Source organism: Pseudomonas iranensis (assembly GCF_014268585.2).
Classification (GTDB): domain Bacteria; phylum Pseudomonadota; class Gammaproteobacteria; order Pseudomonadales; family Pseudomonadaceae; genus Aquipseudomonas; species Aquipseudomonas iranensis.
In genome coordinates, this window is record NZ_CP077092.1 from 5,991,207 (window position 1) to 6,047,300 (window position 56,094).

General features: G+C 60.6%; 54 protein-coding genes, 1 other RNA gene and 2 pseudogenes (2 of these 57 running past the window's edge). 24 read left to right on the plus strand and 33 right to left on the minus strand.

All coding sequences use genetic code 11. The features are described from left to right. The 7 genes from gcvT to HU724_RS27090 all read right to left on the minus strand — a co-directional run. Nucleotides 1–330, minus strand: the 5' portion of a protein-coding gene (gene gcvT / locus HU724_RS27060; RefSeq protein WP_186569747.1) for a glycine cleavage system aminomethyltransferase GcvT. 753 nt of this gene lie to the left of the window's left edge; only the first 330 of its 1,083 coding nucleotides appear in the window; its start codon is at nt 328–330; its stop codon lies off the left edge, out of view. A 155-nt stretch (nt 331–485) separates the two neighbouring features. After that, the gene (locus tag HU724_RS27065; RefSeq protein WP_186569748.1) at nt 486–2,102 is read right to left on the minus strand and encodes an ABC transporter permease; all 1,617 of its coding nucleotides are present in this window, start codon (nt 2,100–2,102) and stop codon (nt 486–488) included. 245 nt (nt 2,103–2,347) lie between these two features. Then, the gene (locus HU724_RS27070) at nt 2,348–3,352 is read right to left on the minus strand and encodes an extracellular solute-binding protein (RefSeq protein ID WP_122612316.1); all 1,005 of its coding nucleotides are present in this window, start codon (nt 3,350–3,352) and stop codon (nt 2,348–2,350) included. A 220-nt stretch (nt 3,353–3,572) separates the two neighbouring features. Continuing rightward, nucleotides 3,573–4,790 (minus strand): 2-octaprenyl-3-methyl-6-methoxy-1,4-benzoquinol hydroxylase, encoded by a 1,218-nt coding sequence (locus HU724_RS27075; protein ID WP_186569762.1) that lies wholly within the window; start codon nt 4,788–4,790, stop codon nt 3,573–3,575. 108 nt (nt 4,791–4,898) lie between these two features. Next, complete coding sequence (gene ubiH, locus HU724_RS27080; RefSeq protein WP_186569749.1) at nt 4,899–6,086, minus strand: 2-octaprenyl-6-methoxyphenyl hydroxylase; 1,188 nt, start codon at nt 6,084–6,086, stop codon at nt 4,899–4,901. Next, a complete protein-coding gene (gene pepP / locus HU724_RS27085; RefSeq protein ID WP_186569750.1) occupies nt 6,083–7,417 on the minus strand; it encodes a Xaa-Pro aminopeptidase in 1,335 nt (444 codons plus the stop codon). The genes ubiH and pepP overlap by 4 nt, the downstream gene beginning before the upstream one ends. A 27-nt stretch (nt 7,418–7,444) precedes the next feature. Continuing rightward, a complete protein-coding gene (locus HU724_RS27090) occupies nt 7,445–8,005 on the minus strand; it encodes a YecA/YgfB family protein (protein WP_123441789.1) in 561 nt (186 codons plus the stop codon). Nucleotides 8,006–8,130: 125 nt separating this feature from the next. Here HU724_RS27090 and HU724_RS27095 point away from each other — a divergent pair, with 125 nt between their 5' ends. From HU724_RS27095 to HU724_RS27110, 4 genes are all read left to right on the plus strand, one after another. Continuing rightward, nucleotides 8,131–8,340, plus strand: coding sequence for a TIGR02449 family protein (locus HU724_RS27095; RefSeq protein ID WP_186569751.1), 210 nt, complete (start codon nt 8,131–8,133; stop codon nt 8,338–8,340). Then, nucleotides 8,337–8,654 carry a cell division protein ZapA gene (locus HU724_RS27100; RefSeq protein WP_016772632.1) on the plus strand — a complete coding sequence of 106 codons (318 nt, stop codon included), beginning with the start codon at nt 8,337–8,339 and terminating at the stop codon, nt 8,652–8,654. Before HU724_RS27095 ends, HU724_RS27100 begins: the two co-directional genes overlap by 4 nt. A 30-nt stretch (nt 8,655–8,684) precedes the next feature. Further along, a non-coding RNA gene (gene ssrS, locus HU724_RS27105) (6S RNA) lies at nt 8,685–8,863 on the plus strand. Nucleotides 8,864–8,943: 80 nt separating this feature from the next. After that, entirely contained in the window at nt 8,944–9,549 is a 606-nt protein-coding gene (locus HU724_RS27110; protein ID WP_186569752.1) for a 5-formyltetrahydrofolate cyclo-ligase, read from the plus strand. A gap of 34 nt (nt 9,550–9,583) precedes the next feature. Here the strand turns inward: HU724_RS27110 and HU724_RS27115 are convergent, their stop codons facing one another. Beyond that, the gene (locus tag HU724_RS27115; RefSeq protein ID WP_024014743.1) at nt 9,584–9,739 is read right to left on the minus strand and encodes a hypothetical protein; all 156 of its coding nucleotides are present in this window, start codon (nt 9,737–9,739) and stop codon (nt 9,584–9,586) included. A 197-nt stretch (nt 9,740–9,936) separates the two neighbouring features. Here HU724_RS27115 and HU724_RS27120 point away from each other — a divergent pair, with 197 nt between their 5' ends. Then, a complete protein-coding gene (locus tag HU724_RS27120; RefSeq protein ID WP_186569753.1) occupies nt 9,937–10,389 on the plus strand; it encodes an EVE domain-containing protein in 453 nt (150 codons plus the stop codon). Between the two features lie 141 nt (nt 10,390–10,530). Here HU724_RS27120 and HU724_RS27125 read toward each other — a convergent pair whose 3' ends face one another. Continuing rightward, nucleotides 10,531–10,938, minus strand: coding sequence for a flagellar basal body-associated protein FliL (locus HU724_RS27125; RefSeq protein ID WP_056791694.1), 408 nt, complete (start codon nt 10,936–10,938; stop codon nt 10,531–10,533). Between the two features lie 150 nt (nt 10,939–11,088). On the opposite strand from HU724_RS27125, the gene HU724_RS27130 reads away from it, so the two are divergent. The 3 genes from HU724_RS27130 to HU724_RS27140 all read left to right on the plus strand — a co-directional run bounded on the left by HU724_RS27130 (nt 11,089) and on the right by HU724_RS27140 (nt 14,759). After that, nucleotides 11,089–12,066, plus strand: coding sequence for an NADPH:quinone oxidoreductase family protein (locus tag HU724_RS27130; RefSeq protein ID WP_186569754.1), 978 nt, complete (start codon nt 11,089–11,091; stop codon nt 12,064–12,066). 160 nt (nt 12,067–12,226) lie between these two features. After that, on the plus strand, nt 12,227–14,497 hold the full coding sequence (locus tag HU724_RS27135; RefSeq protein WP_186569755.1) for a pyocin-S2/colicin E7-DNase domain-containing protein: 2,271 nt from the start codon (nt 12,227–12,229) through the stop codon (nt 14,495–14,497). Further along, the gene (locus HU724_RS27140) at nt 14,487–14,759 is read left to right on the plus strand and encodes a bacteriocin immunity protein (protein ID WP_186569756.1); all 273 of its coding nucleotides are present in this window, start codon (nt 14,487–14,489) and stop codon (nt 14,757–14,759) included. Before HU724_RS27135 ends, HU724_RS27140 begins: the two co-directional genes overlap by 11 nt. Before the next feature lie 39 nt (nt 14,760–14,798). Here the strand turns inward: HU724_RS27140 and HU724_RS27145 are convergent, their stop codons facing one another. Continuing rightward, nucleotides 14,799–15,392 (minus strand): energy transducer TonB, encoded by a 594-nt coding sequence (locus HU724_RS27145; RefSeq protein ID WP_225927648.1) that lies wholly within the window; start codon nt 15,390–15,392, stop codon nt 14,799–14,801. 334 nt (nt 15,393–15,726) lie between these two features. Here HU724_RS27145 and glpT point away from each other — a divergent pair, with 334 nt between their 5' ends. After that, nucleotides 15,727–17,076: a glycerol-3-phosphate transporter gene (gene glpT, locus HU724_RS27150; RefSeq protein WP_024014747.1), complete on the plus strand. Its 1,350-nt coding sequence runs from the start codon at nt 15,727–15,729 to the stop codon at nt 17,074–17,076. On the opposite strand, the gene HU724_RS27155 is transcribed toward glpT, so the two are convergent. From HU724_RS27155 to HU724_RS27180, 6 genes are all read right to left on the minus strand, one after another. Continuing rightward, nucleotides 17,052–17,720: a gamma-glutamylcyclotransferase gene (locus tag HU724_RS27155; RefSeq protein ID WP_186569758.1), complete on the minus strand. Its 669-nt coding sequence runs from the start codon at nt 17,718–17,720 to the stop codon at nt 17,052–17,054. The two genes, glpT and HU724_RS27155, sit on opposite strands and share 25 nt — an antisense overlap. A 184-nt stretch (nt 17,721–17,904) precedes the next feature. Continuing rightward, nucleotides 17,905–18,873, minus strand: a complete 969-nt coding sequence (locus HU724_RS27160; protein WP_186569759.1) for a CDP-6-deoxy-delta-3,4-glucoseen reductase — start codon at nt 18,871–18,873, stop codon at nt 17,905–17,907. Further along, on the minus strand, nt 18,873–20,339 hold the full coding sequence (ubiD, locus tag HU724_RS27165; RefSeq protein WP_039757427.1) for a 4-hydroxy-3-polyprenylbenzoate decarboxylase: 1,467 nt from the start codon (nt 20,337–20,339) through the stop codon (nt 18,873–18,875). The genes HU724_RS27160 and ubiD overlap by 1 nt, the downstream gene beginning before the upstream one ends. Before the next feature lie 236 nt (nt 20,340–20,575). Next, nucleotides 20,576–21,835, minus strand: a complete 1,260-nt coding sequence (gene rho, locus HU724_RS27170; RefSeq protein ID WP_057712815.1) for a transcription termination factor Rho — start codon at nt 21,833–21,835, stop codon at nt 20,576–20,578. Nucleotides 21,836–22,082: 247 nt separating this feature from the next. Further along, nucleotides 22,083–22,412, minus strand: coding sequence for a thioredoxin TrxA (gene trxA / locus HU724_RS27175; protein ID WP_003206727.1), 330 nt, complete (start codon nt 22,410–22,412; stop codon nt 22,083–22,085). Between the two features lie 120 nt (nt 22,413–22,532). Further along, the gene (locus tag HU724_RS27180; RefSeq protein ID WP_186569760.1) at nt 22,533–23,240 is read right to left on the minus strand and encodes a FadR/GntR family transcriptional regulator; all 708 of its coding nucleotides are present in this window, start codon (nt 23,238–23,240) and stop codon (nt 22,533–22,535) included. 256 nt (nt 23,241–23,496) lie between these two features. On the opposite strand from HU724_RS27180, the gene HU724_RS27185 reads away from it, so the two are divergent. The 5 genes from HU724_RS27185 to ppx all read left to right on the plus strand — a co-directional run bounded on the left by HU724_RS27185 (nt 23,497) and on the right by ppx (nt 28,053). After that, a complete protein-coding gene (locus HU724_RS27185) occupies nt 23,497–24,282 on the plus strand; it encodes a transporter substrate-binding domain-containing protein (protein ID WP_016772623.1) in 786 nt (261 codons plus the stop codon). A 21-nt stretch (nt 24,283–24,303) separates the two neighbouring features. Then, nucleotides 24,304–24,972, plus strand: a complete 669-nt coding sequence (locus HU724_RS27190) for an amino acid ABC transporter permease (RefSeq protein WP_122612308.1) — start codon at nt 24,304–24,306, stop codon at nt 24,970–24,972. After that, a complete protein-coding gene (locus HU724_RS27195; RefSeq protein WP_016772621.1) occupies nt 24,969–25,619 on the plus strand; it encodes an amino acid ABC transporter permease in 651 nt (216 codons plus the stop codon). Before HU724_RS27190 ends, HU724_RS27195 begins: the two co-directional genes overlap by 4 nt. After that, nucleotides 25,606–26,343, plus strand: a complete 738-nt coding sequence (locus tag HU724_RS27200) for an amino acid ABC transporter ATP-binding protein (protein ID WP_007911148.1) — start codon at nt 25,606–25,608, stop codon at nt 26,341–26,343. Before HU724_RS27195 ends, HU724_RS27200 begins: the two co-directional genes overlap by 14 nt. Nucleotides 26,344–26,550: 207 nt before the next feature. Continuing rightward, on the plus strand, nt 26,551–28,053 hold the full coding sequence (gene ppx / locus HU724_RS27205; RefSeq protein WP_101161519.1) for an exopolyphosphatase: 1,503 nt from the start codon (nt 26,551–26,553) through the stop codon (nt 28,051–28,053). Nucleotides 28,054–28,298: 245 nt separating this feature from the next. On the opposite strand, the gene ppk1 is transcribed toward ppx, so the two are convergent. Together ppk1 and hemB are read right to left on the minus strand one after the other, a co-directional pair. Beyond that, nucleotides 28,299–30,524 carry a polyphosphate kinase 1 gene (gene ppk1, locus HU724_RS27210; RefSeq protein ID WP_016772619.1) on the minus strand — a complete coding sequence of 742 codons (2,226 nt, stop codon included), beginning with the start codon at nt 30,522–30,524 and terminating at the stop codon, nt 28,299–28,301. 18 nt (nt 30,525–30,542) lie between these two features. Continuing rightward, the gene (gene hemB, locus HU724_RS27215) at nt 30,543–31,556 is read right to left on the minus strand and encodes a porphobilinogen synthase (protein WP_041476908.1); all 1,014 of its coding nucleotides are present in this window, start codon (nt 31,554–31,556) and stop codon (nt 30,543–30,545) included. 207 nt (nt 31,557–31,763) lie between these two features. On the opposite strand from hemB, the gene HU724_RS27220 reads away from it, so the two are divergent. Both HU724_RS27220 and elbB read left to right on the plus strand, forming a co-directional pair. Further along, nucleotides 31,764–32,423 (plus strand): DedA family protein, encoded by a 660-nt coding sequence (locus tag HU724_RS27220; RefSeq protein WP_133335756.1) that lies wholly within the window; start codon nt 31,764–31,766, stop codon nt 32,421–32,423. A 167-nt stretch (nt 32,424–32,590) separates the two neighbouring features. Continuing rightward, a complete protein-coding gene (gene elbB / locus HU724_RS27225; protein WP_016772616.1) occupies nt 32,591–33,259 on the plus strand; it encodes an isoprenoid biosynthesis glyoxalase ElbB in 669 nt (222 codons plus the stop codon). 282 nt (nt 33,260–33,541) lie between these two features. Here elbB and HU724_RS27230 read toward each other — a convergent pair whose 3' ends face one another. The 3 genes from HU724_RS27230 to HU724_RS27240 all read right to left on the minus strand — a co-directional run bounded on the left by HU724_RS27230 (nt 33,542) and on the right by HU724_RS27240 (nt 37,255). Beyond that, nucleotides 33,542–34,642 (minus strand): IS110 family RNA-guided transposase, encoded by a 1,101-nt coding sequence (locus HU724_RS27230; protein WP_189691555.1) that lies wholly within the window; start codon nt 34,640–34,642, stop codon nt 33,542–33,544. A 156-nt stretch (nt 34,643–34,798) separates the two neighbouring features. Next, nucleotides 34,799–35,254 (minus strand): YaiI/YqxD family protein, encoded by a 456-nt coding sequence (locus HU724_RS27235; protein ID WP_186569443.1) that lies wholly within the window; start codon nt 35,252–35,254, stop codon nt 34,799–34,801. 102 nt (nt 35,255–35,356) lie between these two features. After that, nucleotides 35,357–37,255, minus strand: a complete 1,899-nt coding sequence (locus HU724_RS27240) for an FTR1 family protein (RefSeq protein ID WP_186569444.1) — start codon at nt 37,253–37,255, stop codon at nt 35,357–35,359. A 251-nt stretch (nt 37,256–37,506) separates the two neighbouring features. Here HU724_RS27240 and HU724_RS27245 point away from each other — a divergent pair, with 251 nt between their 5' ends. From HU724_RS27245 to HU724_RS27265, 5 genes are all read left to right on the plus strand, one after another. Then, nucleotides 37,507–38,913, plus strand: a complete 1,407-nt coding sequence (locus HU724_RS27245; RefSeq protein WP_186569445.1) for a COG3014 family protein — start codon at nt 37,507–37,509, stop codon at nt 38,911–38,913. A 206-nt stretch (nt 38,914–39,119) separates the two neighbouring features. Further along, a complete protein-coding gene (locus HU724_RS27250; protein WP_186569446.1) occupies nt 39,120–40,514 on the plus strand; it encodes a COG3014 family protein in 1,395 nt (464 codons plus the stop codon). A 16-nt stretch (nt 40,515–40,530) separates the two neighbouring features. After that, nucleotides 40,531–40,902, plus strand: coding sequence for a YcfL family putative periplasmic lipoprotein (locus HU724_RS27255; protein WP_186569447.1), 372 nt, complete (start codon nt 40,531–40,533; stop codon nt 40,900–40,902). A gap of 36 nt (nt 40,903–40,938) precedes the next feature. Further along, nucleotides 40,939–41,526, plus strand: coding sequence for a penicillin-binding protein activator LpoB (gene lpoB / locus HU724_RS27260; RefSeq protein WP_016772610.1), 588 nt, complete (start codon nt 40,939–40,941; stop codon nt 41,524–41,526). 3 nt (nt 41,527–41,529) lie between these two features. Beyond that, a complete protein-coding gene (locus tag HU724_RS27265) occupies nt 41,530–42,276 on the plus strand; it encodes a hypothetical protein (protein ID WP_016772609.1) in 747 nt (248 codons plus the stop codon). Nucleotides 42,277–42,446: 170 nt separating this feature from the next. On the opposite strand, the gene rhtB is transcribed toward HU724_RS27265, so the two are convergent. From rhtB to abc-f, 3 genes are all read right to left on the minus strand, one after another. Then, nucleotides 42,447–43,079 carry a homoserine/homoserine lactone efflux protein gene (gene rhtB / locus HU724_RS27270; protein WP_016772608.1) on the minus strand — a complete coding sequence of 211 codons (633 nt, stop codon included), beginning with the start codon at nt 43,077–43,079 and terminating at the stop codon, nt 42,447–42,449. Between the two features lie 192 nt (nt 43,080–43,271). Then, entirely contained in the window at nt 43,272–43,853 is a 582-nt protein-coding gene (locus tag HU724_RS27275) for a mechanosensitive ion channel family protein (protein ID WP_133335746.1), read from the minus strand. Then, nucleotides 43,853–45,763: a ribosomal protection-like ABC-F family protein gene (abc-f, locus tag HU724_RS27280; protein ID WP_186569448.1), complete on the minus strand. Its 1,911-nt coding sequence runs from the start codon at nt 45,761–45,763 to the stop codon at nt 43,853–43,855. Before abc-f ends, HU724_RS27275 begins: the two co-directional genes overlap by 1 nt. 50 nt (nt 45,764–45,813) lie before the next feature. Here abc-f and HU724_RS27285 point away from each other — a divergent pair, with 50 nt between their 5' ends. Further along, a complete protein-coding gene (locus tag HU724_RS27285; RefSeq protein ID WP_186569449.1) occupies nt 45,814–46,275 on the plus strand; it encodes a TIGR02444 family protein in 462 nt (153 codons plus the stop codon). On the opposite strand, the gene HU724_RS27290 is transcribed toward HU724_RS27285, so the two are convergent. After that, complete coding sequence (locus tag HU724_RS27290) at nt 46,272–47,492, minus strand: AlgP family protein (protein WP_186569450.1); 1,221 nt, start codon at nt 47,490–47,492, stop codon at nt 46,272–46,274. The genes HU724_RS27285 and HU724_RS27290 overlap by 4 nt on opposite strands. A gap of 192 nt (nt 47,493–47,684) precedes the next feature. Here HU724_RS27290 and HU724_RS27295 point away from each other — a divergent pair, with 192 nt between their 5' ends. Continuing rightward, entirely contained in the window at nt 47,685–48,350 is a 666-nt protein-coding gene (locus tag HU724_RS27295; protein WP_186569451.1) for an FKBP-type peptidyl-prolyl cis-trans isomerase, read from the plus strand. Between the two features lie 58 nt (nt 48,351–48,408). On the opposite strand, the gene HU724_RS27300 is transcribed toward HU724_RS27295, so the two are convergent. The 8 genes and pseudogenes from HU724_RS27300 to HU724_RS27705 all read right to left on the minus strand — a co-directional run. Continuing rightward, nucleotides 48,409–48,867: an Rsd/AlgQ family anti-sigma factor gene (locus HU724_RS27300; RefSeq protein WP_016985889.1), complete on the minus strand. Its 459-nt coding sequence runs from the start codon at nt 48,865–48,867 to the stop codon at nt 48,409–48,411. Nucleotides 48,868–49,048: 181 nt separating this feature from the next. Further along, on the minus strand, nt 49,049–49,600 hold the full coding sequence (locus HU724_RS27305) for a disulfide bond formation protein B (protein WP_186569452.1): 552 nt from the start codon (nt 49,598–49,600) through the stop codon (nt 49,049–49,051). 216 nt (nt 49,601–49,816) lie between these two features. Next, nucleotides 49,817–51,055 (minus strand): heme biosynthesis protein HemY, encoded by a 1,239-nt coding sequence (locus HU724_RS27310; protein WP_136493167.1) that lies wholly within the window; start codon nt 51,053–51,055, stop codon nt 49,817–49,819. After that, nucleotides 51,052–52,194 carry a uroporphyrinogen-III C-methyltransferase gene (locus tag HU724_RS27695; RefSeq protein ID WP_225927707.1) on the minus strand — a complete coding sequence of 381 codons (1,143 nt, stop codon included), beginning with the start codon at nt 52,192–52,194 and terminating at the stop codon, nt 51,052–51,054. Before HU724_RS27695 ends, HU724_RS27310 begins: the two co-directional genes overlap by 4 nt. Nucleotides 52,195–52,230: 36 nt before the next feature. Next, nucleotides 52,231–52,977: pseudogene (locus tag HU724_RS27700) on the minus strand (uroporphyrinogen-III synthase); the annotation flags it as partial. Beyond that, nucleotides 52,974–53,915 (minus strand): hydroxymethylbilane synthase, encoded by a 942-nt coding sequence (hemC, locus tag HU724_RS27320; RefSeq protein WP_110599874.1) that lies wholly within the window; start codon nt 53,913–53,915, stop codon nt 52,974–52,976. The pseudogene HU724_RS27700 and the gene hemC, both read right to left, overlap by 4 nt. 137 nt (nt 53,916–54,052) lie before the next feature. Further along, a complete protein-coding gene (locus HU724_RS27325) occupies nt 54,053–54,799 on the minus strand; it encodes a LytR/AlgR family response regulator transcription factor (protein WP_016772598.1) in 747 nt (248 codons plus the stop codon). Further along, nucleotides 54,796–54,954 (minus strand): annotated as a pseudogene (locus HU724_RS27705) (sensor histidine kinase); the annotation flags it as partial. The gene HU724_RS27325 and the pseudogene HU724_RS27705, both read right to left, overlap by 4 nt. Before the next feature lie 314 nt (nt 54,955–55,268). Here HU724_RS27705 and argH point away from each other — a divergent pair. Beyond that, on the plus strand, nt 55,269–56,094 hold the 5' portion of the coding sequence (gene argH, locus HU724_RS27330) for an argininosuccinate lyase (protein WP_186569454.1). 569 nt of this gene lie beyond the right edge of the window; the window shows 826 of its 1,395 coding nt (coding positions 1–826); it begins with the start codon at nt 55,269–55,271; its stop codon lies beyond the right edge, outside the window.

Consider the following 56,094-nt stretch of genomic DNA (forward strand, 5'->3'; position numbering starts at 1 on the left):
CAGCCGGTACGCGTCGTCGAGGCGATAGACGATCATGTCGTCGACGATGCCGCCGCGCTCATTGAGCATGGTGCTGTACAACGCCCGGCCGGGGCGGTGCAGACGTTCGACGTCGTTGGCCAGCAAATGCTGGAGCCAGGCCTTGGCCTGGGCGCCGGTGACATCGATCACGGTCATATGGGAAACATCGAACACCCCGCAATCGCGGCGCACTTCGTGGTGCTCCTCGACCTGCGAGCCGTAATGCAGTGGCATGTCCCAACCGCCAAAATCGACCATCTTCGCGCCGAGCGCGAGGTGCAGGTCATACAGAGGCGTACGCTGTCCCATGGGTTTCTCCTTCCGGGCGTGGCGAGGGTGCGGACCGCCGCTATACGGCGGAAAGCCTTGATGAATAAGGCTTGCAGCCGATTCCAGCGCACGGGTCTGTCAGACGAACCGCACCGAATGCCGCGCATTGTAGCCGCATGGTGTAGGACTGACGACTAAGTGTTTCGGTGCGCCGAACGTCGAATCAATCCGATCACTGGCAATAGACCAACCAGCACCAGGGTCAATGCCGGCAATGAGGCCCTCGCCCATTCACCTTCACTGGTCATTTCAAAGATGCGCACCGCCAGCGTGTCCCAGCCAAACGGGCGCATCAGCAGGGTCGCGGGCATTTCCTTGAGCACATCGACGAACACCAGCAACGCCGCGCTCAAGGTGCCGGGCAGCAAGAGCGGCAGATACACTTTGAAAAACAGTCGCGGCCCACTGACACCCAGGCTACGTGCCGCTTCAGGCAAAGATGGCCGTATACGCGCCAGACTGCTTTCCAGCGGCCCATACGCCACGGCAATGAAGCGCACCAGATACGCCATCAGCAACGCCGCAAGGCTGCCGAGCAGCAATGGTTTGCCGGCACCACCGAGCCAGGCGGAGAGCGGAATCACCAGTTCACGATCCAGATAACTGAAGGCGAGCATGATCGACACCGCCAGCACCGAACCGGGCAAGGCGTAGCCGAGATTGGCCAGACCGACGCCGGAGTTGATGGCTTGGGTCGGCGCCAGACGCCGGGCAAACGCCAGCAACAGCGCAACGCTGACGGTGATCAGCGCGGCCATCGCGCCCAGATACAGCGTGTGCAGAATCAGTCCGGCGTAGCGCTCATCCAAATCGAAGCGTCCACGCTGCCAGAACCACACGATCAGTTGCAGCACCGGGATAACGAAGGCGCAGGCGAATACCAATGCACACCAGCCCGTCGCCGCGAAGGCCTTGATTCCCCGCAGGTGATACAGCGCTTTCACCCGTGGCCGCTCGTTGCTGGCCCGATTCGCCCCGCGTGCCCGGCGCTCGCCGTACAGCACCAGCATCACTACCAGCAGCAACAGACTGGCCAGTTGTGCGGCGCTGGGCAGGCTGAAGAAGCCGTACCAGGTCTTGTAGATTGCCGTGGTGAAGGTGTCGAAGTTGAACACCGACACCGCGCCAAAATCGGCGAGGGTTTCCATCAGCGCCAGCGCCACGCCCGCGCCGATCGCCGGACGCGCCATCGGCAGCGCAACCCGCCAGAACGCCTGCCACGGCGACTGCCCGAGCACCCGCGCCGCTTCCATCAGGCCTTTGCCCTGAGCCAGGAATGCGGTGCGCGCCAGCAGATAAACGTAGGGATAAAACACCAGCACCAGGACCACGATCACACCACCGGTGGAGCGCACTCGCGGCAGGCGCAGGCCGCTGCCGAACCATTCGCGCAGCAGGGTTTGCACGGGGCCGGCGAAATCGAGCAGGCCGACGAAGACGAACGCCAGTACATAGGCAGGGATGGCGAAGGGCAGCATCAGCGCCCAGTCGAGCCAGCGCCGACCGGGAAATTCGCAGAGGCTGGTCAGCCACGCCAGGCTGACACCCAGCAGGGTCACGCCGACACCGACGCCGAGGATCAGCGTCAGGGTATTGCCGAGCAGTCGCGGCATCTGGGTTTGCCACAGATGCGACCAGATCTGCTGATCGATGGTCTGCCACGACAACAACAGCACGCTCAGCGGCAACAACACCAGCGCGGCGATGGCGAAGACGATGGGGTACCAGCGGCGTTGGGCGGGGTGGGCCACTTTTGGGTCTCTGGAGGGATTGGGGTGTTCTTGGATTGCGTATTTCAGGTTGGGATTGCTGCCCTCACCCTAGCCCTCTCCCGGAGGGAGAGGGAACTGACCGAGGTGCTCATGCAAACTACATCGACCTGAGATATTGAGTCGAACTCAAGTTTCGAAAGCAACACAAGTTGGCTCCCTCTCCCTCCGGGAGAGGGCTGGGGTGAGGGAGCGATCTTGAAAGATCAACAGTTACACGAAACGCCTCAGTTCCACCCCGCCCGATCCATCATCCGGATCGCCTCAGCCTGACGTTTGCCCGCCACCTCAACCGGCAAGGTATCGGCGACAAACTTGCCCCACGCCGCCACTTCTTCCGAAGGCGCCACCGCCGGGTTGGCCGGGAATTCCTGGTTCACGTCGGCAAAAATCTTCTGTGCCTCAGGCGTGGTCATCCATTCGACCAGCGCCTTGGCCGCTTCCGGGTGCGGTGCATGTTTGGTCAGGCCGATGCCCGACAGGTTCACATGCACACCGCGATCGGCCTGATTCGGCCAGAACAGCTTCACCGGCAATTCAGGCTTCTGCTTATGCAGGCGACCGTAGTAGTAGGTGTTGACGATGCCAACGTCACACTGCCCGGCGTTGATCGCTTCCAGCACCGCAACGTCATCGGAGAACACGTCAGTGGACAGGTTGTTGACCCAGCCCTTGAGGATCTTCTCGGTCTTTTCGGCGCCGTGAACTTCGATCATGGTCGCAGTCAGCGACTGGTTGTAGACCTTCTTGGCCGTGCGCAGGCACAGGCGGCCTTCCCAATTCTTGTCGGCCAGCGCTTCATAGGTGGTCAGTTCGCCCGGCTTCACCCGCACGGTGGAATAGGCGATGGTCCGCGCGCGCAGGCTCAGGCCGGTCCAGGCGTGGGTGGACGAGCGATATTGCGCGGGAATGTTGGTGTCGATGGTTTTCGAAGTGAACGGCTGGAGGATGCCCATCTGCTCGGCCTGCCACAGGTTGCCGGCATCGACGGTGAGCAGCAGGTCGGCGGTGGCGTTTTCGCCCTCGGCCTTGATGCGCTGCATCAGCGGCGCTTCCTTGTCGGTGATGAACTTGATCTTCACCCCGGTCTTGGCGGTGTAGGCATCGAATACCGGTTTGATCAGCTCATCGATACGCGACGAGTAAACCACCACCTCATCGGCGGCCTGGGCAGTGGTGCTGCCGATCAGGGTCAAGGCCAGTGCGGTCAGAAGACGCTTGGGTGCCAACATGGGAGTGGTCTCACGGTCGGGAAAGGTGGGCCAAATGATAAGGACTCACATTTACCACCACAATCGAACACTGGGTGAAGGCGTTACCAGATGTTGCACGACTCAAAACTGCGGCGAGTTGACGGACGCTTTCGCGAGCAGGCTCGCTCCCACATTGGAATGCATCTCAACTGTGGGAGCGAGCCCGCTCGCGAAGGGGCCATCAGCCTCAATGAGGCGGTCAGGGTTTTGCCAGAGCTGGAAGATCCCCGGTCAACCCCAGCGCCTCGCGCACAAACAACGCCTTCGCCTCGGGCATCTGCTCGACCAGTTTCAACCCGGCATTGCGCAACCAGCGCAGTGGCAGTGGGTCGGCCTGGAACAACCGCTCGAAGCCTTCCATCGCCGCCATCAGCGCCAGATTGTGTGGCATGCGCCGACGCTCGTAGCGGCTCAGCACCTTCACGTCTGCCAGTCGCTCACCGCGCTCAAGCGCTTGCAGCAACACTTCCGCCAGCACCGCTGCATCGAGGAAACCAAGGTTCACGCCCTGCCCCGCCAACGGGTGAATGGTGTGCGCCGCATCACCGATCAACGCCAGGCCTTCAGCGACATAACGTTTGGCGTGACGCTGACGCAGGGGCACGCACAGACGCGGGTCGGCGCTGATCACTTCACCGAGGCGCCCCTCGAAGGCTCGCTCCAGCTCAGCGCAAAACGCAGTCTCCTCGAGTGCCATCAGGCGCTCGGCTTCAGCCGGTGTGGTCGACCAGACGATCGAGCACCAGTCCTGCTGACCATCACGCTCCAGCGGCAAAAACGCCAATGGCCCGTGATCGGTAAAGCGCTGCCAGGCGGTTTTGCGGTGCGGCTGGCTGCAGCGCACGCTGGTGACGATGGCGTGATGCAGATAATCCCACTCGCGAGTCGCCACCCCAGTGAGACGGCGCACCGCTGAATTGGCGCCGTCCGCCGCGATCACCAGCGGTGCGCGCAAGGTGCGGCCATCGGCCAGGGTCAGCAGCCAGTCGTCGCCGGAGCGACGCATCTGCTCCAGCCGCGCATTGGCCAACATGCCGAGGTCGCAATCATGCAAACGCTCGAGCAGCGCATCCTGGACCACGCGATTTTCGACGATGTGGCCGAGCACATCGGCATGCACACTGCTTGCCGAGAAATGAATCTGCCCGGTGCCGCTGCCGTCCCAGACGTGCATGTCGGTGTACGGGCTGCTGCGCCGCTGGGCGATGCCATCCCAGACACCGAGGCGTTCGAGGATGCGCTGGCTCGCCGCCGACAATGCACTGACGCGCGGTTCGAACGCCGCTTCGGCATCGAATGGTTTCACGCTCAGCGGGCTGCCGTCGAGCAGCAGCACTTCCAGCCCACTGTCCTGTAGCGCCAGCGCCAAGGCGCTGCCGACCATTCCGGCTCCGACAATCAGCAGATCTGCGCGCATTTCCATGCTTAAGCCTGTCTCGCTTGCGGCATTAGCCGCACGTAAAGAGTTTTACCGAACGCGCCAGTGGGCGACGCGCTCATGAAAGTAAACGTGCCAACCAGCCCCTCAAGCATCCGGGCGCGTTCCCAAGCCCATCGCCTGCCGGGCGAACCAGCGCTTGGCCGGTGGCAGCAGGTCGAGGCCGAGCAGGCCGAGATTGCGCCCCAGCGACACCAGCGGCTGGCTGCTGCCGAACAGGCGCGTGACCTGATCGGAGAAGCCCACCGTCAGGTCCTGATCGAGGCGCTGCCGTTCGCGATAGGCCTGCAAGGTGGCGAAGTCGCCCAGCGGCTTATCACTCGCCAGCAGCGCGGCAGCCAAGGCGTCGGCGTCACGCAGCGACAGGTTGAAGCCCTGGCCGGCGATCGGGTGCAGGCTGTGTGCGGCGTTGCCGAGCACGGCCAGATGCGAGCGCACCTGTTCTTCTGCTTCGATCAGTGACAGCGGGTAAAGATGCCGTGCGCCGACCTGCTTCAGGGTGCCGAGGCGGTAACCGAACACGCCTTGCAGCTCGCTGAGAAAATCACGCTCGCTCAATTCAGTCAGACGCTGCGCATCCATGCCCAGTCGCGTCCACACCAGTGCGCAGCGATTGTCCGGCAACGGCAGCAGGGCCATCGGCCCCTCATCGGTAAAGCGCTCGAAGGCCATGCCGTTGTGCGCTTCACTCGGGGTGATGTTGGCAATCAGCGCGCTCTGGTTGTACGGGCGCTTGCGCACGTTGATGCCCAACTGTTCGCGCAACCCCGAGCGGCCGCCATCGGCGAGCACCGCGAGGTCGCATTCAAGGGTGGTTTCATCGTTGAGGGTCAGGCGATAGCCCTCGGCCAACGGTTCCATGCGCATGACTTCCGCCGGACAGCGCCACGTGATCACGTCTTTGTCGAGGTGTTGCCACAGGCACTGGCCGAGCCAGGCGTTTTCCACCACGTAACCGAGCGCTGGCACACCCTCTTCCATCGCCGACAAGCGCGCGGTGGAGAAACGGCCACGGTCGGAGACATGAATCTGTTTGATCGGCTCGGCGCGGCGGGAAATTTCCTGCCACACGCCCAGGCGCTGATAAATCTGCCGCGAGCCGAACGACAGCGCCGAAGAGCGGGCGTCGTAGCTCGGCTGCCAGCTGTCGCCGGGAGCGAACGGTTCGATCAGGACGATTTTCCAGCCCTGCGTCTTGGCCCCGGCCTGCAACGCCAACGCCAGACTGGCGCCGACCAGACCGCCACCGATGATTGCCAGATTGACTCGACTCATGCTGCGTGTGTCCTTGCTTGTGCCATCAGCGCTTCGATCTCGGCGACGGTTTTTGGCACGCCGCTGGTGAGGATTTCACAGCCGGACCGGGTCACGACCACGTCATCCTCGATGCGCACGCCAATGCCGCGCCATTTCTTCGCCACGTTCTGATTGTCCGCCGCGATGTAGATGCCCGGCTCCACGGTCAGCGCCATGCCGACCTCGAGCACGCGCCATTCGCCGCCGACCTTGTACTCGCCGACGTCATGCACATCCATGCCCAGCCAGTGGCCGGCGCGGTGCATATAGAAAGCCTTGTAGGCTTCGCTGGCGATCAACTCGTCAACCTCACCGTGCAACAAGCCAAGCTTGACCAGACCTGCGGTGATCACCCGCACCGTGGCTTCGTGCGCCTGGTTCCAGTGCTTGTTGGGGGCGATCTCGGCGAACGCCGCTTCCTGCGAAGCCAGCACCAACTCGTAGATCGCCTTCTGCTCCGGCGAAAACTTGCCGTTGACCGGCCACGTGCGGGTGATGTCGCTGGCGTAGCAGTCGATCTCGCAACCGGCGTCGATCAACACCAGATCGCCGTCCTTGAGCAACGCGTCATTCTGCTGGTAATGCAGGATGCAGCTGTTGCGCCCGGCGGCGACGATCGAACCGTAGGCCGGCATCTTCGCCCCGCCCTTGCGGAATTCGTAGTCCAGTTCGGCTTCGAGGCTGTATTCATGCAGCCCCGGACGACTGGCCTGCATCGCGCGGATATGCGCCTGCGCCGAAATCCGCGCGGCTTCGCGCATCACCTTCACTTCTGCCGCCGATTTATACAGGCGCATGTCGTGCAGCAGATGATCCAGGGCAACGAATTCATTCGGCGGCTGCGCGCCGAGGTGCGCCTTGGAGCGGATCACGTTGATCCAGTCCATCAAATGCCGATCGAATTCCGGGTTGCTGCCCATCGCCGAATACACCCGGTCGCGGCCTTCGATGAGGCCCGGGAGAATGTCGTCGATGTCAGTAATCGGAAAGGCGTCGTCGGCGCCGTACTCGCGGATCGCGCCTTCCTGCCCTGCGCGCAGGCCATCCCACAATTCGCGTTCGGCGTTGCGTTCACGACAGAACAGGATGTACTCGCCGTGCTCGCGGCCGGGCATCAGGACGATGACGGCTTGTGGCTCGGGAAAACCGCTGAGGTACTGAAAGTCGCTGTCCTGACGGTAGACATGCTCGACGTCGCGGTTGCGGATGGCCACCGCGGCGGCGGGCAGGATCGCGATGCTGTTGGGTTCCATCTGCGCCATCAGGGCCTTGCGGCGACGGCTGTATTCCGCTTTGGGGATATGGGTCATGGGCAGATGGCTTTCCCTGGTACGCGATTAATGCAGCGACGGTTTGGCGGCTGGCGGCACATCGGCTTTTTTGGTTTCCGAGAACAGCAGCAACGGCGCGACGCGCAGGTATTCCATGACTTCCATGTAGTCGGATTCGCCGTCTTCGGATTCTTCCAGCGCGTCCTGCACCTGGGAAATAGCGGCCAGATCCTGCAGCACTTCGGTGGCTTCGGTGCTGAGCATGCTGCTGTCGCGGCAGTTCAGGCCGAAACCGCTGAGAAAGCCCTGGCACCACTCGCCCAGTGCAGCAGCGCGGTCGGCCAGCGGCGCATCGTCGGTCGGCAACAGCAGAACGACAGTGACGTCGTCGCCGGTCAGCTCGCCTTTGACCATCTCCTGCAGGCCGATCAGGGCGTTGCGGACGTTGTCCTGGATCTCGCCTTCGAGCAGTTCGGCGGCGTCGATCAGCCAGCCTTCGTGATCGAAGCCGGCCCCGGCGCAACTGCGCCCGAGCAGCACGCCGTGCAGTTCGGCAGGCGAGACGTTGTGGCCGCTGGCAGTCAGCAGGGTGGCAAAGGCTTGGTACGGGGAATTCGCAATGGTCATGGGCAGCTAGGCGCCAGACGGCGCTATGTCTAGAATGAAGGCCTTGTATCCTACATCGACAGCCCCGCCAAGACCATTAAAGGCTGTCCGCCAGTCACCATCCATCAGACGAACACGTGGACCCAATGGAAGACACCGACCTGCAAGCGCTGATGGCCAGACTCGAACTGCTGATTGGCCGAGTCGAGCAACTTAAGAGTCAAAACGCACTCTTACAAGCTCAGGAAAAAACCTGGCGCGAGGAACGCGCTCACCTCATTGAAAAAAACGAAATCGCCCGGCGTAAGGTCGAATCGATGATTTCGCGCCTCAAGGCCCTGGAGCAAGACTCATGAGTTCAAGCAATAGCGTTACCGTGCAGATCCTCGACAAAGAGTATTCGATCATCTGCCCGCCGGAAGAACGCAGCAATCTGGTCAGCGCCGCCCGCTACCTGGACGGCAAGATGCGCGAGATCCGCAGCAGCGGCAAAGTCATCGGCGCCGATCGCATTGCCGTGATGGCCGCGCTGAACATCACCCACGACCTGTTGCACAAAGAAGAGCGCCCTGACATCCAGGCCAGCGGTTCGACCCGCGAACAGGTACGCGACTTGCTCGATCGTGTCGATCTGGTCCTGGCCGACGATCAGAACACCGCCAAGGGCTGATTCGACTGACAGCTTGAGGTATACTCGCGGCACTCCCTGGGGTGCTTGCCAGTTGACGATGTCCCGGAGCCGATTCGCACTACCCTGGAAGTTGCACGTTGGGCTGGTGTGCATGTCCGCTAGACGGAAAGCCTTAAAGTCTACTGCTTCTTCCACCTTGAACTTTCGGGTTCAAGGGCTGAGTTGACAGCGGTTCATCCGGGGAGCCTGATTCGAATCCGATGTCGGTGTATGCCGACATCGGATTTTTTATGCGTACGTTTTTGCATCAACCTGCCGAAGCCGAACCATGACCGAACCCGCGCTGCTGTCCCGCCCGCAACTCCGCCGCCTGCTGCGCAAGGCGCGCCGCGCACTGACGCCAGGCGAACAACGCCAGGCTGCCAAAGGCCTGTTCCGGCAATTGGCGCAAGACCCGCACTTTCGACGGGCAAAACATATCTCTCTGTATTTGCCCACCGACGGTGAAATCGATCCGCGCCTGCTCCTGCGCGAAGCCCAGCGTCGCGGCAAGGCGACTTATCTGCCGGTACTCAGCGCGTGGCCACGAACGAAAATGGTCTTCCAGCGCATCCGGCCCGGCGAAAAGCTCACGCCCAATCGCTTCCGCATCCTCGAGCCCCGGGCCAATCTGGCTCGGCAACGCAAGGTCTGGGCGCTGGATCTGGTGTTGTTGCCGCTGGTGGGATTTGACGATGTCGGCGGGCGCCTGGGCATGGGCGGCGGATTTTATGATCGCAGCCTCGCCTACCTCGCCCGGCGCAAGAACTGGCGCAAGCCGACGCTGCTGGGCCTGGCCCATGAATGTCAGAAGGTCGAACGTTTGGCGCAGGCGAGCTGGGATGTCCCGTTACAAGGCACGGTCACCGATAAGGCATGGTATTTCGCAGAGTAGACGCCGCAGGGATAGCGGCGTCGAAGAGACAGGTTCAGCGTTTGAAAGCGGTCGACTGTTGCACCTGTTGCGCCACTTCAATCGGCGCGTCGGTCTTGTTCGCCCACAGGCTCTGCGCGTAACCGGTGGTTACCACGCCCAGGCCAAACAAAATTACCAAAGTCCATAGCAAATCCGGTTTGCGTTTCATCGATTGCCCCCCTCAAGGCACATCATCACGATGACAGCAGCGGTTTCCGTTCGTAGGCCGTGCAGCAGCGTCAAGCTTTAAAGGCCGGCATTTTGCGGCAACGTGAACCTGTGCGCAAACGCTGACGTCAACCGACTGTCGGTTTGTCATAAAATTGCCCGACAACCTGCCCAATGACCGCTTCAGGAGCATACGACATGGCCTACTGGCTGATGAAATCAGAGCCCGACGAACTCTCGATCAAGGGTCTGGAAAAGCTCGGCAAGGCGCGCTGGGACGGGGTTCGCAACTATCAGGCACGCAACTTCCTGCGGGCGATGGCGGTCGGTGACGAGTTCTTTTTCTACCATTCCAGCTGCCCCGAGCCGGGGATTGCCGGGATCGGCAAAATTATTGAAGCAGCGTATCCCGATCCGACGGCGCTGGAGCCAGACAGTCACTACTTCGATCCGAAAGCTACGCCGGAGAAAAATGCCTGGAGCGCGATCGATGTCGAGCATGTCGAGACGTTCAAACGGGTGTTGAAGCTCGATTATCTGAAGCAGCAGACGGCGCTGGCGGAGCTGCCGCTGGTGCAGAAGGGCTCACGGTTGTCGGTGATGCCGGTTACACCAGAACAGTGGGCGGCAGTCATCGCGCTCAAACCCTGATTCATTTTTGCCTGATAAATAGCTTTCGCGAGCAGGCTCGCTCCCACAGGGTTATTCGGTGAATGCAAAAATGTGCATCACCACCAATCCACTGTGGGAGCGAGCCTGCTCGCGAAGAGGCCTGCCCGGACAGCGAATGAATTACTGAATGATCAGGTTGTTGAACAACAGATCCTCAACAACAGGCTTGCCGGTCTCGTCATTCATGACCTGCTGGGTCTGCTTCAACGCTTCCTGCCGCAGCTTTTCCTTGCCTTCAATGCTGCCCATCGCCTCGGTCGACTGCTGAGTGAACAGCGCCACCAACTGATTGCGGATCAGCGGCTCGTTGGCCTTCACCAGTTTGGTCGCCTCTTCGCCGGTTACGCGCAGGGCCACATCGGCCTTGTAGACCTTGAGCTTGGCGGTGCCGTCCAGGCCATAGTTGCCGACGAACGGCGGGCTCAGGGTGATGTAATTGACCTTCGGCGCCTCGCCTTCTTTGGCTTCTTCGGCCAGTGCTGCCACAGGCAGAGACAGGGCCAGCAACAACATGATCCACGCTTTCACAATTCGCTCCTTATCCGGTTTGCGGCCTAGCATAACGACCCGCCGCGCAAGCACAAGCTTATGGCTGACTATCAGGGCCGGGCATGCTCGTTGACCCGTTGATTCACACACCTACACTTATCGGCCATCACTCCCAAAGGAATAGCCCTGATGAAAGCCGTGCTGTGCAAAGCCTTCGGCCCTGCCGAATCGCTGGTGCTGGAAGACGTCGCCAGTCCTGTCGCCAAAAAGAATGAAATCCTGCTGGACGTGCACGCCGCCGGAGTCAATTTCCCGGACACGCTGATCATCGAGGGCAAGTACCAGTTCAAACCGCCCTTCCCGTTTTCGCCGGGCGGTGAAGCGGCGGGCGTGGTGCGTGAAGTCGGCGAAAAGGTCAGCCATCTGAAAGTCGGCGACCGGGTCATGGCCCTGACTGGCTGGGGCAGTTTTGCCGAGCAGGTTGCGGTGCCGGGCTACAACGTGTTGCCGATTCCGCCGTCGATGGACTTCAACATTGCCGCTGCATTCAGCATGACCTACGGCACGTCGATGCACGCGCTCAAACAACGCGCCAACCTGCAACCGGGCGAAACCCTGCTGGTGCTCGGCGCATCCGGTGGTGTCGGCCTCGCCGCCGTGGAGATCGGCAAAGCCATGGGCGCCCGGGTGATCGCCGCCGCCAGCAGCGCCGAAAAACTCGCGGTGGCCAAGGCTGCCGGCGCCCATGAACTGATCAACTACAGCGAAGCCAGCCTCAAGGACGAGATCAAACGCCTAACCGACGGCCAGGGCGCCGACGTGATCTACGACCCGGTCGGCGGCGACCTGTTCGACCAGGCCATCCGCGCCATCGCCTGGAACGGCCGCCTGCTCGTAGTCGGCTTCGCCAGCGGACGCATCCCGGAACTGCCGGTCAACCTCGCCCTGCTCAAAGGCGCGGCGGTGCTCGGCGTGTTCTGGGGCTCCTTTGCCCAGCGCCAGCCCCAGGACAACGCAGCAAACTTCCAGCAGCTGTTCGCCTGGTTTGCCGAGGGCAAGCTGAAACCGCTGGTATCGCAGGTCTATCCGCTGAGCAATGCCGCGCAGGCGATCAATGATCTTGGCCAGCGCAAGGCTGTCGGCAAGGTTGTCGTTCAGGTCCGCTAAGGATAGCTTCGTCAGGGCCGGTTAGATCCGCAGGATTTATCCGGCCTGTTTTGAAATCACCTGTGCAACCCCCAGGTAACCATCAGGTGGTAGCTATATACCGCAGTTGTTTCAACCGATCACAGTAACTTGGTCCAATACAGAAAAAAGGAGTAACTGTATGAGTGACCAAAACTGGCGACCAGGTTACACAGAATTAGACACCACCCACATCATCGGAAATAGAACCCAAACTTATTCACCAGACTCTGAAGGTGGAGGCTACGACCGTACTGGCCGAACAAGAAATAGAAGCCGAACTGGCTCTGACTTGTTCAGCCAATTATCAAGGCAAGATATCGCCGAAATAAATGAAGCCATTTTCATTTCGCAGACGGTTCAATACATTGAGGCAAGCAAAGCAACAATCGCACATGACCACGCCGTAAAATCCAGCCAACTTTCCGCCACTCTTCAATCCGATATCAACGCAGTCACTGCGAGCCTTGGCGGTGTGAATGGAGTTACGCCGGTCGAGGCAATTACGCGCCAACGGACAGCACTAATTCATCTGATACATACTAAAACTGCAGAGCAAAAAGATAATCAGACAAGAGCAAATGCATTTTATGGTGCTGATCCGCTGACCCGCACTCAACAGGATCTGATCAATGTCTATCTCCACATACCCGCGTCGGACGTCCTTCACAGATGGACGGACGCTTACACATCTGCTTTCGCAGCACAACGGAATGCTGAAGAACTAAGGCAACTGACGCACACGCTTCATGCCTTGTCTTATCAGTTAACACAGGCCTACCAGACAGAGGCACAGCGGGTTGCCAGATTGCAAGCGCAAGCGGCAGCGCAAGCTGCGAGAGCAAAAGCTGAAGCTGAAGCTGAGCATGCTGCCAAAGTCGCGGCGCAGATTGTGCAAGCAAAGGCCGACGCCGAGCAAGCGAACAAAGTCGCCGCACAGATCGCGCAAGCTGAACAAGAAGCCAGAGAGGACGCACTGTGGGAAGAGCAACAAAAGCAAGCCAAGCAACGCAAAGCAGAACAAAACGCCGAGCGAAGAAAAAAGCAGGTCGTAGCGTCGGTTGTTGCTTCCGAGTTCGATTCGAAGCTGCGTCAATTCTCTCTGAACCGGCCAGAGAATATCGATGAGAAACTGCGCTGGATAAAAGACCAGTATCAAGCGCTCCATGCCGCCTACTTCGCAGTGTCCAAAGCGGAGAGCGAGGTCGGTGGTTTTTATCGAGCGCCGGGACACGAGGACCGTTGGAACGCATTGAATAATGCGCAAAAAGAAATCAAGGTGTTAATTCGCGAAAAACACAAAATCGACGTAGTACAAATGCCCTTAATCGGCGGCGCGAATGCTGCTGTTCGCCCCATCATCACTTCCGCAGACGGTTTGATTACCGGGTATGAAGGCTCAACTTTCTCTTTTGCTAAAGCACTCGGGGCCCTGAATGATTCGCGCGCCGCTCTGACCGGTGGACCAATCGGCGTCTTTCTAGCTTCAGTTTTCTACACGCCAACACTTGGTAACGGCGAGCTACAGCGCAATCCCGTGGTAGTCACCATACCGCTGTCTCAGTTTTACCCAGAGCGTGAATATTCCCCAGTCGGAAGATCTACTCTCCTCTACTGGCTGAGGCATCGCGTAGTGTCATCCGTCCGAGGAGAACACACACAACTTTATCTTGAGTCGCCCAAAAACAGCTTTGGAGTGCGGGTCAGGCAAGCCAGCTTTGACCCCCAAATGAAACTTTACACGTTCACCACCGAAGGCTTGATCCCAATAACGCTGACCTGGACTCCTGAGTCACCGCCAGGTGCAGAGCTATTAAACAGCACCAACCTGCCGGCTACCGACCCCAGTATTCGAATTTATCCCGGAGCGAGAGTCACAAAAATCGAGGGTCGAGTAGACGAACACCCCTTCTGCGACGTTGCCGGCCCGGATGATTACATTCTGGAGTTTCCGATAGAGTCGGGGATCGAATCGGTCTACATGATGGCCACTCGTGGTGGCCCGCGTTATGAGCCGGGGATGGCCACCGGCACAGGGGAGATGGTTGGCGAAAATTGGTTGGATAGCGCGGCACAATCAAGCGGCTCGCCGGTGCCTGCACAGATTGCCGATCAGTTGCGTGGGCTGGAATTCAGGAATTTTGATAGATTCAGGGAAAGCTTCTGGAAAGCGGTTGCGGCGGATGAGTTGCTACGGCGGCAGTTCGGTAAAGTCGATTTGGAGCAAATGGCCAATGGCGCGGCACCTTATGCTGAGCCTCTGGACACCGTCGGCGGCAGAGAAAAAATTGAAATACACCACAAGCACCGAATTGCTGATGGCGGAGAAGTATATGGACTGGAAAACCTGAGGATCCTAACGCCAAAAGCGCATATAGAACTGCATAAAAAGGAATTAGACAATGAATTTTAAAGATAAGTTAGAAGATTATACAGAGGCTGAGTTCTTAACTTTCTTGAAAGGCTTTTTCGAGAATGACAGCGGCCTTTCAGGCGACGCATATAGCGAGTATTCCGCTAAGCGGATGCGACATTTTGAGGAAGTCACAGAACACCCAAGAAAGCGACTGGTTTTAACTCGTCCGATAGGACGCGAAGACAGCCCAGAAGGGGCGCTTGAGGAAATCAAGGAATGGCGCAAAGCAAACGGCAAGCCGGGATTTAAGGCAGAGTAACGCCCACAGCGCCACTCGATGGCGCTGTTTCGTATCGAATCAAAGCAACTCACGAATCTCCGCCGGCAAAAGGCTCATAAATTTGCGCGTCGGATTGTCCCGACAGTTCGTGAAAATTATTGGTACTTGTTTATTCATCTTCGCAATCATCGCCAGACGTTGCTCATTCGAAAATTGGCGCTGGAAGAAAATATTCGACAGATAACCGCGGATGTTATGGAACGGCAGCGCGTCGACCCACGAATATTCGGCCGCATTGGCCAGGTATGAATTGACGTCCCGACAACTCAAGCCCTTGATCCATTGATTGATGCCCTTGGGCGCTTCCAGGCGGAAGGCCAGCGGCGCGATAACCTCCTGCTCGGGCGGTTTATCGCCCGCCACTGTCCATGGCCTGAACCGCCAGCGCTTGACCGCCGCCGATGCTGATTCTGCCAGTGCCGGATGATCGCTCTGCAGAACACTGACCTTGTTCACCGAACCATCGGCCTGCACCGTGAACTCAACTCGCACATCGCCGGTGATCCCGGCCCGCTGCAATGCCTGCGGATAAATCGGATCGGGATGGGACTCGGGTATCAGAAACAATTGCCCTGCCTGACTCGCAGTGGCTAACACCAACAGCAGCAGCATGCCTATCCAGTTCATATCGCTCCCTGCGCTCGCTTCGAGCTTGGAAAAGCAAACAGGTTAGGGCGCCGCTGCAGGCTTGAGCAGTTGATGACGTCCCGTTCGCGCGCAGGAATTTTCCTAAAGACATGCCCTAAATTGTTCTGAAAAACCGCAGAAACAGGGCTCAGTAACTATTCCCACAACGACCCGTTCTTATTTCTGAGCGACATGTTCATAAAGGAACGCTCCACCGCCCAAATTTCCACTGTTTTGCCAACGTCAAGCAATGCTATTTTCGGTAACGAAACTGTAACATTCGCATCCGCAGTCAAAACAAGAAAACTGGAGCTCTTGAATGTTTGCTTTCTTTCGTCCTGCCGCACATCAGGCTCCATTGCCTGAAGAAAAAATAGACAGCACCTACCGCCGCCTGCGCTGGCAGATCTTCGCCGGTATCTTTATCGGCTACGCCGGTTACTACCTGCTGCGCAAGAACTTCTCCCTGGCCATGCCTTACCTGATCGACGAAGGCTACAGCCGTGGCGACCTTGGTCTGGCGATGTCGGCGATCGCCATCGCTTACGGTCTGTCGAAGTTCCTCATGGGCCTGGTGTCCGACCGTTCCAACCCGCGCTTCTTCCTGCCGTTCGGTCTGCTGGTCTCGGCCGGGGTGATGTTCATTTTCGGTTTCGCGCCGTGGGCAACGTCCAGCGTGACGATGATGTTCATTCTCCTGTTCATCAACGGCTGGGCGCAGGGCATGGGCTGGCCGCCAAGCGGGCGGACCATGGTGCACTGGTGGTCGCAGAAGGAACGCGGCGGCGTGGTGTCGGTGTGGAACGTGGCGCATAACGTCGGCGGCGGTCTGATCGGCCCGTTGTTCCTGATCGGCATGGGCCTGTTCAACGACTGGCACGCGGCGTTCTACGTCCCGGCAGCAGTCGCACTGGGCGTAGCGGTGTTCGCCTTCATCACCATGCGTGACACCCCGCAATCGGTCGGTCTGCCGCCAATCGAGCAGTACAAGAACGATTACCCGGAAGGCTACGACGCCAGCCACGAAGACGAATTCAGCGCCAAGGAAATCTTCGTCAAATACGTGCTGCGCAACAAAATGCTCTGGTACATCGCTCTGGCCAACGTCTTCGTCTACCTGCTGCGCTATGGCGTGCTGGATTGGGCGCCGACGTATCTGAAGGAAGCCAAGGGTTTCACCGTGGATAAAACCTCGTGGGCCTATTTCTTCTACGAGTGGGCAGGCATCCCGGGCACGCTGCTGTGCGGCTGGATGTCGGACAAGATCTTCCGTGGCAACCGTGGCCTGACCGGCATGGTGTTCATGGCCCTGGTGACTGTGGCGACTCTGGTGTACTGGCTGAATCCGGCCGGCAACCCGATGGTCGACATGATCGCCCTGCTGTCGATCGGCTTCCTGATCTACGGCCCGGTGATGCTGATCGGTCTGCAAGCGCTGGAACTGGCGCCGAAGAAAGCCGCCGGTACCGCAGCGGGCTTCACTGGCCTGTTCGGTTATCTGGGTGGTTCGGTCGCGGCCAGTGCGGCGATGGGCTACACCGTCGACCACTTCGGCTGGGATGGCGGTTTCGTGCTGCTGGTCGGCGCTTGCCTGCTGGCGATGGCCTTCCTTGCGCCAACGCTGTGGCACAAGCAAGTCGCCAGTCAGAGCCGCGAAGCGGTCGCCTGATCGCTGTGTGATTTACAGCGCTTGAGCCGCGCCTCCAGATTGCGGTCTGGCATGGCGTGGCTGCGCAGGGCGTGCGCGGTCCGCTCGACATAATCGCGAGTGGTGCCGTAACGCCCGCTGGCGCTGGCGAACACCTGGCTGAGCACATGATCCGGCAAGTTGCCGGCATAGCTCGGCAGGTGACGCTCCAGCACGAAGCCCAAGGCCTGCACCTGAGTGCCATCTTCGAGCCGGCAATTGAGCCAGTGCGGGCGATACGAGGGAAACGGCATCTCACGTTTCCACAGGGCATAAAGCGCGGTATCGAGATTGTCTTCCGGCAAGCGGTAGGCAAAGCCACTGCATGAACCGCCACGATCCAGACCGAACACCAGACCGGGCATTTCCGGCGTACCCCGATGCTCGTGGGACCACAGGTACAAGCCGCGATGGTAGCCATGCACGCGACCGCGCATGCGCTCGACTGCCGTGCATTCCGGGCGCCAGATCAGCGAACCATACGCGAACAGCCACACCGGCCCGCCCTTGTGGCGCGCCATGGTCGATTGCATGGAAGCGAGAAGTTGTTCGTGCGTCAGCTGCGGCCCAAGATCGAGCCGCGGAGGGTAAGCCAGGTTCAGAATTGCGTTTTCAATGGCGCTCATGGCGAATAGCGTTCAGCTCCCCGCGGGTGAAGAATTACTTAATAGAACGCACCGCTGTAACAATAAGGCACATATGTTTTAAGGCAAATTAAGTGCCACTGCTTAATTGCCTGATCGATATATAACCTAGCGGTATTTGCCTAATTAGATAAATACCGATCGGCTATATACCAAGTTATAAGTCTCAGGAGCGCGGCGCGTAGGCGAACACATCGGCGCGCATCTGATGCGCATCCATGCCCGCCTCGACCAGCGCGTCCAGGGTGCCGTAAACCATCGCTGGCGACCCGCTGGCATAGACATGCAGCGGTTTCAGATCAGGGAAATCTTCGCAAACCGCCTCGTGCAACATCCCGCAGCGCCCCTCCCAGCCGCACTGGTCGCTGACCACTTTGTGCAGGAACAGATTAGGCAGCTTCAGCCATTCGTCCCAGTGCTCGATCTGATAAAAATCTTCCGGGCGGCGTACGCCCCAATACAGATGCACTGGATGCTTGAAGCCTTCGGCGCGGCAATGTTCGATCAGACTGTGAATCTGGCCCATGCCGGTGCCGGCGGCGATCAACACCAGCGGACCGTCGGGCAGCTCCGCAAGGTGAGTGTCGCCAAAGGGCAGCTCGACACGCACCAACGGGTTGCGTTGCAGCTGCTCGATCAGGCTTAACGCACTGGTTTCGCGCGCCAGCACATGGATTTCCAGATCCCGCCCGCCGTGGGGTGCCGAAGCCATGGAGAACGCCGACTTCTCACCGCTCTCGCGCTCGATCATCAAATATTGCCCGGCGTGATAGCGCGGCGGCTTGCCCGCCGGTGCACGCAGACGCACGCGCCAGGTATCGCCGCCGACCTCGCGGCAATCAATGACCTGACACGACAGGCTGCGCACCGGCAGCTCACCCCGTGCGAGCACGCCATCCCATAGCAGCACGCAGTCTTCCAGCGGTGCGGCGATGCAGGTGTAGAACTCGCCATGATCGTGGACTTTGCCGGCCTGCTCGACGCGGCCCTCCACCAGCAGCGCTGCACACACGTGGCAATTGCCGTTGCGGCAGCTTTGCGGGCAGTCATAGCCCAGGCGCCGCGCGCCGTCGAGAATCCGCTCACCGGGCTGTATCTCGAGCACTGCTCCGGAAGGCTGCAGGGTTACACGCATCAATCTATTCCTAACTGATTCCAGATGGCATCGATCCGTTGGGTGACGGCGTCGTCCTTGACGATCACGCGGCCCCACTCGCGGGTGGTTTCGCCCGGCCACTTGTGGGTGGCATCCAGGCCCATTTTCGAGCCCAGGCCGGAAATCGGCGAGGCGAAGTCGAGGTAGTCGATCGGCGTGTTGTCGATCATCACCGTGTCGCGCTTGGGGTCCATGCGCGTGGTGATGGCCCAGATCACGTCGTTCCAGTCGCGGGCGTTGATATCGTCGTCAGTGACGATAACGAACTTGGTGTACATGAACTGTCGCAAAAACGACCAGACACCGAGCATCACGCGCTTGGCATGCCCCGGATACGACTTCTTCATCGTCACCACGGCCATGCGGTACGAGCAGCCTTCCGGCGGCAGGTAGAAGTCGGTGATCTCCGGGAACTGCTTCTGCAGGATCGGCACGAACACTTCGTTCAGCGCCACGCCGAGAATCGCCGGCTCATCCGGCGGACGGCCGGTGTAAGTGCTGTGATAGATCGGTTTGATCCGGTGGGTGATGCGCTCGACGGTGAACACCGGGAAGCTGTCGACTTCGTTGTAGTAACCGGTGTGGTCGCCATACGGGCCTTCGTCGGCCATTTCGCCGGGATGAATCACGCCTTCAAGAATGATTTCGGCAGTGGCCGGCACTTGCAGATCGTTGCCACGGCACTTGACCAGTTCGGTGCGGTTACCGCGCAAGAGCCCTGCGAAAGCGTATTCGGAAAGGCTGTCCGGCACCGGCGTCACGGCACCGAGAATCGTTGCCGGATCGGCGCCAAGGGCCACGGACACCGGGAACGGCTGGCCCGGATGCTTCTCGCACCACTCGCGAAAGTCGAGAGCACCGCCACGATGGCTGAGCCAGCGCATGATCACCTTGTTGCGGCCGATCACTTGCTGGCGGTAGATACCGAGGTTCTGGCGTTCCTTGTTCGGGCCTTTGGTGACCGTCAGGCCCCAAGTGATCAGCGGGCCGACGTCGCCGGGCCAGCAGGTCTGCACCGGCAACATCGCCAGATCGACGTCGTCGCCTTCGATGACCACTTCCTGACACACCGCGTCTTTGACCACTTTCGGCGCCATCGAAATGATCTTGCGGAAGATCGGCAGTTTCGACCAGGCGTCCTTCAAGCCCTTCGGCGGCTCCGGCTCCTTGAGAAAGGCCAGCAGCTTGCCGATTTCGCGCAGTTCGCTGACCGACTCGGCGCCCATGCCCATGGCCACGCGCTCGGGGGTGCCGAACAGGTTGCCGAGCACCGGAATGTCGTAACCGGTGGGCTTCTCGAACAACAATGCCGGGCCTTTGGCCCGCAGCGTGCGGTCGCACACCTCAGTCATCTCCAGCACCGGCGAGACGGGAATCTGGATGCGTTTCAACTCTCCGCGCTGCTCAAGCTGCTGCACGAAATCCCGAAGATCCTTGAATTTCATTGACGATGGCACCCTCAAAATAGGCGTACATCCTACCTGCTCTGACGGGCAAACAGCAGCCCGTCATCGCTCGATTGTGGCGCGCGCTGCGGCGAAGGGGCAGGCGTCCAACTCGGGAGCGCGCTGCCGGCGCCGCAGAATCGGCCCATCAACAGATATCGGCGATGGCCGTGAGATTTTTCGGAGCAAAAAAAACGCCCCCTTGCGGGAGCGTTCTTTGTTGAAACGCCAGAGTATTACTTGCGCTTCATCGACAAGAAGAACTCGTCGTTGGTCTTGGTCGTCTTCAGCTTGTCGACGAGGAACTCGATGGCGGCGATTTCGTCCATCGGGTGCAGCAGCTTGCGCAGAATCCACATGCGCTGCAGCTCGTCGTCGGCAGTCAGCAACTCTTCGCGGCGGGTGCCGGAACGGTTGATGTTGATGGCCGGGAACACTCGCTTCTCGGCGATCCTGCGATCCAGAGGCAGTTCCATGTTGCCGGTGCCCTTGAATTCTTCGTAGATCACTTCGTCCATCTTCGAGCCGGTTTCAACCAGCGCGGTGGCGATAATGGTCAGCGAGCCGCCTTCTTCGATGTTACGCGCGGCACCGAAGAAACGCTTCGGCTTCTCCAGGGCGTGGGCATCGACACCACCGGTCAAAACCTTGCCGGAGCTCGGGATCACGGTGTTGTAGGCACGGGCCAGACGGGTGATGGAGTCGAGCAGGATCACCACGTCTTTCTTGTGCTCGACCAGGCGCTTGGCCTTCTCGATCACCATTTCAGCAACCTGCACGTGACGGGTCGGCGGCTCGTCGAAGGTTGAGGCAACCACTTCGCCGCGCACGGTGCGCTGCATTTCGGTTACTTCTTCCGGACGCTCGTCGATCAACAGCACGATCAGGTGAACTTCAGGATTGTTACGGGCGATGTTCGCTGCGATGTTCTGCAGCATGATCGTTTTACCGGCTTTCGGCGGTGCGACGATCAGACCACGCTGGCCTTTGCCGATCGGTGCACACAGGTCGATCACGCGACCGGTGAGGTCTTCGGTGGAACCGTTGCCGGCTTCCATCTTCATGCGCACCGTCGGGAACAGCGGCGTCAGGTTCTCGAAGAGAATCTTGTTTTTCGCATTCTCCGGACGATCGAAGTTGATCGTGTCGACCTTGAGCAGGGCGAAGTACCGCTCGCCTTCCTTCGGAGGGCGGATCTTGCCAACGATGGTGTCACCGGTGCGCAAGTTGAAGCGGCGGATCTGGCTCGGCGAGACGTAGATGTCGTCAGGGCCGGCGAGGTAGGAAGCGTCTGCGGAGCGCAGGAAGCCGAAGCCGTCCTGGAGAATCTCCAGCACGCCATCACCGGAGATTTCCTCGCCGCTTTTCGCGTGTTTTTTCAGCAGGGAGAAAATCACGTCCTGCTTGCGCGAACGGGCCATATTTTCTATGCCCATCTGTTCGGCTAATTCGAGCAGTTCGGTAATCGGCTTTTGCTTGAGTTCAGTCAGATTCATATAGGAATGACGTAATCATTTATGGAGGGGGGAAATTAAGCTTTTGGCTTAATGAGGCCGCGCCGCGGAGAAGGCGACAGGATCGCGAACTAATTCGAAAAGGAGTGCGTCGGCGACGGCTAGCAGGGGGCATTGGAGAAACCAGTGCGGGGCCGAATGTACCACCTGAATTTCGGAGCGTCTAGCCCTGAATACGCAAAAAGCCCCGCGTTTTGCGGGGCTTTTTTTCAGCGTTTTACTGCGACGCTCAGATGTTGGCGTCGAGGAACGCCGCCAGCTGCGACTTCGACAGTGCGCCGACCTTGGTCGCTTCAACGTTGCCGTTCTTGAACAGCATCAGCGTCGGGATACCACGCACGCCATGCTTGGCCGGGGTTTCCTGGTTTTCGTCGATGTTCAGTTTGGCGACGGTCAGCTTGCCTTTGTAAGTCTCGGCAATTTCGTCCAGAACCGGTGCGATCATTTTGCAAGGGCCGCACCATTCAGCCCAGTAGTCGACCAGGACAGCGCCTTCGGCCTTGAGTACGTCGGCTTCGAAGCTAGCGTCGCTAACGTGTTTGATCAGATCGCTGCTCATGGAATTCTCCAGGTTGTAAGCAAAAAAACGTGGCCCATCATAGCCGCCCTTCCCTTGTTCAGGAAGCCGCAGATGATTGAGTGTTGCTATGGCCCTTGATGAGTTTGGGTATAGCTCAACTCACGCCGTGGCGGGAGCGATGAAGGCGATTCCGGTACGCAGGGCGGCGTTGCGCACGTGTTCCTGCATGGCTTTTTGCGCTGCTCCCGACGCACGGCGGGCCAGGGCACGGAGAATCTTGCGGTGTTCCTGCCAGGTTTCCATGGCGCGCTCGGCGCGGATGAACGGCAGTTTCTGGCTCTCGAGGAAGATCTCGGCGCTGGCGGTGAGGATGCTCAGCATCGCCTGATTGCCGCTGGCCAGCAGGATCCGTCGATGAAATTCGAAGTCGAGTTTCGCCGCCGCTTCGAAGTCGCCGAGCTTCAATTGCTCGCGCATGGCCGCAACGTTGTCTTCCAGCGCATCCAGATCGAACGTGCTCAACGTCACCGCCGCCAACCCTGCTGCAAACCCTTCGAGCGCATAGCGCAATTGAAAGATATCCAGCGGTGATGCCTGCGCCGCAAACGACCAGCCTGGCGCGTTGTCGCCGCGCGACAGTTCGACCGGCGACTGCACGAACACGCCTTTGCCCGGCTGAATGCTGACCACGCCCAGTGCACTGAGCGACGACAGCGCTTCACGCAACGATGCGCGGCTGACGCCCAGTTGCAGCGCCAGATCCCGTTGCGAAGGCAACGCGTCGCCGGCACCGAAGCCCTGTTCGGTGATCAGTTTGCGGATCGCTTGCAGCGCCACTTCGGGTACGGCGCGGGAGATCGATTTCATGATGTGCGGACGCGTCAGGGCCAAGGTGCGGCTAGTTGTAAAGCTATTCGTCGAGTCCGGCAAGTCGTGCCCCAGCGGGGTTCGGCGCGTGCAGCCGATGCGCCATCGCAGTGCGAAAACCGAGTTGACTGTTCAGACCAGTAAGACCGAACGAAGCCGCTGCTACCGCGGCCTGCCGGGGCGAAATCCGCCTGTTGGCACGGCCCATGCTCTGTCCGATCGCAACAACCACTTCCCGCCGATCCGGAGATTGTCCATGACCCAGCGTTACAGCGCCCTCCTCGCTTCCCTGTTTGCCGGCCTGCTGCTGTGCCAGGCCCCCGCTCACGCCGACGGTCTGGACGACGTGGTCAAACGCGGCACGCTGAAAGTTGCCGTGCCCCAGGACTTCCCGCCGTTCGGCTCGGTCGGCCCGGACATGAAACCGCGCGGCCTGGACATCGACACGGCGAAACTGCTCGCTGATCAGCTCAAGGTCAAACTTGAGCTGACCCCGGTCAACAGCACCAACCGCATTCCATTTCTCACCACCGGCAAGGTCGATCTGGTGATTTCCAGCCTAGGCAAAAACGCCGAGCGCGAGAAGGTCATCGACTTTTCCCGCGCCTATGCGCCGTTCTACCTCGCCGTGTTCGGTCCGCCAGACGCTGCAATCACCAGCCTCGACGACCTCAAGGGCAAGACCATCAGCGTTACCCGTGGCGCCATCGAAGACATCGAGCTGAGCAAAGTCGCCCCGGAAGGCGTGACCATCAAACGTTTCGAAGACAACAACTCGACCATCGCCGCTTACCTGGCAGGCCAGGTCGATCTGATCGCCAGCGGCAACGTGGTCATGGTGGCCATCAGCGAGAAGAACCCCAAGCGCGTACCGGCGCTGAAGGTGAAACTCAAGGATTCGCCGGTCTACGTCGGTGTGAACAAGAACGAAGCGGCGTTGCTGGCCAAGGTCAACGACATCCTCAACACCGCCAAGGCTGACGGCGCGCTGGAAAAGAACTCGCAGACCTGGCTGAAAGAGCCGCTGCCGGCCGATCTCTGATCGACTGCGCGGGAGACGTTCATGGCTTATCAGTTCGATTTTTTGCCGGTGGTGGAAAACACCGACCTGCTACTGCGCGGCGCCCTGTTCACCCTTGAGCTGACTGCCATCGGCGCGCTGCTTGGGGTCGGCGTCGGGATTGTCGGGGCGCTGGTGCGGGCGTGGCAGATCCGCCCGTTCTCGGCGATCTTCGGCGTCTACGTCGAGTTGATCCGCAACACGCCGTTTCTGGTGCAACTGTTCTTCATCTTCTTCGGCCTGCCGTCGCTTGGCGTGCAGATTTCCGAATGGCAGGCGGCGGTGCTGGCGATGGTGATCAACCTTGGCGCCTATTCGACCGAGATCATCCGCGCCGGCATCCAGGCGATTCCGCGCGGGCAACTGGAAGCCGCAGCGGCACTGGCGATGACGCGCTTCGAAGCGTTCCGCCACGTCGTCCTGCTGCCGGCGCTGGGCAAGGTCTGGCCGGCGCTGAGCAGCCAGATCATCATCGTCATGCTCGGTTCGGCGGTGTGTTCGCAGATCGCCACGGAAGAATTGAGCTTCGCCGCCAACTTCATTCAGTCGCGCAACTTCCGCGCTTTTGAAACCTACGCGCTGACCACCCTGATCTACCTGTGCATGGCGCTGCTGATCCGCCAATTGCTCAACTGGTTTGGCCGGCGGTTCATTGCGAGGAGCAGCCAATGAGCGATTTCACTTTCTGGGACATCCTGCGCAACCTGCTCACGGGCCTGCAATGGACCCTGGCGCTGTCGCTGGTGGCATTCATCGGCGGCGGCCTTGTCGGCCTGCTGATTCTGGTGATGCGCATTTCGAAGAACACCCTGCCAAGCAGCATCGCCCGCACCTGGATCGAGCTGTTTCAGGGCACGCCACTGTTGATGCAACTGTTTCTGGTGTTCTTCGGCGTGGCGCTGGCCGGCATCGAGATTTCACCGTGGATGGCCGCCGCGATCGCTTTGACCTTGTTCACCAGCGCCTATCTGGCAGAGATCTGGCGCGGCTGCGTCGAGGCCATTCCCCACGGTCAGTGGGAAGCCTCGTCGAGCCTGGCGCTCAATCCGCTGGAGCAGCTGCGCTACGTGATTCTGCCGCAAGCGCTGCGCATCGCCGTGGCGCCGACCGTGGGCTTCTCGGTGCAAGTGGTCAAAGGCACAGCGGTGACCTCGATCATCGGCTTCACCGAACTGACCAAGACCGGCGGCATGCTCGCCAACGCCACGTTCGAACCGTTCATGGTCTACGGCCTCGTCGCCCTCGGCTACTTCCTGCTCTGCTACCCCTTGTCCCTCAGTGCGCGCTACCTGGAAAGGAGACTGCATGCCTCTGCTTAGAATTTCCGCCCTGCATAAATATTACGGCGATCACCACGTACTCAAAGGCATCGACCTCAGCGTCGAGGAAGGCCAGGTCGTGGCGATCATCGGCCGCAGCGGCTCGGGCAAATCGACTTTGTTGCGCACACTCAACGGCCTGGAGTCGATCAACGACGGCGTGATCGAAGTCGACGGCGAATACCTCGACGCCGCCCGCGCCGATCTGCGCAGCCTGCGGCAGAAGGTCGGCATGGTCTTTCAGCAGTTCAACCTGTTCCCGCACCTGACCGTCGGGGAGAACGTCATGCTCGCGCCACAAGTGGTGCAGAAAGTACCCAAGGCCAAGGCTGCCGAACTGGCGCGGGAAATGCTCGAGCGAGTGGGGCTCGGGGAGAAATTCGATGCCTTTCCGGATCGCCTGTCCGGCGGGCAGCAACAGCGGGTGGCGATTGCCCGGGCCTTGGCGATGTCGCCGAAGGTGCTGCTGTGCGATGAAATCACTTCGGCACTGGACCCGGAACTGGTCAATGAAGTGCTCAGCGTGGTGCGGCAGTTGGCCAAGGAAGGCATGACGCTGATCATGGTCACCCACGAGATGCGCTTTGCCCGGGAAGTCGGCGATAAATTGGTCTTCATGCACCACGGCAAGGTGCATGAGGTCGGCGATCCGAAGGTGCTGTTTGCCAATCCGCAGACGGCGGAGCTGGCGAACTTTATTGGTACGGTGGAGGCGACAGCCTGAAGATTTTCTGAGGCAGTGATGCCCTCTTCGCGAGCAGGCTCGCTCCCACATGGGAATGCGGTCACCTGTGGGAGCGAGCCTGCTCGCGAATGGCCGCGTCGCGATCCCCAGACTTTCTGCGCTGAATCAACGGTTTGAACCATGCGCGTTGGCGCCAGCGTTTGATCGTGGCACGATGTCGGGGTTATCGACCGAGACCCCCTGACCATGCCGCAATCCCAAGCCAAGAATCTGTCCCTGATCGCCGCAATCGACCTGGGCTCCAACAGCTTTCACATGGTCGTGGCCAAGGCCCAGAACGGCGAAATCCGCATCCTCGAGCGCCTCGGCGAAAAGGTGCAACTGGCCGCCGGCATCGACGACGCGCGCCAGCTCAACGAAGAATCGATGCAGCGCGGCCTCGACTGCCTCAAGCGCTTTGCGCAACTGATCAACGGTATGCCGCTCGGTGCCGTGCGCATCGTCGGCACCAACGCCCTGCGTGAAGCGCGCAACCGTGGCGAATTCATCCGCCGCGCCGAAGAAATCCTCGGCCACACGGTAGAAGTCATCTCCGGCCGTGAAGAAGCGCGCCTGATCTATCTCGGCGTTTCGCACACACTCGCCGACACCCCAGGCAAACGTTTGGTCGCCGACATCGGCGGCGGCAGTACCGAATTCATCATCGGCCAGCGCTTCGAGCCGTTGCTGCGCGAAAGCCTGCAAATGGGCTGCGTGAGTTTCACCCAGCGCTACTTCAAGGACGGCAAGATCACCCCGGCCCGCTACGCCCAGGCCTACACGGCGGCGCGCCTGGAAATCATGAGCATCGAGCACGCCCTGCATCGCCTGACCTGGGATGAAGCCATCGGCTCCTCCGGTACGATTCGCGCCATCGGCCTGGCCCTGAAGGCTGGCGGCCACGGCAGCGGCGAGGTCAACGCCGAAGGTCTGGCATGGCTCAAGCGCAAGCTGTTCAAGCTCGGCGACGCCGACAAGATCGATTTCGAAGGCATCAAGCCCGATCGCCGGGCGATCTTTCCGGCGGGCCTGGCGATTCTCGAAGCGATTTTCGATGCCCTCGAACTGCAACGCATGGACCATTGCGAAGGCGCGCTGCGTGAAGGTGTGCTCTACGACTTGCTCGGCCGCCATCATCACGAAGACGTGCGCGAACGCACCCTGACCTCGCTGATGGAGCGCTATCACGTCGATCTGGAACAGGCGGCGCGGGTCGAGCGCAAGGCCCTGCACGCGTTCGATCAGGTCGCCGTCGACTGGGAGCTGGATGACGGCATCTGGCGCGAACTGCTCGGCTGGGCGGCGAAAGTCCACGAAGTCGGCCTCGACATCGCGCACTATCACTACCACAAGCACGGTGCCTACCTGATCGAGCACTCCGATCTGGCCGGCTTCTCCCGTGAGGATCAGCAGATGCTCGCGCTATTGGTGCGCGGGCACCGGCGCAATATTCCCAAGGACAAATTCGCCGAATTCGGCGATGACGGCATCAAGCTGATTCGCCTGTGCGTGCTGCTGCGGTTTGCCATTCTGTTCCATCACATTCGCGGAACCCAGGCGATGCCGCAGGTGGTGCTGCATGCCAATGGCGACCATCTGGATGTGGAATTCCCGGAGAACTGGCTGGATGAAAATCAGCTGACCCAGGCGGATTTCGGGCTTGAGGCGGACTGGTTGACGCGGGTGGGGATTGTTCTCACGGTGCACTGAGTAACTGGCTGGCATAAAAAAGGCGATCCGTTAGGATCGCCTTTTTATTGGGTTTGGTTTGAGAGCGGCGGTGTAGCTCTCCCCTCACCCCAGCCCTCTCCCGAGGGAGAGGGAGCCGATTTGTACTAGCGTTGAGGCCAGAGTTCGATCAGGTATTTCAGGTCAGTGTATGACGCAAGACACCTCGGTCAGTCCCCTCTCCCTCCGGGAGAGGGTTAGGGTGAGGGGCTTTTGACCTTCGGCACTTAACTGCTGACAGGCAGTATCGGGCTGCCCAACCGCTCCAGCAACGTCGCCTGCGCACTGCGCGGGTTCTGGTTGCCGGTGGGTGTGTTGCGGATGTAGCGGCCGTCCGACTGCAGGCTCCAGCTGTGGGTGTTGTCGGTCAGGTACAGCTCCAGCTCCTTCTTGACGCGGGTCAGCAGCTTCTTGCCTTCCACCGGGAAGCAGGTCTCGACGCGCTTGTCGAGGTTGCGCTCCATCCAGTCGGCGCTGGAGAGGAACATCTGCTCGTCGCCGCCGTTGAGGAAGTAGAACACCCGCGTGTGCTCGAGGAAGCGGCCAATGATCGAGCGCACATGAATGTTGTGCGAAACCCCGGCGATGCCCGGACGCAGGCAGCACATGCCGCGCACCACCAGATCGATGCGCACGCCGGACTGGCTGGCCTTGTACAGCGCGCGGATGATCTTCGGATCGGTCAGCGAGTTGAACTTGGCGATGATGTGCGCCGGTTTGCCTTCGAGGGCGAACTGGGTTTCGCGGGCAATCATGTCGAGCATGCCCTTCTTCAGGGTGAACGGCGCATGCAGCAGCTTTTTCATGCGCAGCGTCTTGCCCATGCCGATCAACTGGCTGAACAGTTTGCCGACGTCTTCGCACAAAGCGTCGTCGGAGGTCAGCAGGCTGTAGTCGGTGTAGAGCTTGGCATTACCGGCGTGGTAGTTGCCGGTACCGAGATGCGCATAACGGACGATCTCGCCAGCCTCACGGCGCAGGATCAGCATCATCTTGGCGTGGGTCTTGAAGCCGACCACGCCGTAGATCACCACCGCACCGGCCGCTTGCAGACGGCTGGCCAGTTGCAGGTTGGATTCCTCGTCGAAGCGCGCGCGCAGCTCGATCACCGCAGTGACTTCCTTGCCGTTACGCGCGGCGTCGACCAGCGCATCGACGATCTCGGAGTTGGCGCCGGAGCGGTACAGGGTCTGGCGAACGGCGAGCACGTGCGGGTCTTTCGCGGCCTGACGCAGCAAGTCGACCACCGGGGTGAACGACTCGAACGGGTGCAGCAGGAGGATGTCCTGCTTGCTGACCACACTGAAGATGTTTTCGCTGTTTTGCAGCAGTTTCGGGATCTGCGGGGTGAACGGCGTGTATTGCAGCTCCGGATGGCTGTCCAGACCGGTGATGCTGAACAGGCGCGTCAGGTTGACCGGGCCGTTGACCTGATACAGCTCGGTCTCGCTCAGGTTGAACTGCTTGAGCAGGTAGTCCGAGAGGTGTTTCGGGCAGGTGTCGGCAACTTCCAGACGCACCGCGTCACCGTAGCGCCGCGAGAACAACTCGCCACGCAGAGCGCGGGCCAAGTCTTCGACATCTTCGGAATCGAGCGCCAGGTCGGCGTTTCGGGTCAGACGGAACTGGTAGCAGCCTTTCACCTTCATGCCCTGGAACAGGTCATCGGCGTGGGCGTGGATCATCGACGACAGGAACACATAGTTGTCGCCGGCGCCGCCGACTTCTTCCGGTACCTTGATGATCCGTGGCAGCAGGCGCGGCGCGGGGATGATCGCCAGACCGGAATCGCGCCCGAAGGCGTCGATGCCTTCGAGCTCGACGATGAAGTTCAGGCTCTTGTTCACCAGCAACGGGAACGGGTGAGTCGGGTCGAGGCCGATCGGGGTGATGATCGGCGCGATCTCGTCGCGGAAATAGCGCCGGACCCAGGTCTTGAGCTTGGTCGTCCAGTTGCGCCGACGGATGAAGCGCACCTGATGCTTTTCCAGCTCCGGCAGGAGGATGTCGTTGAGGATCGCGTACTGGCGGTCAACGTGACCGTGGACCAGCTCGCTGATCCGCGCCAGCGCCTGATGCGGCTGCAAGCCGTCAGCGCCGGCCTGTTCGCGGGCGAAGGTGATTTGCTTTTTCAGCCCGGCGACGCGGATCTCGAAGAATTCGTCGAGGTTGCTGGAGAAGATCAGCAGGAACTTCAGCCGCTCCAGCAACGGGTAGGACTCGTCCAGCGCCTGTTCCAGCACGCGGATGTTGAACTGCAATTGCGAAAGCTCGCGGTGGATGTACAGGCTGCTGTCATCCAGGCCGGGAATGGCGATCGCCGGCACCGCCACAGCGGTTTCGGCAACCGGCGCGGGTGGCGCAGGCTCCAGTTCCGGCGGGGTTTCGGTGATTTGCTCGACCACCGGCTGAGCTTCTTTTACGGCAACTTCAGTGAGTCCTTCGGTATTCATGGAATGTTCCTGGGAGGGCTATTTCTGCTCTCGTAACAATTGAGCGGCACGAACGGCAAAGTAAGTCAGGATGCCATCTGCACCGGCACGTTTAAAGGCGGTCAGTGACTCGAGGATCACCGCTTCGCTCAACCAGCCATTCTGGATAGCGGCCATGTGCATGGCGTATTCGCCACTGACCTGATAGACGAAGGTCGGCACCTTGAAGGCATCTTTGACCCGAAAAAGAATGTCCAGGTAGGGCATGCCCGGCTTGACCATGACCATGTCCGCGCCTTCAGACAAGTCGGCACCGACTTCGTGCAGCGCTTCGTCGCTGTTGGCCGGGTCCATCTGATAAGAAGCCTTGTTGGCCTTGCCGAGGTTCGACGCCGAACCCACAGCATCGCGGAATGGGCCATAGTAGGCGCTGGCGTATTTGGCCGAGTAGGCCATGATGCGCACGTTGACGTGGCCGGCGATTTCCAGCGCCTCACGAATCGCCTGGATGCGGCCGTCCATCATGTCCGACGGCGCCACCACCTGCGCTCCGGCTTCGGCGTGGGACAGCGCCTGGCGCACCAGCGCATCGACGGTAATGTCGTTCTGCACGTAGCCGTCTTCGTCGAGAATGCCGTCCTGACCGTGGGTGGTGAACGGGTCCAGCGCGACGTCAGTGATCACGCCCAGCTCCGGGAAACGCTCACGCAGGGCGCGAGTGGCGCGCTGGGCGATGCCTTCGGGATTCCAGGCTTCGGCGGCATCGAGGGATTTCAGCTCAGGCGGGGTGACCGGGAACAGCGCCAGCGCCGGAATGCCCAGCTCGACCCATTTCGCCGCTTCTTCAAGCAGCAGATCAATGGTCAGTCGCTCGACGCCCGGCATCGAGGCCACGGCTTCGCGGCGGTTTTCACCGTCGAGCACGAACACTGGCAGAATCAGATCATCGACCGTCAATACGTTTTCACGCACCAGGCGCCGCGAAAAATCATCACGACGATTGCGGCGCAGACGAGTGGCTGGGAACAGACGATTGGCGGGGGTAAAGCTCACGGCAGACTCCTGAGCCCGGGCAAACGGGCGAGCGTGACAGTTATAGACGGCCATTATGACCAACAGATGACAGTTATGTGTGCTCTGTGACAGGTAGCCGCAATCCATTGTCGATGTAGGAAATGTTCACGTCGAGACACATTTGGACACTTTCATGAATGTGTCCGAAGGGTTAGGCTGCGCGTTCATTTCGCCAGCACCCAGACAATGCTCCAACAATTTCTGCACGACTTTGGCTACTTTGCCTTGTTTCTCGGCACGTTCTTCGAAGGCGAAACCATCCTGGTGCTCGCAGGCTTCCTTGCGTTCCGTGGATACATGGACATCAACCTGGTGGTGGTCGTGGCATTCTTCGGCAGTTATGCCGGCGATCAGCTGTGGTACTTCCTGGGGCGCAAGCACGGGCGCAAATTGCTCGCGCGCAAACCGCGCTGGCAGATGATGGGCGACCGTGCGCTGGAGCACATCCGCAAACATCCGGACATCTGGGTCCTGAGCTTCCGCTTCGTTTATGGCCTGCGCACGGTGATGCCGGTGGCGATCGGTCTGTCCGGTTATCCACCGGGACGTTACTTGCTGCTCAACGGCATCGGCGCGGCGATCTGGGCCACCGCGCTGGCGGCGGCGGCTTACCACTTCGGCGCAGTGCTGGAAGGCATGCTCGGCAGCATCAAGAAGTACGAGCTGTGGGTGCTCGGCGCATTGCTGATCCTCGGCCTGGGCCTGTGGCTGCGGCGCCGCTTCAAGAATGCGCAACTGGCGAAGAAAATCTATCAGGACGAGCAACTCGCCAAGGCCGCCGAGGCAGAGCAGTTGCGCTTGGCCGAAACGACCCCTCCTGCCGGACCGAAAACGCCAGCCGAATAAGCCATTCGCTGGCGGCTGCCACGTGCAGTCCAGGCAAATAATGAACACCCCGCCGCCGTTGCGATCCATTGAGAGAGCGCTCTGCCCCCGCGCGCGTCAACCGTGCCCCTATGGCCACGCGCGACGATTTGAGGGACATTGAGCGCCATGAATCTGGAGAGAAGCCCATGAGCAAAAAAGTTGCAGTGATCCTGTCCGGCAGTGGCGTGTACGACGGCGCCGAAATCCAGGAAAGTGTCATCACCCTGCTGCGCCTCGACCAGCGCGGCGCACAGGTGCAGTGCTTCGCGCCGAACATCGCGCAATTGCATGTGATCAACCACCTGACCGGCGAAGAAATGCCGGAATCGCGCAACGTGCTGGTGGAATCGGCGCGCATTGCCCGGGGCAACGTCAAGGATATCCGCGACGCCGACGTCGAAGACTTCGATGCGCTGATCGTGCCCGGCGGTTTCGGCGCGGCGAAGAACCTGTCGAACTTCGCCATCGAAGGCGCCGGCTGCACCGTGCAACCCGAAGTGCTGGCCCTGGCCGAAGCATTTGCCGAAGCGGGCAAGCCGGTCGGGCTGATCTGCATCTCCCCGGCGCTGGCAGCAAAAATCTATGGCCCGGGCGTGACCTGCACCATCGGCAACGACGCCGACACCGCTGCGGCCATGAACAAGATGGGCGCCACCCACGAAGAGTGCGCTGTGACCGAGATCGTCGAAGACAAGGCGCGCAAACTGGTCACCACCCCGGCGTACATGCTGGCGCAGACCATCAGTGAAGCGGCTTCGGGGATCAACAAACTGGTCGACCGCGTGCTCGAACTGACTCACGAAAACGACGCTTGAAATCAAAAGATCGCAGCCTTCGGCAGCTCCTATGTATGGACTCGCCCCACCATTCAACCCGCTTTTGAACACTGCTACCCGGTTGCATCTATGTATAAGGCCTGTTCGAGGAAGCGTTGAGCGGCTTCTGGCCAACATTGGGTTAGCTCGCGGTATGCCGATTACAGTAAGGCCTCAAGGGCCAGTAGGAGCTCAGGCATCAATCCGCGACGGTCTGACCTGGGGTCAATGTTCTTCAGCATGGGTTGGAGCGGTTTACGCCCCGGTGGCAGAACTTTGTTGTCAGTGACTCATCGCAGCCTCCTGGCCATCGCCCGGCCGGCGCCGATAAGTCTGGTCGTTTTGCAGCAGCACCCAGAGGATGCGCAGATTTCGATTGGCTAATCGCACTGCTGCCTGCTTGCGGCCCAGGCGGGAAATCCAGCGCCAAAGACGCCTGTCGTCCGGCTGCTCTGAATCCGGACGTATCTGTCTTAAAACGGCATGAGCGCCCTGAATCGTTAAACTTCGCAGATAAGCGTCACCGTTCTTGCTCATTCCGCCCAATCGGTTTTTCTCGCCAGAGCTGTGCTGGCTGGGCACCAATCCGAAGTAGGCGGCGAACAAACGGGCGTTGGCGAAGCGTTCGGGTTCGGTCTGCTTGGCCAGCAGCGCCGTGGCAATGATCGGACCAACACCGCGCACCGTCATCAGCCGCTTCGCCGTTTCATCCTCATTCGCTGCCGTTTCCAGCCGACCGGTCAGCACGTTGACGCGCTCACCCAGTTGGCCCCACTCACCCAAAAGTTCGGCGATCAGTTCACGCAGCAAATCAGGTAGCGGCTGAGTGGCATCTTCCAGAACTCGAGGCACGAGCTGCCTGATCGCTATCTCACCCTGAGCCATGGCTACCCCATGTTCCAACAGCAAGGCGCGTATCTGATTACCCACCGCAGTGCGGCGCCGCACATAGCCCTGACGAGCCCTGTGCAGGGCCTGCATCGCCAGCGCCGCAGCACTCTTGATCGGTACTGCCGAAATTTTGCAGTCGCGGCCTGCACGCAAGATCGCCAATACATCGTTGCGATCATTTTTTGGGCCGCTACGATGACTGGCAACCAGCTGGGCCGGCAGGATGCGGACGGAATTACCCTGCATCTGGAGCAATCGCGCCCATGCTTGAGCGCCGGGCCCGGTTTCAACTAACACCGTAACGCTCGCGGGAAGCCCACGCAGAAATACCTGAAAGGCTTCTCGCGACTTGATTCGATCTTCGAAAATCACCTGACCGAGGGCATCCTCCCCAGCCACCTGAAAAACCCTCTTGGCAAGATCTATCGCAACTGTGGAGCATGCCGACACGTCGGCTGACAAGGATTGATCAATCGTCGTATGCTTTTTCATGGCCTCGCCCTCGCTGTCGTTGGCTTCTATAAGAATGCCACCGTGGCGCACAGACGCCTCGGCTTGGGCGAGTCCATCCAATTACAGGTTCCGTGTCGCGCCGTGATATTGCGGCATACACCGCCCCGGTAGGAGCTGCCGCAGGCTGTGATCTTTTCAGGGCTTGCGGGTGAGCCGGGTCAGGATCCGATCCAGCGCATTGGCAAACGCCTGCTTTTCACGCTCGCCAAACGGCGCCGGCCCGCCGCTCATCTGGCCCTGCTCTCTGAGATCGGTGAACAGATTACGCACCGCCAGGCGTTCGCCCATGTTCTGCGCATCGAACTCCTTGCCGCGCGGATCCAGCGCCGCCACGCCCTTCTTCACCAGCCGATCGGCCAGCGGAATATCGCTGCAGATCACCAGTTCGCCCGGCACCGCATGCTCGACCAGATAATCATCTGCCGCATCCGGCCCGCTCGGCACCACAATCAATTTGACGATCGCCAGCCCCGGCTTGACCTGCGGCTGCCCGGCCACCAGCACCACTTCGAACTGGCGCTTTAACGCGAACTTCACCACCAGATCCTTCGCCGCCCGTGGACAGGCGTCGGCATCGATCCATACACGCATGTTCTTGCCTCCAAAAAATTCGCGAGCAGGCTCGCCCCCAAAGGATACATACCGAACCTGTGGGAGCGAGCCTGCTCGCGAATATGAGCGCAGCGAATGCCTTTATGCAGCCGAAACCCGACGCTTCTCCGCCACCCAACTGCGCCCATACAGCACAGCAATCGCCACAATCGCCACCACCTGCGCGGTCAGCGAATAGGCATCGGCATGGATCCCCAGCCAGTCGAATTCAAAGAACGCCACCGGCCGTGTGCCGAAGATCCCGGCTTCCTGCAAGGCCTTGACGCCATGCCCGGCAAACACCACCGACAACGCGCACAGCAGCGCGGCGTTGATGCTGAAGAACAGCGTCAGCGGCAGTTTCGCCGATCCGCGCAGAATGACCCACGCTAGGCCGACCAGCAGCACCAGCGCCGTCGCACCGCCAGCCAGCACGGCGTTGTGCCCGGCAGGCCCGGCCTGCAGCCACAGGGTTTCGTAGAACAGAATCACCTCGAACAATTCGCGGTACACCGAAAAAAACGCCAGGATCGCAAAACCGAAACGACCACCGCCGCCTACCAGACTGCTCTTGATGTAATCCTGCCAGGCCGCCGCGTGACGGCGGTCATGCATCCACACGCCGAGCCACAACACCATGACGCTGGCAAACAACGCGGTGGCGCCTTCCAGCAACTCACGCTGCGAACCGCTGACGTCGATCACATACGCCGCCAGCGCCCAGGTGCCCAAGCCCGCCAGCAACGCCAGGCCCCAGCCAACGTTGACACTGCGCACCGCTGACTGCTGACCGGTGTTGCGCAAGAAGGCGAGGATCGCCGCCAGCACCAGAATCGCTTCCAGACCTTCGCGCAGCAGAATCAGCAGACCGGAGATGAAGCTCAGCGACCAGCTCAGACCATCGCTGCCCAGCAGACCGGCGGACTCCTTGAGTCTGGCCTTGGCCGCGTCCAGACGCTGCTCGGTCTGCTCGACCGGCAGACCGTCCTGCAGCGACTGCCGGTAAGCCATCAGCGATTTTTCGGTGTCCTTGCGCACGTTGGCATCGACGTTGTCCAGCGAGCTTTCGACCAGTTCGAAGCCTTCCAGGTACGCTGCTACCGACAGGTCATAGGCCTGATCATGTTCACCGGCGCGGTAGGCCGCGAGGCTCTTGTCCAGCGTGGCGGCAGTGTAATCAAGCAACTGTGCCGGACCACGTTTGACCTGCGGCGGTTGCGCGCGCTGAGCCCGGAACGTTGCCGCGACCTCTGCGCCCTCGGCAGCCTGCACCTCGGCCGGGGTCTGCCGGGCCAGGTCGGCAATGTTGTAGGCCTTGTCGGACTTGACGGCTGCCGCATCGGCACTGAAGCCGGCGATGTAGGTGGCCAGATCCCAGCGCTGGCGATCATCGAGCTGATCGGCAAACGCCGGCATGTCGGTGCCTTCGACGCCCTGGCCGAGGGTGCTGTAGATCGCGTACAGGCTCAGGTGATCCATGCGCGCAGCATCGCGCAGGTTGGCTGGCGCAGGGGTCAGACCGACGCCGGCCGGGCCGTCGCCAGCGCCAGTGTCGCCATGGCACACCGAGCAGTTCTGCGCATACAACGGCGCACCGCGTGTCGGGTCCGGGGTGATGATCGGTGCCTGGCTGACTTCATAAGCCACCGCCAGTTTCGCCCCCAGCTGTCGGGCCTGACGGGCGACATCGGCACCGTCCTGCTTTGCAGTGATGGCGGCATGCAAAGATTCGACGCCCTGTTCCAGCGCGGCTTTTTCCGGTTTGGCCGGTAATGCAGTGATCAAGCCTTGCAGGACCTGAGTGAATTCCAGCTGCTCGCGGTATTCGCCATCGTCGATGACTTTGCCTGCCGCGACCGTTGGCGGGTAATCGGCACTGATGTAATCGAGCAGGTGCAACGCTTGCGGCGCGCCTTCCACGGTATCGGCCAGCAGCGGCAGGCTGCTCAGGGACAATAACGGGAACAGCAGCCAGGCCAGCAATCGGGACGAGGCAGTCATGAACGAATCTCAAATGGAAATGCGAAGTTACATATTGTTCACTTCGAAGACATTTCTCTCAAGCTTTGTCGGCGTTTCGCTTTGATTGGCAGGAAATACCCGGCAGACGGCAGCAGCGTTTGTCGCCGAGTATTGCCGCACTGCCCGCTGCCGATTGAGCATCGACACGTTCGATCAAGATCACAGCCATTTGCCATCATCCACTTTATACTGCCCGCCCCAGAGCATTTGCGCGCAAGGAATCAACCTCAATGCGGAGTCTTCCGTTCGTTTTGCTGCTTTGCGTCGCTGTTCAGTTGAGCGGTTGTGCCGCCTATCGCAACTACGATCTTGAAATGCAGCAGACCACCGAGCAAATGACCCGGGGCAATCTGACCGGGGCTCTGGCACTGGTGGAAATGAACAACCCGTGGGAAGACAAGGATCTGCTGTATTACCTGGAAAAAGGCGCGATCCTCAGCGCTGGCAGTGCCCTGCCCGACAGCCAGGACGCCTGGCGCAATGCCGACCGGATGATCTTCCAGCGCGAGGAAGCCAACCCGTCCGGCGCGATGAAATTACTGGCGCGTTTCGGTGATGAAATGGGCACGATGCTGGTCAACGACAAGCTGCGGCGCTATGAAGGCTACGATTACGAAAAGGTCATGCTGACTACGCAAATGGCCTTGAACCAGCTATCCGTCAATGACTTTGCCGGCGCCCGCGCAGACATCAGGAAAACCCACGAACGCGAAGCATTGATCGCCCGCCAGCGTGAAAAGCAATACGAAGCGGCCGAGGAGCAGGCCAAAGCTCAGGGCAAGATTCCCCATTACAAAGAACTGGAAGGCTACCCGGTCGCCTTGCTTGATGCGGCGCAGGTTGTTGAGCTGAAAAACGGCTACCAAAGTGCGTTCAGCCACTATCTGGCCGGATTCACCTATGAAGCCCTCGGCGAGCGCGCCCTCGCGGCGGCCGGTTATCGTCAGGCGATCGAACTGCGGCCGGACATGCCCTTGCTGCAAAAGGCCCTGCGCAATCTCGACAAATCGCCAGCGAAAGCCGATGAAAGCGATGTGTTGCTGATTATCCAGAGTGGCCTGGCTCCGGCTCGCAGCTCAGTGCAAGTGCCGATCCCGGTTCGTCTGAACGAAACGCTGGTCATCATCGCGCCCATTTCATTCCCGGTGATGGTGCCGGACGCAGTTACGCCCAACTTCAGCCATATCACCGTAGACGGTCGCAAACAGCCGTTGGTAGTAATCAACAGCGTGACTGACATGTCCATGCGCACACTGCGCGACGACATGCCGCAAATCATCTCGCGGGCGATGTTCCGCGCCAACATGGCCGCCATCGGTCAAGCGCAGGAAAACGAGCGCAACCCGGCGAAAGCCTCGTTGATCGTCACTCAGCATGATCCGTTCGAAGAAGCCGACACCCGCACATGGCGAGCGTTGCCGGACAAGACGCTGGTCGCCCGCCTGCGTTTGAAGAAAGGCCTGCATACCTTCCGTTTTGCGCCTGCGTCCATCGACCACCCTTTTGAAATGCGCGTCGACCAGGACCGCCAGATTCTGCACCTGCGGGTATTCCGGGATCAGGTCTATACCGTCGGATCAGCCTTTGTACCGAATCAAAAACCCGCGTCGGATAAACCCGCTACTGCGGAGAAGTGATGGCACCACATCTGAAAATGCACCCAAAAAGCTATTACATAGCCATCACCCCACGTTTATAATGCCGCGCCCTCGCCCAGCGAGCCGGCATCAAAAGCTCCTCACCCATGAGGAATTGGCAGGAGGCCAGCGCCGCCGTCGATAGGTCACACCAGCCCGACCAGCACACGCGGCTGCAAGTTTTGTTACTCAGGGAAGAAGTACCCATGGCATTCCGCGCTTCCATGCTGCTCGCGCTCAGCGCTGTCACGCTGTTGTCCGGCTGCGCAGCGTTTCGCAACTACGATTCCGAACTGGCCCAGACCAATCAGCAACTGGCATCCGGCAACGTCGACGCCGCGCTGACCCTGCTGGAAAAGAACAACACCGGCACCGACAAAGACCTGCTCTATTACTTCGAGAAAGGTGAACTGCTGCGCGCCAAGGGCGACCTGTCGGGCAGCCAGAACGCCTGGGGCAATGCCGATCAGGTGGTCGGTCAGTGGGAAGACGCAGTCAAGCTCGACTCGGCCAAGTACCTGGCACAGTTCGGCAGCTTCATCGTCAACGACAAGGTGCGTCGCTACGAAGGCTATGACTACGAAAAAGTCATGCTGACCACGCAGATGGCCCTGAACCTGTTGGCGGTCAACGATTTCGATGGCGCCCGCACGGCGATCAAAAAGACCCACGAACGCGAAGCGGTGATCGCCGACCTGCGCGACAAGGAATACCTCAAGAGCGAAGAAGAGGCCGAGAAAGAAGGCATCAAGACCCAGTACAAGGATTTGCAGGGTTATCCGGTGGCCAGCCTCGACGCGCCGGAAGTGGTCGGCCTGAAGAACAGCTACCAGAGTGCATTCAGCCATTACCTGGCCGGTTTCGTTTACGAAGCTTTGGGCGAGAAGGATCTGGCCGCGCCGGGTTATCGCAAGGCTGCCGAACTGCGCCCGAACACGCCGTTGCTCGAGCAGGCGCTGGTCAATCTCGACAAGCCTTCCAAATCCGATGACAGCGACATTCTCATCGTCGTGCAGAGCGGTCTGGCCCCGGCCCGCGACTCGATTCGTGTGCCGCTGCCGCTGCCGATTTCCAACAACGTGGTGATCACTCCGCTGTCGTTCCCGATCATCAAACCGGACACCTCCACCGCGCCGTTTGCGCAGATCGGTGTCGACGGCAAGCAGGTTGACCTGACCGCGCTGAACAGCACCACCGCCATGTCCCGCCGCGCTCTGCGCGATGACATGCCGGGGATCATCGTGCGCACCACCGTGCGCGCGATCACCAAAGGTGTGGCGCAGAAACAGATAAACGAAACCAACCCGCTGGCCGGTCTCGCCGTGGGGATTTCTTCAGCGGTGCTCGAAGGTGCCGATACCCGTACATGGCGCACCCTGCCGGACAACACCCAAGTGGTACGTCTGCGCCTGAAAAAAGGTGAGCATCAGGTTACCCTGCCGAGCGCCGTCGGCGGCTCGGTGGTCAAGGTCACTGTCGACCAGCGCTACCAAGTGATCAGCCTGCGTGCCGTGGGCAACCAGGTATTCGCTGGCGGCATCGCTGCTCACGTAATGCCGAGCGCTGCCGCGACCAACGTCGCCAGCCTCAAACAACCTTAAGAACGGAGTCTTTGCAATGCGCTTGAAGATCATCGTCGTCGCCGCCCTCGCCTTGCTGGCAGGCTGCGCCACCCCGCCACCACCTGAGCCGGGCAGCGCCGCGAGCAAAGTCGTGGCCATGGGCCCGCAGAAACACATCGTCGTCGGCGCCATGCGCGTGGCTCGTGAAAACGGCTTCATGACCGTCAACGTGCAGTTGAGCAACACCCTCAACAGCAACAAGATTTTCTACTACCGCTTCGCCTGGCTCGGCGCCGAAGGTTTCCCGGTTGCCGAAGAAGAAGTGTGGAAAAGCCAGATGATGTACGGCGCCCAGACCAGCTTCATTCAGGCTATCGCCCCAACCCCGAAAGCCGTGGATTTCCGTCTGGAAATCAAGACGCCTTAAGCCCGCCACCCTATTTCTGATTGAGAGAGCTTTCTCATGTTTGCACGCTTTTCCTGCATCGCCGTCATCGCCCTGCTCGCCTCCGGTTGCGCCAACACCTCGCCGACCCTGGGCAGCAAGAACATCAGCTACGGCGACACCAAAGCGGTTGAAACCGTGACCAACGAATTCGGTTCGACCGACCTGCAAATGATCGCCGAGTCGATGACCCGCTCGCTGGCCCAGTCCGGCATCCTGCAGGGTCGTCCGGTAGTTCAGGTCTACGATGTGAAGAACAAGACCAGCGAGTACATCGACACCCGCGAAATCACCACCAGCATCAAGACTCAGTTGATGAAGACCGGTGTTGCGCGCTTCGCCAGCGACAACAATGCGATGCAGAGCCAGGTTGACCAGCTCAAGCTGCAAAACCAGAGCGGCCTGTACAAGAAAAGCACCGTGGCCAAGACCGGCAACATGGTTGCCGCCAAGTACCGCATCGAAGGCTCGATCAGCTCGATCGTCAAGCGCAGCAGCGACTACAAGGACGTCTTCTACAAATTCAGCCTGCAGTTGATCGACGTCGAAAGCGGTCTGGCCGAGTGGATGGATGAAAAAGAGATCCGCAAAACCACGGAGCGTTGATCGATGCGCACATGGATTGGCATGATGGCCCTGGCTTGCGCCTTCAGCGCGCAGGCGGCCCCGAAAGTGGCGGTGACGGATCTGGCGTATCAGGAGCGCGTGGAGCAATACATCCACATCGTTTCGGCGCAGAGCAATCACCGCGAGAGTTACTACAGCGCCAGCGGTTCTTCGAGCTACAACGAGATCGAAGCGACCACCAGCTACATCGAACAGGGCGAGTTGCGCAAATTCACCGGCGACATCAAGGGTGAAATCCTGCGTACCGGCATGTTCCAGCTGGTGCAGGGCACGCCTTATACCGCCTCATCCAAAGGCGATGTGTATGACGTGATCAAGCGCATCAAGGCCGGCAACTTCAAAGGCGCCGACTACGTGCTGTTCGGCACTGTGTCCGACATCGACTTCACCCAGGACATCAACGAGCTGGCGCACACCGACAGCTACTCGGCGGTACTGGGCCTGACGCTGGTGGCGGATTTCAGTCTGATCAACACCAAGACCTACGAGATCACCTCGGCCTTCACGGCGATGGGCGAAGCGCAGGACACCAAACTGGTGAACCATCGCGACATCAAGATCTCGCTGAACCGTCCGCGGGTGGTGCGTGAGGTGTCGAAGGCTTTGGGCGAAGACGTGGCCGGGCAGCTGAGCATGCAGCTCGGTGGTGGTGACGGTTATGAGCAGCCGCGTGAAGCGCCGCAGCGCAACAATCTGCCGCGTGATACGGCGCCGGTGATTTTACGCTGAGCCGGATCTGAGGACTTTTGTGGCGAAGGGCTCTGTGGCGAGGGGATTTATCCCCGTTGGGTCGCGAAGCGGCCCTCGCTATTGATTCAAGAAAAGCTCGCTTGCCCCGATGTCTCGGTAGAAATGCAAAAGGCGACCTCTTGAGGTCGCCTTTTTTGTGCCCGAGCGTTTTACGCCGCCGCTTTGCGCAACGTCGCCATGAATGCCGCTGCGCCGATGAACAGCCCGGCAAAGGTGCGGTTCATGCGTTTCTGCTGCTTGGGCGTGCGCAACAGGCGCAGCACCTTCGACGCCAGTCCGGTGTAGCCGGCCATGACAATCAGGTCGACGAACACCATGGTCACGCCGATCACCAGATACTGAATCAGCAGCGGCGCATGGGGATTGATGAACTGCGGCAACACCGCGAGCATGAACACCAACGCCTTGGGGTTGCTGATGTTCACCAGAAAGCCGCGAAACACCAAAGCCAGCGGCTTGCCGATCGGCCGCACTGCGGCGTCATCGCTCATGTCCATGGGCAGCGCCCGCCATTGCTTGATCGCCAGATAAACCAGATAGGCAACGCCGAACCATTTGATCGCATGGAATGCCGTGGCCGAAGCAGTGAGCACAGCGCCAACACCCGCGCCGACAATCGCGATCTGCACCGCCAGACCGATCTGCAGGCCCAGCGCGTTCCAATAACCGCGCCAGAATCCGTATTGCAAACCACTGGACATCGACGCGATGGCGCCCGCGCCCGGGGACAGGCTGATCACCCAGCAGGCGGCAAAGAATGCCAGCCATGTTTGAAGCTCCATCGCACACCTCGGCTGATGCTTGTGACAAATGCCTAAGCTAATGCGGCTTCGTGTGGATGACTACCAGTTTTTTGCTAAATATTGCGGGAAGCTGAGGGCCCCTTCGCGAGCAGGCTCGCTCCCACAGGGGGAACGCATTCCAATGTGGGAGCGAGCCTGCTCGCGAAGGCGTCGGAACAGACGACGTAGAAATTACTTCTCGAACCCGCTCGACGGCAACACATCGGTCCCGCGCCAACGCCGCACCGATCGCTGGAAGAACAGGCTATTCGGCACCTGCACCATGGCGCTGCCGGTGCCCAACTCTTCGGCCTCGATCAACGTGGTGTAGAGCAGATTGATCGCGATCACCCGGCCTTTGACGCCAGGCTTGTCGGTGGTGTCGACCAGCTCGACCACGTCGCCGAGGCGGAACGGCCCGACGGTGAAGATCAGAATGGCACAGAGCAGGTTCGACAGCACGCTCCACATGGCGAAGAACGCCACCGCCGCCACCGCGACAAATCCCGACAGCGCCGTCCACAGCACCGTGGCCGAAACGCCGAGGCGCTCGAGCACGAAGAGCAGCGCGCTGCCCATGATCAGCCAGCGCAACACGCCGCGCAGCGGCATCAGCAACTGCGGCGGAAACGGATAGCGCTCACCCAGGCGAGTCAGGCCTTTGGCGACGAAACGCTGGGTCAGGTAACCGGCCAGCAGAATCAGCAGAATCTGCGCGGTGAACCAGAGCGGCTCGACCCACACCGCCGAGAAAGGCAGCTTGAAGGCTTCCATCAGGACAACGCCTCCAGCTCCGCCTGCATGATTTCCAGGGTTTCCAGGGCTTCCATCCAGGCTTCTTCCAGCTCGGCTTCACGCACCTTCAATTTCGCCTGTTCGGCGAGCAGATCACGCAATTCATTCTTGCGTGCCGGCTCGTAGATATCGCTGTCACCCAGGCTGGCATCGACCTTGGCCAGTTTCTCGTGCAGCTTGCCCAGTTCGGCTTCGAGCTTGTCGGCCTCGCGCTTGTGCGGCGCCAGTTGCTGACGCAACGCTGCCGCCGCTTGGCGTTGCGCTTTCTTGTCGGTCTTGTCCGGGTTGACCGGCGTGTTGCTGACCGGCGCATTGCGCTGACGGTATTCCACCAGCCAGCGTGCGTAGTCTTCGAGATCGCCGTCGAACTCTTCGACCTTGCCGTCGGCGACCAGATAGAAGTTGTCGGTGGTGCTCTTGAGCAAGTGCCGATCGTGAGAAACCACCAGCACCGCACCGCTGAATTCCTGCAGGGCCATGGTCAGCGCCAGACGCATTTCCAGGTCGAGGTGGTTGGTCGGTTCGTCGAGCAGCAGCAGGTTCGGCCGCTCCCAAGCGATCAAGGCAAGGGCCAGACGGGCCTTCTCGCCACCGGAGAAATTCAGCACCGGCTCATCGATGCGTGCGCCCCGGAAGTCGAAGCCGCCGAGGAAGTCGCGCAGGGTCTGCTCGCGTTCACTCGGCGCCAGACGCTGCAAGTGCAGCAATGGGCTGGCCTTGGAGTCGAGCGAGTCGAGCTGATGCTGGGCAAAGTAGCCGACCACGGTGTTTTCGCCACGGGTCAGGCGCCCGGCCAGCGGTTCGAGCTCGCCGGCGAGGTTCTTGATCAGCGTCGATTTACCCGCACCGTTCGGCCCAAGCAGACCGATCCGCGCACCCGGGGTCAGTTGCAGCTTGACCTTCTCGAGGATGGTCTTGTCGCCATAACCCAAGCGTGCATCGGACAGGTCGATCAGTGGGCTGGAGATCTTGGTCGACTCGCGGAAGGCGAAGTCGAACGGCGAATCGACGTGGGCCGCCGACAATTCTTCCATGCGCTCCAGCGCCTTGATCCGGCTCTGCGCCTGACGGGCCTTGGTCGCTTGCGCCTTGAAGCGGGCGATGTAGCTTTCCATGTGCGCACGCTGCGCCTGCTGCTTCTCGTAGGCTTGTTGCTGCTGGGCCAGACGCTCGGCGCGGGCGCGTTCGAACGCGGTGTAGCCGCCCCGGTAGAGGGTCAGTTTGCGCTGATCGACATGGGCGACGTGATCGACCACTTCGTCGAGGAAATCCCGGTCGTGGGAAATCAGCAGCAAGGTACCCGGATAACTCTTCAGCCACTCTTCGAGCCAGATGATCGCGTCGAGATCCAAGTGGTTGGTCGGTTCGTCGAGCAGCAGCAGATCCGACGGGCACATCAGTGCCTGCGCCAGATTCAGACGCATCCGCCAGCCACCGGAGAAATCTCCTACCTGACGATCCATCTGCTCATTGGTGAAACCAAGACCGGCGAGCAGCTTGCGCGCCCGCGCATCGGCGGTGTAGCCGTCGGCGCTGTCGAGTTCGGCGTGCAGGCGCGCCAGTGCGGTGCCGTCATGGGCCTCTTCGGCAGCGGCAAGCTCGCGTTGCACCTCGCGCAGACGCAGGTCGCCATCGAGCACATAATCGACCGCCAGGCGTTCGAGCGTGTCGACCTCCTGGCGCATATGCGCGATACGCCAGTCGGCCGGCAGCAGGCAGTCGCCCGAGTCCGGGTGCAACTCGCCGCGCAGCAGGGCGAACAGGCTGGATTTGCCGGCACCGTTGGCGCCGATGAGGCCGGCTTTGTGGCCGGCGTGCAGGGTCAGCTCGGCGTCTTCTAGCAGACGTTGCGGGCCACGCTGTAAAGTCAGGTTCTGAAGTCGGATCATAATGGCGGCGGAGTCTACCAGCTTCGCTCACAACTGGCGCGAGTAGCACGATGTCCTCTGACCTGTGGAGCTTTGCACTTGATGTCTACGCCCGGCCGGGCGTGGAAGATGCCTGCCTGCAATTGCAAACGGCGGGCGCCAATGTCTGCCTGCTGCTCTGCGGTTCATGGCTGGAGCAGCGCGCGGTGGCGTGCGATGAACCGCGCGTACGTCTGCTCAAGGCCTTGACCGCGCCGTGGGATATCGAAGTGGTGCAGCCGCTGCGAAGCCTGCGCCTGCAATGGAAAGCGCGGGCCGTCGACGATGCGGTGGTAGCCGGCATGCGCGAGCAGATCAAATCACTGGAGCTTGAAGCTGAGCGCACCTTGCTGTCACGGCTCGAAGGTGTGGCGCAGGAGTGGACGCGCAACGATGCAGGTTCGGTGACCTGGCTTGAGGGCTTGGCCGGCAATGCCGCCAGCCTGAACCGCGACGCGCTGCAAGTGCTGCGCGTCGCGGCAACCGGCACTTAGGAAGCGCTGGTCGGGGTGCTGCTGACGTTCGACGAAGCGGCTGGCGCTGGCGCAGTCGAAGGGGTCGAGTGAGTGGCGGACGACGGTGCCGACGCAGCTGGAGCAGCCGGGGTAGCGGCAGTGGCAGGCTTGGCTGCTGGAGCAGTAGCCGGTTTGGTCGCGGCTGGCTTGGCAGCTGCAGGCTTTTTCAGCGCTGGTTTTGCGGCTGGCTTGGCGGCCGGTTTTGCAGCAGCGGTCGCAGGCTTGGCAGCAGCGGGTTTCGCAGCTGGCTTGGCGGCCGGTTTCGCAGCGGTTTTTGCCGCAGGTTTTGCTGCCGATGTTGCGGCTGGTTTGGCAGCCGGTTTTACCGCCACTTTCGCAGCAGGTTTGGCGGCGGCCGGCTTGGCCGCAGTCTTGGCAGCAGGCTTCGCAGCGGCAGTCTTGGCAGCAGGCTTCGCAGCGGCAGTCTTGGCAGCAGGTTTTGCTGCTGGTTTCGCTGCTGCTTTGGCAGCAGGTTTGGCGGCTGCGGTTTTCGCCGGTGCAGCTTTGCTCGCGGCCGGTTTTGCAGCGGCTTTGGCAGGGGTGGCTTTCACTGCTGGCTTGGCTGCAGCAGGTTTGGCTGCGGTGGTTTTAGCCGCCGGTTTTGCCGCGCTCGCCGCCGGCTTCTTCGCTGCAGTTTTCGCCGCTGGTTTGGCAGCCGCTTTCACTGGCGCCTTGGCCGCTGGTTTGGCGGCGGTTTTCGCAACAGCAGGTTTCGCCGCAGCGGTCTTCGCCGGGGCTTTGCTTGCAGCAGGCTTGGCAGCAACTTTCTTCGCTGGTGCTGTTGCCGGTGTGGCCGAGCGCGACGACAGAACTTTGCCCACTGCTTCCTGCACGCGGCCAACACCCTGGGCCAGTTTCAGGCTTTCCTGGGCATCGCGCTTGAGCTGCAGAATGTAGCTGCGGGTTTCGGACTGACGATCTTTCAAAGCGTCCAACAGGTCTTCGAGTTCTTTCACGGCAGCCTTGGCTTTGTTCTGTGCCTTGGCTTTGCCGGCGGTGGCGGCGTCCTGCAATTTGGTGCGCGATTTGTGCAGTTTTTCCTGCGCCTTGCCACGCTGTTTTTCCAGCTTGGCGAGCAGTTTTTCAGCATCAGCCAAGGCTTGCGAGCAAGCGTTTTCCAAATGCTCGAGCAGGCTGCCCGACAACTGTTGGAGTAAGTGCAACGGAGTATTTACAGGCTTCTTGGTGGCCGACATGGTTTACCTCCTGGCTGACGTGAGTGCGGCTCATACTAGACCTCTGCTGATACCGCCGCTAGGGCATGTTGACAGTATCTGCACCGTTGCGTTGCACCGAAGCCGAAATGTTCTGCGCGCGGGAAAAAGCAGTTCACCGATGCAGACGTTTGCACTGGCATAATCCCCCGCATCCCAGGTCGGAGAGTGCCCATGTCGCGCTACTTTATTTTGTCCCTCTGCGTGTTTTTTTCGGCGGCGTATGCCGATGAAAAAAACACGGCGAACGATGCTCATGATCTGGCTTACAGCCTCGGTGCCAGCCTCGGCGAACGGCTGCGCCAAGAGGTGCCGCAGTTGCAGATCCAGGCGCTGATCGAAGGTCTGCAACAGGCGTATCAGGGCAAGCCGCTGGCGCTGAGTGAAGCGCGTATCGAACAGATTCTGGCCGACCACGAATCGCGCAATGCCGAGCAGGCATCACTGCAATCGAGCGACGCGGCGATGGAAAACGAGCAACGCTTTCTCAGTGCGGAAAAAGCCAAACCGGGGGTGAAGGAACTGGCCGACGGCATCCTTCTGACTGAACTGGTTCCGGGCACTGGCGCCAAGGCCGGCCCGGACGGCAAAGTGCAGGTGCTGTATGTCGGCAAGCTGCCGGATGGCACCGTGTTCGATCAGAACACCCAGCCGCAATGGTTCAACCTCGACAGCGTGATCGCCGGTTGGCGCACCGCCTTGCAGAACATGCCGGTGGGGGCGAAATGGCGGCTGGTGATTCCATCGGATCAAGCCTATGGCTCCGACGGTGCCGGCGACCTGATCGCGCCGTTCACGCCTCTGGTTTTCGAAGTGGAATTGCGTGGCGCGACGAGCTGATCAGGCATAAAAAAACGGTGCGCTTTCGGGCGCACCGTTTTTTCATGAAGGACGTGGATCAGGCCTGAACCGGATCTTCTTCCTTGTGTGCCGTGTGCAGCACTTCGATCAGGCAGTCTTCAAGTTCGAAGCGCTCATGCAGCAAGCCGCCCAATTCCTTGAATTTCTCCGCAACGCATTTGCCTTCATCGCACAGATCATTGAACGCGAGCAGCTTCTCGGTAATGACGTCGATGCGCGGGTAGATGGTCTCGGCGAGTTCCAGACCGCGCTTGTCGTTAAACGCCTTGGCTTCGCCAGTCAGCTGTTCATAGATTTCGAAGTGCCCCGCCGATACGTAATCGACCAGCACGCCGCAGAATTCCTGCAAAGGCTTGCGGCTCTCGGACAGCGACTCAGGCTGCGCACCGAGCTTGTCGTAGGCGCCGATCAGCTCTTCACGCTCCTGCAACCAGCGGTCGATCAGCAGATGAACCCCACCCCAACGTTCCTGAGCATTCTGACAACTTTCGAGCATGGCGATCTCTCTTCCCTTGTGGGTCATGCTGCTCTACACCCGCGCCCCTGTTGTGATTTGACTGGTGGACGATCGGGCAGAGCGTCATCGAGCAACATAAATCCAATGACACGTGCCGGCCAGATTATGCCCGCACGCCTATGGCTTCAAGGTACGCAGGAGATAAAGTTCATACAAGTGTTTAATCCCTGACCAGCAGGTGGTGCGACGCTTCGTCGCTGACCGGTTGTTGCAGAGCGCCCCAGATCAGACGCAACAACTGATAAACCGCAAGGATCGACACCCCGACAAAAAACAGCAGGCTCCATTCCGGGATGCTCAGATCGAACAGTGTCCAGGAGATGTCCGCACAATCGGCGCCGCCGTTGAACATCCGTTGCAAGGCGCAGATCCACGGCAGGTCGCTGAACAGTGACTCCACGGTTGGCGTGCATTTGACCAGTTGCAGCATCGAGTCACTCTGGATCAACACCTGCCGCCACGCAGCGGTGGTACCACCCAGACTGGCGCCGAGTGCAAACAGCCAGTACCACCATAAGCCAACGCGCCGAGGGCCATGCACCGCCGCCACGCCGCAGCCGATGCACAGCAATGTGAGGAACAATCGCTGCACCAGGCACAGACTGCAAGGCGTCAGGCCGACCGCATATTCGAGGTAATAGGAAGCTCCCAGAGCAAAGGCCCCCGCAATGAAAGCCATGAAGAACAAGGAGCGTGAGCAGGCCAACGACATGGCTTTTCCGTAACAGTAGAGACAGACGGTTACGGTAGAGGAAAGCGTGTCAGCCTTTCAAGGCAAGGGCCTGCCGACAGTTCACCGCAGGTGTAGGGAAAACCCGACAGGCTCGATAGGAAACGGTGAAGCGCTCTGTAGGACTTTGTCTCTGGAGCGCAAAGAAGGGGAATTTTCGGTCATCAAAGTTCACGAGGGAGCATCCTCCCCCGCCCTTCAGACCTTTGCCGCAACCGGTAAAGGCGCCGCCAGCAGACGCTCGTCCAGCAGCCCCAGACCTTCCTGGAACAACTGATTGCTGCGCTCGGTATCGCCAAGCTGTGCAAGCAGACGGGCCAACTCCGCACAGGTCTCCGGATTGCGCTGCACGCGCAAACTGCTCTCCAGATAGTCGCGAGCCTTGCCCCACAGGCTGGTTTGCAGACACAAGCGCCCGAGGGTCAGCAACAGACTCGGATCGGCCGGGTGCTCCTTGAGCCAGCCTTCAGCATTCTGCAACTGACGCGCAGGATCACTGCCACGAACCAGACCATAAAGCCGCGCCAGATGGCTGTCGTACTTGCGTTTGAGCGCTGTGCGCAGCACTTCTTCGGCTTCGACCTGAGCGCCCAACTGGCGCAGTTGCTCGGCATAGGCCAGCACCAAAGGTGCTTCCTGACGCTGCGCCGAAGTCAGCTGTTCCCACGCCCGCTTGAGCGATTGCAGACCCACCGTACCGTCTTCTTCGCGATGCGCTGCCAAGGACAGGTTCTCACCCCAGGCGCGACGCTCGAGTTCAGCCAGTTCCGCCGGCGGCAGGACCTTGTCCTTGCGCAGCTCCGGCAGCAGACGAATCACCGCCGGCCATTCGCCACGCTGCTGATGCAGACGTTGCAATTGACGCAATGTCTGCGCGCTGCGCGGATGCCGTTCATGCATTGCCTGCAAGGTCACCAGCGCACCGTCGGTGTCGCCACGATCGGTTTGCAGTTGCGCGTGACTGAGGGCGATCGCCAATTCAGCTTGCGGCTGACGCTCCAGCGCGCGTTCGAGCAAACGATCACTTTCTTCGTACTGACCTTGCTCGTTCGCCGCACGGGCGGCGCCGAGGTAATACAGCAGTGGCTGACGCTCGGCTTCCGCTGCGCGGGTCAAATGCCGCTGCGCGCTGGCCCAGCGACCTTCAGCCAGATCCAGTTGGCCGTGCTCGATCGCCACTTGCACGCGGCGGCTGCGATTGCGCCGCGACCACGGATTGACCACGCCGGTGGAGGTCATCACCAGCTCGACCAGCACCTTGATGCCCCAGAACAGCAGCCACAGCACCGCGATCACCGCCAGGGTCGCCCACAGGCTCGATTCGTAGCGGAAGCTCTTGTACGCCACCAGCACGTAACCGGAATGCTCGGCAATCGCCAGGCCCAGCGCTGCCGTCGCGGCGATGACCAGAAACACGATTACATAGAGGCGCTTCATGGGGTCGCCTCCTGCGCAGCATTGGCGGCAGGCTTGGCGAACGGTTTCACCGATTCCTCGGCATTGACGTTACGTCGCTCCAGATACCCCTGCACCGCACTCAAGGTGCCGGCCAGATCCGGCGTCTTGACGGTGACCGGTTCCTTGCTCAGCTCGGCGACCTGTTCCAGCATGACTTTGCTTTGCGGATTGTCCGGGTTGAAATTGCCCTTGAGCACATCGCGTGCCTCGGCCAGCGCCTGGGTGTACACCGCCGCCTGACCGTTGAGCGCGGCCCACTGCGCCTGCTCCAGCGCCAGGCTCAGGGCCAGGCGCACCTGGCTCAGGCTCTGTCCGGCCAGCAACGGTTTAACATTTTTGTCAGCGTTGAAGTCGATGCGGATATAGCGCGACACCTTGTCCCACCACTGCGCCCAGCGACTGGCGCCATCGCCATCGGCGGTCAGGCCCAGCAATGACTCGCCGCGATCCTTGTACTCCGGCGCCAGCTCCGTGAGGTCGATGACCTGATCGCGCAGCGCGCCGAGACGCAGGAACAGCCCGGTGCGATCCGGCTGTTCGGTGCTGCGCAGGGCAACCAGGGTTTTCGCCACTTGCTCGCGCGCGGCGAAGGAGCCCGGATCGTTCTGTTCACGGAGAATCTCATCGGCGCCTTGCACCAATGCCTGGGCGCTGCTGATGTCCTGCAACGCTGAAAGGCGCAGGCTGGCCAGACGCAGCAAGTGTTCGGCCTCGGCCAGACGCCAGTCCTTGCGGCTGGCGCCGAGGACGGTTTCCAGACGTTGATTGAGGCGCTGCTGATCGCCCTGCAATTGCGTCACCAGACGCTGGCGTTCGGCGAGTTCGTCAGCACCGGGCAACTGCGCCAGACGCTCGGTCAGACGCTGTTCGTTGAGCTTCAGACTCTGCGCCTGATCGTTCAACGCCTGCACCTGACTCGACTGTTGCTGCGTGTTGTTCTGCAGGTGGCGCACCTGCCAGACACCCCAGCCACCGATGGCGACACCGGCGGCACCGAGCAGCAAGGCGACAATCGCCAGTCCATTGCCTCGGCGCGGCTCTTTGGCCGGTGGTGGAGTTTCAACCTGGGCATCGAGCGCAGGCTGGACGTCATCTTTTGGCAAGGCTGTTTCGCTCACGTATCCATCCTTTGCATTAGAAAACGGCACGGGACATTCCCGTAACGCCGTCAGCAAAGCCGCGGCACTTGCGCCGCGGCAATCCACAACTGTTTGAGCCCCGGCGGCACGTGCCAGCTCGGCGACCCTCGGGCTTGGAACAAACAACGGCAACTGCGCAATCTTCGGCCAGGCATCGCCGGCCATCTGCCGCAGGTGCTCGAAACCCTGTCCACTGCTGACCACCAGCCCGTTCAAGCGTTCCGCTTCGATCCGCCGTGGCAGCTCGTTTGACGGGTAGGCTGGCAGATCGCGGCGATACAACTCCAGATACTCGACACTAGCACCAAGCGCGCGCAGGCGCTCGGCGAGCAGTTCACGACCGCCCTCGCCGCGCAGGATCATCACCTGCGCGCCGGACTGGTCGAGCGCCTCGCGCAGACGCGGCAATTGCAGCAAGGCTTCACTGTCATCGCCGTCAGCCGGGAAGCTGACATCGAGACCATGCTCACGAAGAATGCCTGCGGTCGCCGCGCCGACGCTGAACCACGGCATGCTCAATGGCGCTGGGCCTTCGGACTGGAGCAGATCCACCGCGATCCGTGCCGCCGGTTTGCTGACCACAATCACCGCGCTGCAAGCGGGCAATCGCGAAATCGCTTGGCGAATAGTGTCAGAGAGCGGCAGCGGAACAATGTCCAAAAGCGGCAGGCAACTGCTGAAAATCCCGTGCCCGGCCAACTGTTCGGCCAGCGCCGTGCAGTCATCCGCAGGGCGCGTCAGCAGCAGGCGCCAGGCCGTCACTCGTGCCCCGCCTCGCCGTACACCGCTTTGAGAATGTCGTCGGCGCCTTGCTTGAGCAGGTCTTCAGCGACCTGCACACCCAAGATTTCCGCGTCGGCACGCGGCGCCCGGGCTTCGGCACTGAGCAGCTTGCCACCACTCGGCTCGCCGACCAGACCGCGCAACCACAACTGCTCGCCTTCAAGCACGGCGTAACAGGCGATCGGCACTTGGCAGCCGCCGTTCAAATGTTTGTTGAGGGCGCGTTCGGCGTTCACCCGCGAAGCGGTATCGGCGTGATGCAAAGGCGCGAGCAAGGCGTGGATTTCGTGGTCGGCGCTGCGGCATTCGATGCCGACCGCGCCCTGGCCACCGGCCGGCAGGCTGTCATCGACACTGATCGCCGATGTGATGCGCTCCTCGAAACCCAGGCGGATCAGACCGGCCGCGGCGAGGATGATCGCGTCGTACTCGCCGGCGTCGAGCTTGGCCAAACGGGTGTTGACGTTGCCGCGCAGGAAACGAATTTGCAGGTCCGGGCGACGCGCCAGCAATTGCGTTTGCCGACGCAGGCTCGAAGTGCCGACGATGGCCCCGGCAGGCAGCGCTTCAAGACTGGCGTAGGTGTTGGAGACGAAAGCATCGCGCGGATCTTCGCGCTCGCAGATACAGAACAGGCCCAGCCCTTGCGGGAAATCCATCGGCACGTCTTTCATCGAATGCACGGCGATGTCGGCCTGGTTTTCCAGCAGCGCGGTTTCCAGTTCCTTGACGAACAGACCCTTGCCGCCGATCTTCGACAGTGGCGAGTCGAGCAGCTTGTCGCCGCGACTGACCATGGGCACCAGCGTCACCAGCAGGCCCGGGTGGGCCGCCTCGAGACGGGCTTTGACGTATTCGGCCTGCCAGAGGGCCAGCGCACTTTTACGGGTGGCGATGCGGATTTCGCGAGGGGACATGGAACAATCCGTACTGAATAGATACGGCGGATAATAACAGCTCAGTCAATTCCACTTTGACCTGAATCAGAACCGGCGTGCCCTCCCTGGCCAGCCATGCCGGATAAAAGAACTCGAAAAGCCCGGTGAGGACCGGGTCAAAGCCCCTGCATCATCTTGCGCACACCGGCAACATGCCGCCGGCTGACAATCAGTGCATCGCCATTGAGGCCTTTGAGGAACAACTGGAAATGTCCCAGTGGTGTGCGTTGCAATCGCTCGATGCGATCACGAGCGACCAGCGCATTGCGGTGGATACGCACAAAGCGTTCGCCGAATTCGTCTTCAAGGGCTTTGAGGGGTTCGTCGAGCAGCACCTCGCCGGCTTCGTGACGCAGGGTCACGTATTTGTGGTCGGCGATGAAGTAGACCACCTGATCCAGCGGAATCAGCTCGATGCCTTTACGGGTGCGTGCGCTGATGTGGCTGCGTGGGCCGTTGCCACTTTCGGCAGCGGGACGGGTCAGGGCCGAGAGTTGCGCCCGGTTGGGACGTTCAGCCCGCTTCAGGGCTTCATTCAAGTGTTCGGTTCGCACAGGTTTCACCACATAGCCCACGGCGCTGGCCTGCAGGGCTTCCACGGCAAATTCATCGGGACTGGTGCAAAACACCACGGCCGGCGGCGTCTCTCGTTCGCACAGTCGGGCAGCAACCTGCAGGCCATCGAGGCCCGGCATGCGGATATCGAGCAGCACGATATCCGGCTTGTGGCTGTCGATCAGCGCTAACGCCTCCTCGCCATTCGTGGCACTGGGCTCCAGGACTGTGTAACCCTCGAGCTCGCTCACCATACGGCTTAGGCGCTCGCGAGCCAGGGGTTCGTCATCAACGATCAGGACATTCATATTGCGCTGGATTCCTGCGTGAGTCTCGCACAAGGATAGCGTAGACAGGTGTAGTGACCTCCGTCACCGCGATCCACGCTAAGACTAGCCCGAGCGCCAAAAAGTGCCGTACGTCGGCCAGCAATATTTGCCAGCGTCCGGGTCGTACCGCTCGGAGCCCAGTGTTTCCTGCGTTTCTCACGGTGGGTGACCGTTGTACAACTCACCCGCCCCCTCTTCTTATAGCCAGTGGCCGGACCTTTGCATGATCCGCATTCGCACCGACCCTTATGTCCACTGTAGACGTTCGTCGGAACGATATTGCTCAATCAAAAAATATCCTTTTGTAAATTCCTTGCAGACCGCGCCGGACATGTCTGACACATCCGCGAAAAAACGTATCGACCGGTGTCAGCGACAGGATTGGCAACCCTGTTATTATCCGCGCCAGCGTTTCACGCCATTTCTTCAAGCCGATACGAGCGAATTCATGAGCACTGACAAGACCAATCAGTCCTGGGGCGGCCGCTTCAGTGAACCCGTCGACGCCTTCGTCGCCCGCTTCACCGCCTCCGTCACTTTCGACCAGCGCCTGTATCGCCACGACATCATGGGCTCGATCGCCCACGCCACCATGCTGGCCAAGGTCGGCGTGCTGACCGATGCCGAGCGCGACAGCATCATCGATGGCCTGAGGACCATTCAGGGCGAAATCGAGGCCGGCCAGTTCGACTGGCGCGTCGACCTCGAAGACGTGCACATGAACATCGAAGCGCGCCTGACCGACCGTATCGGCGTCACCGGTAAAAAGCTCCACACCGGGCGCAGCCGCAACGACCAGGTCGCCACCGATATCCGCCTGTGGCTGCGCGATGAAATCGACCTGATCCTCGCCGAGATCACCCGCCTGCAAAAGGGCCTGCTGGAGCAAGCCGAGCGTGAGGCCGCGAGCATCATGCCGGGCTTTACCCACTTGCAGACCGCGCAGCCAGTGACTTTCGGGCACCACATGCTGGCCTGGTTCGAAATGCTCAGCCGCGACTACGAGCGTCTGGTCGACTGCCGCAAGCGCACCAACCGCATGCCGCTGGGCAGCGCCGCGCTGGCCGGCACGACCTACCCGATCGACCGCGAATACACCGCGCAACTGCTCGGCTTCGACGCCGTCGGCGGCAACTCGCTGGACAACGTTTCCGATCGCGACTTCGCCATCGAATTCTGCTCGGCCGCGAGCATCGCGATGATGCACCTGTCGCGTTTTTCCGAAGAGCTCGTGCTGTGGACCAGCGCGCAGTTCCAGTTCATCGATCTGCCGG

Bases quoted from the DNA above. Each gene is read 5' to 3' on its own strand.
- HU724_RS27185 (WP_016772623.1), top strand. From the start codon at position 23,497: ATGACCCAGCGTTACAGCGCCCTCCTCGCTTCCCTGTTTGCCGGCCTG.
- HU724_RS27305 (WP_186569452.1), bottom strand. From the start codon at position 49,600: ATGTCGTTGGCCTGCTCACGCTCCTTGTTCTTCATGGCTTTCATTGCG.
- HU724_RS27300 (WP_016985889.1), bottom strand. From the start codon at position 48,867: ATGCTCGAAAGTTGTCAGAATGCTCAGGAACGTTGGGGTGGGGTTCAT.
- HU724_RS27155 (WP_186569758.1), bottom strand. From the start codon at position 17,720: ATGAGCGCCATTGAAAACGCAATTCTGAACCTGGCTTACCCTCCGCGG.
- HU724_RS27130 (WP_186569754.1), top strand. From the start codon at position 11,089: ATGAAAGCCGTGCTGTGCAAAGCCTTCGGCCCTGCCGAATCGCTGGTG.
- HU724_RS27240 (WP_186569444.1), bottom strand. From the start codon at position 37,255: ATGACTGCCTCGTCCCGATTGCTGGCCTGGCTGCTGTTCCCGTTATTG.
- HU724_RS27255 (WP_186569447.1), top strand. From the start codon at position 40,531: ATGCGCTTGAAGATCATCGTCGTCGCCGCCCTCGCCTTGCTGGCAGGC.
- HU724_RS27310 (WP_136493167.1), bottom strand. From the start codon at position 51,055: ATGAAGCGCCTCTATGTAATCGTGTTTCTGGTCATCGCCGCGACGGCA.
- abc-f (WP_186569448.1), bottom strand. From the start codon at position 45,763: ATGATCCGACTTCAGAACCTGACTTTACAGCGTGGCCCGCAACGTCTG.
- HU724_RS27285 (WP_186569449.1), top strand. From the start codon at position 45,814: ATGTCCTCTGACCTGTGGAGCTTTGCACTTGATGTCTACGCCCGGCCG.
- elbB (WP_016772616.1), top strand. From the start codon at position 32,591: ATGAGCAAAAAAGTTGCAGTGATCCTGTCCGGCAGTGGCGTGTACGAC.
- trxA (WP_003206727.1), bottom strand. From the start codon at position 22,412: ATGAGCAGCGATCTGATCAAACACGTTAGCGACGCTAGCTTCGAAGCC.
- HU724_RS27195 (WP_016772621.1), top strand. From the start codon at position 24,969: ATGAGCGATTTCACTTTCTGGGACATCCTGCGCAACCTGCTCACGGGC.
- hemC (WP_110599874.1), bottom strand. From the start codon at position 53,915: ATGTCCCCTCGCGAAATCCGCATCGCCACCCGTAAAAGTGCGCTGGCC.
- HU724_RS27075 (WP_186569762.1), bottom strand. From the start codon at position 4,790: ATGCGCGCAGATCTGCTGATTGTCGGAGCCGGAATGGTCGGCAGCGCC.
- HU724_RS27220 (WP_133335756.1), top strand. From the start codon at position 31,764: ATGCTCCAACAATTTCTGCACGACTTTGGCTACTTTGCCTTGTTTCTC.
- ubiD (WP_039757427.1), bottom strand. From the start codon at position 20,339: ATGAAATTCAAGGATCTTCGGGATTTCGTGCAGCAGCTTGAGCAGCGC.
- HU724_RS27295 (WP_186569451.1), top strand. From the start codon at position 47,685: ATGTCGCGCTACTTTATTTTGTCCCTCTGCGTGTTTTTTTCGGCGGCG.
- HU724_RS27160 (WP_186569759.1), bottom strand. From the start codon at position 18,873: ATGCGTGTAACCCTGCAGCCTTCCGGAGCAGTGCTCGAGATACAGCCC.
- HU724_RS27245 (WP_186569445.1), top strand. From the start codon at position 37,507: ATGCGGAGTCTTCCGTTCGTTTTGCTGCTTTGCGTCGCTGTTCAGTTG.
- HU724_RS27070 (WP_122612316.1), bottom strand. From the start codon at position 3,352: ATGTTGGCACCCAAGCGTCTTCTGACCGCACTGGCCTTGACCCTGATC.
- HU724_RS27265 (WP_016772609.1), top strand. From the start codon at position 41,530: ATGCGCACATGGATTGGCATGATGGCCCTGGCTTGCGCCTTCAGCGCG.
- HU724_RS27325 (WP_016772598.1), bottom strand. From the start codon at position 54,799: ATGAATGTCCTGATCGTTGATGACGAACCCCTGGCTCGCGAGCGCCTA.
- HU724_RS27140 (WP_186569756.1), top strand. From the start codon at position 14,487: ATGAATTTTAAAGATAAGTTAGAAGATTATACAGAGGCTGAGTTCTTA.
- ubiH (WP_186569749.1), bottom strand. From the start codon at position 6,086: ATGAGTCGAGTCAATCTGGCAATCATCGGTGGCGGTCTGGTCGGCGCC.
- rhtB (WP_016772608.1), bottom strand. From the start codon at position 43,079: ATGGAGCTTCAAACATGGCTGGCATTCTTTGCCGCCTGCTGGGTGATC.
- pepP (WP_186569750.1), bottom strand. From the start codon at position 7,417: ATGACCCATATCCCCAAAGCGGAATACAGCCGTCGCCGCAAGGCCCTG.
- HU724_RS27100 (WP_016772632.1), top strand. From the start codon at position 8,337: ATGAGTTCAAGCAATAGCGTTACCGTGCAGATCCTCGACAAAGAGTAT.
- HU724_RS27235 (WP_186569443.1), bottom strand. From the start codon at position 35,254: ATGCGTGTATGGATCGATGCCGACGCCTGTCCACGGGCGGCGAAGGAT.
- ppk1 (WP_016772619.1), bottom strand. From the start codon at position 30,524: ATGAATACCGAAGGACTCACTGAAGTTGCCGTAAAAGAAGCTCAGCCG.
- HU724_RS27120 (WP_186569753.1), top strand. From the start codon at position 9,937: ATGGCCTACTGGCTGATGAAATCAGAGCCCGACGAACTCTCGATCAAG.
- rho (WP_057712815.1), bottom strand. From the start codon at position 21,835: ATGAATCTGACTGAACTCAAGCAAAAGCCGATTACCGAACTGCTCGAA.
- HU724_RS27275 (WP_133335746.1), bottom strand. From the start codon at position 43,853: ATGGAAGCCTTCAAGCTGCCTTTCTCGGCGGTGTGGGTCGAGCCGCTC.
- HU724_RS27145 (WP_225927648.1), bottom strand. From the start codon at position 15,392: ATGCTGCTGCTGTTGGTGTTAGCCACTGCGAGTCAGGCAGGGCAATTG.
- HU724_RS27090 (WP_123441789.1), bottom strand. From the start codon at position 8,005: ATGACCATTGCGAATTCCCCGTACCAAGCCTTTGCCACCCTGCTGACT.
- HU724_RS27200 (WP_007911148.1), top strand. From the start codon at position 25,606: ATGCCTCTGCTTAGAATTTCCGCCCTGCATAAATATTACGGCGATCAC.
- lpoB (WP_016772610.1), top strand. From the start codon at position 40,939: ATGTTTGCACGCTTTTCCTGCATCGCCGTCATCGCCCTGCTCGCCTCC.
- HU724_RS27230 (WP_189691555.1), bottom strand. From the start codon at position 34,642: ATGAAAAAGCATACGACGATTGATCAATCCTTGTCAGCCGACGTGTCG.
- HU724_RS27115 (WP_024014743.1), bottom strand. From the start codon at position 9,739: ATGAAACGCAAACCGGATTTGCTATGGACTTTGGTAATTTTGTTTGGC.
- glpT (WP_024014747.1), top strand. From the start codon at position 15,727: ATGTTTGCTTTCTTTCGTCCTGCCGCACATCAGGCTCCATTGCCTGAA.
- HU724_RS27180 (WP_186569760.1), bottom strand. From the start codon at position 23,240: ATGAAATCGATCTCCCGCGCCGTACCCGAAGTGGCGCTGCAAGCGATC.
- HU724_RS27110 (WP_186569752.1), top strand. From the start codon at position 8,944: ATGACCGAACCCGCGCTGCTGTCCCGCCCGCAACTCCGCCGCCTGCTG.
- ppx (WP_101161519.1), top strand. From the start codon at position 26,551: ATGCCGCAATCCCAAGCCAAGAATCTGTCCCTGATCGCCGCAATCGAC.
- HU724_RS27290 (WP_186569450.1), bottom strand. From the start codon at position 47,492: ATGTCGGCCACCAAGAAGCCTGTAAATACTCCGTTGCACTTACTCCAA.
- HU724_RS27190 (WP_122612308.1), top strand. From the start codon at position 24,304: ATGGCTTATCAGTTCGATTTTTTGCCGGTGGTGGAAAACACCGACCTG.
- HU724_RS27135 (WP_186569755.1), top strand. From the start codon at position 12,227: ATGAGTGACCAAAACTGGCGACCAGGTTACACAGAATTAGACACCACC.
- HU724_RS27250 (WP_186569446.1), top strand. From the start codon at position 39,120: ATGGCATTCCGCGCTTCCATGCTGCTCGCGCTCAGCGCTGTCACGCTG.
- HU724_RS27095 (WP_186569751.1), top strand. From the start codon at position 8,131: ATGGAAGACACCGACCTGCAAGCGCTGATGGCCAGACTCGAACTGCTG.